We start from the raw sequence: 50,474 nt of genomic DNA, 5'->3' as shown, positions 1-50,474 counted from the left end.
CGGCGAGCGGCAAGCAGCAGGCGGCGAGCGGCAAGCAGCAGGCGGCGAGCGGCAAGCAGCAGGCGGCGAGCGGCAAGCAGCAGGCGGCGAGCGGCAAGCAGCAGGCGGCGAGCGGCGAGCGGCGAGCACCAGGCGGCGGGCTCCAGGCGTCAGGCGCCAGGCGCCAGGCGCCAGGCAGCGGGCGGCGAGCAGCAGGCGGCGGGCGGCGGGCGGCGGGCCAGTGAAAACGCCCGCCCCGACGGTGGTCGGGGCGGGCGCGGCTGCAGTTTTGGAGCGCCGGGCACCGGATTCCGGCACCGAAGCCCCGAGCGTGGAGATGCCGGACCGCCAGGCGCCGAGGGGCCGGATCACCGAGCACGGAGGTGCCGGGGCGTCCGAGCGCCGCAGCGACCTACTGCCGAAGCGTCGAGCGTCAGGGGGCCGTGTAGGTGACCGTGACCTGCTGGTAGCCCAGCGAGCGCAGCAGCCCCTGCAGCATCTTGCGGGTGTTCTCCTCGGCGCGGGCGGAGAGCCCGCTGTCCCGGGCGGCGGCGGTGATCCGTTCCTCGGCCAGTTGGTAGACCTGCTGCTGCCGGTTGGGGTCGTTGCCGACCAGGTCGCCGAGCCGGTTGAGCAGGCCGCGCTGCTCGGCGAAGACGTAGCTCTTCTCCATGTCGAGGTTGGTCTCGCCGAGCTGCGGCGCGGGCAGCTTGATCTCGACCGACTTGCCGTCGGCGGACTGCACGATCGCACCCTCACCGATCTTGGTGAAGTCGACGTACGCCTCGACGCTGCCGGCCCCGACGAACAGGGTGCGTTCGTTGAGCAGGAAGTCCGGGACGTTGCGCCGGTCGTTCTGGGTGTCGACCACGACTTGGAAGTTGCCTTCGGCGGCCACGTAGCGGCTGAGATCCTGGATCGACTTCAGCAGCGGCGGCTGGCTGCGGTCGGTCTGCTCCTTGGTGAACGGGTTACGGAAATCGGGCAGGAAGCCGGTCGCCTGCACGCCGAGCAGCACCACCACGGCCAGCGCGGCGGCACCGAGCAGGAGGAGCAGCCCACGGGCCGCACCCCCACCCCCGCCGGCCGGAGGACCATCGGTGCCACCCGGCCCGCCCGGAGTCGGGTCGGGTGTCGCGGCCGAGCGCTCCTTGAGGTCGTCGCCGGTCGGGTAACCGGGGAACTCCCTCGTGGGCTCGTTGATGCCAGCGTCGCGGGCCATCACACTCACCGTCCTCGTCAGACACGTCGTCTGTCAATGACGGTACGGCCCCGGTACGACAGCCGCGCGGCGAGCGGCCGGAATGCGTAAACGGGCAGGTCAGGCGAACGCGGAGAGCCCGGTGAGCCGCTGCCCGACGACGAGCTGGTGGATCTCGGACGTGCCCTCGTACGTCAGGACGCTCTCCAGGTTGTTCGCGTGCCGCATCACCGGGTACTCCCCGGAGACGCCGTTGGCGCCGAGGATGGTGCGGCACTGCCGGGCGATGGCCAGGGCCTCCCGCACGTTGTTCAGCTTGCCCACGCTGACCTGCTCGGGGCGGAGCCGGCCGCCGTCGGCGAGCCGGCCGAGGTGCAGCGCGAGCAGTTGGCCCTTGACCAGTTCGACGGCCATGTCGGCGAGCTTGGCCTGGGTGAGTTGGAATCCGGCCAGCGGCCGACCGAACTGGGTACGGCTGGTGGCGTACGCCAGGGTGGTCTCCAGGCAGTCCCGTGCCGCGCCGAGTGAGCCCCAGACGATGCCGTACCGGGCCTCGGTCAGGCAGCTCAGCGGCGCCTTGAGCCCGACCGCCTCGGGCAGTTGGGCGTCGCCGGGGAGCCGGACGTCGTCGAGCACGATCTCGCCGGTCACCGACGCGCGCAGGGACATCTTGCGGCCGATCTCGCGGGCCGTGACGCCGGGCGTGTCCATGGGTACGGCGAAACCGCGGACGCCCTCGTCGGTGCGTGCCCAGATGACGGCCACGTCGGCGATCGGCGCGTTGGTGATCCACATCTTGGCGCCGGTGAGCACCCAGTCGTCGCCGTCGCGGCGGGCCCGGGTGGTCATGGACGCCGGGTCGGAGCCGTGGTCGGGTTCGGTGAGGCCGAAGCAGCCGATCGCCTCGCCGGTCGCCATCGCCGGCAGCCAGCGCTGCTTCTGCTCCTCGCTGCCGTAGCGCCAGATGGCGTACATCGCCAGTGAGCCCTGCACCGAGACCAGCGAGCGGAGCCCGGAGTCACCGGCCTCCAGCTCCTGGCAGGCCAGCCCGTACGCGACGGCGGAGGCGCCGGCGCAGCCGTAGCCGGTCAGGTGCATGCCGAGCAGACCGAGTTTGCCGAACTCGCGGGCCAGCTCGCGGGCCGGCACGCGACCCTCCTCGTACCACTCGGCGACGTGGGGGCGGACCCGGTCGTCGACGAGCTGGCGGACGACGTCGCGGATCTGCCGCTCCTCCTCGCTGAGCGACGGGTCCAGGTCGAGCAGATCGAGGGCAGTCATGCCGTCACCTTAACGAAGCCTCAGCTCAAGCCGTTCAGTCGATCGGCCCGGAGAGCACCAGCACGCGGGCGTGGATCTGGTTGCGCTGTTGCAGGGCGGCACGCAGGGCGCGGTGCAGCCCGTCCTCCAGGTAGAGCCCACCGTTCCACTGGACCACGTGCGGAAAGAGGTCGCCGTAGAAGGTCGAGTCCTCGGCGAGGAGCTTGTCGAGCGCCAGCTCGCGCTTGGTGGTGATCAACTGGTCCAGGCGCAGCGGACGGGGCGGAATCTCCGCCCACTGCTTGAGCGTCAGGTTGTGCTCCGGATAGGGACGCCCGTCCCGGACCGCTCTGAAGATCACGACGGCACGCTCCCCTCCCCGTGGCCGGGCCGACCGACGACACCGAGCCGGGCCGCGGCGGGCACCGCGCGGCGCGGCACCGATGACCGTGCCAGCCTAGCCGTCCAGCGCACGCGACGTTCTGCTCCCTGATGTCAGTTTCGCTACCGCTCGCCCGATCCTCAACTCCGACGAACGGGACGCGCCACTCAACTCCACCGCCCGCGCCGCACCACCTCGTCCATTTCGCGCCGCCCTCGGCGCAGCGATGGTGACCGATGGTCCGGCGCACGGTAACCGATTGTGACGGCACCGATGGGGTGGTACTCCTCCGGCACGCCGAACGCGCCCCGGTACGCGCCCAGCCGCTGCGGCGGAATCCCGAAAAAGCACGCCCCCAGCCCCTCGTCCACGGCGGTGAGCAGCATCAGGAGCGCGGCGAAGCCGGTGTCCACGTACCAGTAGGGCACCGGCCAGCGGTCGGTCGACCGGTCGGTCCAACCCTTGTCCGGCTCGGCGTACCGCCGCAGGTAGGCCGACTCGTTGGCGTGCGGCACCACGATGAGCGGCGCCCTGCGCATCCCCGCCAGCCAGCGCTCCCGCCCGCCACCCTCCGGCGTGGTGGCGGCCCAGAACCGCTCCCGGTCGGCCGGCTCCTGGAGCACCAGGAAGCCCCAGCCCTGGGCGAACCCGGCCGAGGGGGCGCGGACGGCGTGGTCGAGCAGCCGATCCACCACGTCGGGCGGGACGGGACGGTCCGGGTCGTAGTTGCGCACCATCCGCCGTCGGCGGACGACCTCGGCGAACTCCATCAGGCCCCGGGACGGATGCCCCAGGCACCCCGCCAGGTCGTGCCGGGCTTGAGCGTGAGCAGGTCCTTGCCCGAGCGGAACGCGTCCGGCGGGCAGGTCATCGGCTCGATCGCCACCGAGCGCCGGTGCCGCTCGCCGATGAGCGCGTCCCCGGTGAACACCTGCCACCAGCCGAACTCCGCGTCCGCCCAGATGCTCACCCCCGACGAGGAGTCCGGCGCGGCCAGGCTCACCGAGGAACCGCCGTCGGCGTCCCGGACCACCTCGCCGAAGCAGAGGTCCAACTCCACGCCGCCGATCCGACGCGGGCTGGTCCAGTCGTACTCGGTGCCGGCCACCGGGGTCGCCCCGACCGGGAGCAGCCGACCGTCCACCAGCACACGGGTACGCGCCGGCAGCCGCATGACCAGGTCGTCCACCGCAACACCCGGCAGTTGCAGGTACGGGTGCACCGAGAAGCCGAACGGGGCCACCTCGGCGCCGATGTTGGTCACCTCGTGCTCGGCGCGCAGACCGTCCGCGCCGACGCTCCACCGGCTGACCAGTCGCAGCGGCCACGGGTAGCCGGGCTGCGGCGGCAGGTCGTAGCCGACCGTCACCGCATCCGCGGACTGCTCCAGCAGCCGCCACGGCACCCAGTTGACCAGCCCGTGGATGGCGACGTGCCGCTCCGGCTCGGTCAGCGCGAGCTGGTGCGTCCGGTCCGCGAACGGGTAGCGACCGTCGCGGATCCGGTTCGGCCAGGGCGCGAGCACCTGCCCGGCGCAGCCGGGGCACACCTCGTCGGTCTGGTACCCGTCGACCAGGTCGACACCCTCGTGCCGGTACGTCCGCAGCCCGCCGCCCACCTCCACGATGACTGCCTCGTGGCCCGCGGCGGCGATGGTCCACTGTGCGCCGGAGAAGGGGCGCTGGTCGGGGCTTTCCATGTCGGCGACCCTAACCGGTCACGGCCGGTCGCCGCTCGACGCCGTCGTCGCCCGGTAGCGCAGCAGCGCCGGGAAGGCGACCGCGAGCACCACCACGAGCACCGCCGAGGCGAGCCCACCGGCGACCCAGGCCACCCCGCCGCCGAACCCGGCGGCCATGGTGCCGGCCCGCAGGTCACCCAGGCGCGGACCGCCGGCCACCACCACCGTGTTGACGCCCTGGAGCCGACCGCGCATCCGGTCCGGCGCGTACACCAGCAGCATGGACTGGCGCAGTACGGCGCTGACCAGGTCGGCGGCGCCGGCCACGGCGAGCAGCACGACCATCAGCCAGAGCTGGTGGGCCAACCCGGCCGCGGCGATCGCCAGGCCCCAGCCGACCACCGCGACCACCAGGCCGACCCCCTGCCGGCGGAGGCGACCGATCCAGCCGGAGGTCAGCCCGCCGATCATCGAGCCGATCGCGATGGCGCTGTAGAGCAGGCCGACCGCGCCACCGCCGCCGAACCGCTCCTGGGCGATCTCCGGGAACAGCGCCCTCGGCATGGCCAGGATCATCGCGATCAGGTCGACGCCGAAGGAGAGCAGCAGCACCGGCGTGGTGGCGAGGTACCGGAATCCGTCGATCACACTGGCCAGGCCGGCACGTCGGGCCTGGCCGTCGGCGGTCGGCTCGGGCGGGAGCGAGGGCAGGCGCAGCGCGGCCCAGAGCATGGCGGTGAACAGCACCGCGTCCAACCCGTACGCGATCGGCAGCACCACCGTGGTGTCCGGCGAGGCGGAGAGGATCAGACCGGCCGCGAGCGGGCCGGCGACCGAGGCGGCGGTGAAGGTCGTGTAGTTCAGGGTGGTGGCGGACGCCACCAGGTCGTCCGGCACCAGCCGGGGCAGCATGGCGCTGCGGGCCGGCGAGGTGATCGCGAAGGCCACCGACTGCACCGCCATCAACGCCAGCAACAGCACCGGGCTGCCCACGTTCAGCAGCGCCTGGACCAGCAACCCGAGGGTGGATGCCCAGAGCAACAATGAGCCGCCGAGCAGCACCGCACGGCGGTCGCGGGCGTCGGCGACCGCGCCACCCCAGAGCCCGAAGACCAGCAGGGGTACGAAGGCAGCCACACCCAGCAGACCGACCCAGAACGAGTCCCGGGTCAGGGCGTACATCTCCACCGGCACCGCCACGGCGGTGAACTGGAAGCCGAACATCGCCACGGTGTTGCCGAGCCACAATCGCCGGTACGCCGGAACCCGCAGCGGACGGACGTCGATCGCCCAGCGGCGCGCTCCGCGCGGCCGGGCCTCCTGCACACCCGTCACGGCGCCAGCCGCTCGACGATCCAGTCGCTTCCGTCGACGCGACGGAACCGCAGGCGGTCGTGCAGCCGACCCGCCCGCCCCTGCCAGAACTCCACCGAGTCCGGCCGGACGCGCAGACCACCCCAGTGCGGCGGGGGCGGGATGACTGCCGCATCGGCGAACCGCTCGGTCACCTCCCGATAGCGGTCCTCCAGCGTGGCCCGGTCCGGCACCACCTGCGACTGCGGGCTGGCCCAGGCGCCCAGCTGCGAGCCGCGTGGCCGGCTCGCGAAGTACGACTCGGTCACCGCCCGCTCGACCGGGGCGATCGACCCGGCGACCACCACCTGCCGCTGCATGGGAAACCACGGAAAGACCAGGCTGGCGTACGGGTTGGCGGACGCCTCGACGCCCTTGCGCGAGAGGTGGTTGGTGAAGAAGACGAAGCCCTCGGGGTCGTACCCCTTGAGCAGCACCGTCCGGCCGCTGGGCCGGCCGGCGGCGTCGGCGGTGCCCACCACCATGGCGTTCGGCTCGGGCAGCCCGAAGGCCACCGCGTCGGCGAACCAGCTGTCGAACTGGCGGTGCCAGTCGGCGGCCAGGTCAGCTTCGGTCAGGCCCAGGTCCGCGGCGTACTCGTTACGCATCGCGGCCGGGGCGGGTGTGTCGCCCGTCACGTCCCCACTCCTTCTCGGCGGCCCGACATGCACCCTTCCGCGCTGGCCAGTCCGCATCGCCCAGTCTCACCGAGTGGCGCGGAGAATGCGCGTCCTCAGATGTCGTGTGCAGCACAGTCGCAGCGGGTCGCATATCCGGTTACGCAGCAGGCAAGATGTTCCGAACACATCCCTGAGGGTCGCCTAAGGCGCTCGGCCGACCGGGCCGGCTCAGCTGATCAGGCGCACCGACCAGATCCAGGAGAGCGACATGGCCGATTTCAAACCCGGTCTGGAGGGCGTCGTAGCCTTCGAGACCGAGATCGCCGAACCCGACCGCGAGGGTGGCGCGCTGCGCTATCGCGGGGTCGACATCGAGGATCTGATCGGCCAGGTCTCGTTCGGCAACGTGTGGGCGCTGCTGGTCGACGGCCGGTTCGGGCCGGGCCTGCCGCCGGCGGAGCCGTTCCCGGTGCCGGTGCACTCCGGCGACATCCGGGTCGACGTGCAGTCGGCGGTCGCGATGCTGGCGCCGTACTGGGGGCTCAGCCAGCTGTTGGACATCTCCGACGAGCAGGCCCGTGAGGACCTCGCCCGGGTGTCGGTGACCGCGCTCTCCTTCGTCGCGCAGTCCGCCCGCGGCCTCGGCCTGCCGGCGGTGCCGCAGAAGGAGATCGACAAGGCGCAGACCATCGTCGAGCGGTTCATGAAGCGCTGGCGGGGTGAGCCGGACCCGCGGCACGTCAAGGCCGTCGACGCGTACTTCATCTCGGCCGCCGAGCACGGCCTGAACGCCTCCACCTTCACCGCGCGCATCGTCGCCTCCACCGGGGCCGACGCCGCGGCCTGCATCTCGTCGGGCATCGGCGCCCTCTCCGGGCCGCTGCACGGCGGCGCACCGTCCCGCGTGCTCAGCATGCTGGAGGCTGTGGAGCGCAGCGGCGACGCGGAGGGCTACGTCAAGGGTGTCCTGGACCGCGGCGAGCGGCTGATGGGCTTCGGCCACCGGGTCTACCGTGCCGAGGACCCGCGCGCCCGCGTGCTCCGGCGCACCGCCAAGGAGCTGGGCGCACCGCGCTTCGAGATCGCCGAGGCGCTGGAGAAGGCCGCCCTCGCCGAGCTTCAGGCCCGCCGCCCGGACCGGGTGCTGGCCACCAACGTCGAGTTCTGGTCGGCCGTGGTGCTGGACTTCGCCGAGGTGCCGGCGCACATGTTCACCTCGATGTTCACCTGCGCCCGGATGGGCGGCTGGAGCGCGCACATCCTGGAGCAGAAGCGTCTGCAGCGGCTGGTCCGCCCGTCCGCCCGCTACGTCGGCCCGAACACCCGCAAGCCGTCCGACGTCGAGGGCTGGGCCGCCATCCCGCACGGCGTCTGAGCTGCCCGAAGGGCCCCCGCACCAGCCGTGGTGCGGGGGCCCTTTTTCGACCGCTGTCGACCTCGTGGGCCGCTCGATGTGGTGAAGGACTCAGACCGGCCGTCGGGACCGCGGCGGTCGCCATCCGCCCCGGGTGCGAGGATGAGGGCCGGCAGTGTCGCCGGGCCCGCCCTCGCCCTTGCGGAAGGATCTTCAGTACCGTGGCTGACGCACCGATCATCCGGATTCCCGACGAGATCAAGCCCGCCGACGGACGTTTCGGCTGCGGCCCGTCCAAGGTCCGTCCGGCGGCCGTGTCCGCGCTCGCCGAGGTGGCGACCAGCTACCTGGGCACGTCGCACCGGCAGAAAACGGTCCGCGACCAGGTGGCCCGACTGCGCTCCGGCATCGCCGAGTTCTTCTCGCTGCCCGAGGGCTACGAGGTCGTGATCGGCAACGGCGGCACCACCGCGTTCTGGGAGGTCGCCACCTTCGGCCTCGTCCGCGACCGTGCGCAGTTCGCCAGCTTCGGCGAGTTCGGCGCGAAGTTCGCCAAGTCGGTCTCCGACGCTCCGTTCCTGGGTGAGCCGACCGTCCGCAAGGCCGCGGCGGGCAGCGCGCCGACCCTGGTCGCCGAGGCCGGCGTGGACGTGTACGCGACGCCGCACAACGAGACCTCGACCGGCGTGGCCGTGCCGATCAACCGGGTCGCCGGTGCGGACGAGGGGTCGCTGCTCCTGGTCGACGCCACCTCGGGCGCGGGCGGCCTGGAGGTCAACGTCGGCGAGACCGACGTCTACTACTTCGCGCCGCAGAAGTGCTTCGGCTCCGACGGCGGCCTCTGGCTGGCCCTGATGTCGCCGGCCGCGTTGGACCGGGCCGCCGAGATCAAGGCGTCGGGGCGTTACATCCCGGCCTTCCTGGACCTGGTGACCGCGATCGACAACTCGCGGCTGGAGCAGACGTACAACACCCCGGCGCTGGCCACCATCTTCCTCGCGGCCGAGCAGACCGACTGGATGAACGCGCAGGGCGGTCTGGCCTGGGCGGCCAAGCGCACGGCGGAGAGCGCCGCGACGGTGTACGGCTGGGCGGAGCGGTCCACGGTGGCCACCCCGTTCGTCACCGACCCGGCGCTGCGGTCCAACGTGGTCGCGACCATCGACTTCGCCGACGGGGTGGACGCCACCGCGATCGCCAAGGCGCTGCGCGCCAACGGCATCGTCGACACCGAGCCGTACCGCAAGCTCGGCCGCAACCAGTTGCGGGTGGCGCTGTTCCCGGCCGTCGAGCCGGCTGATGTCGAGGCGCTGACCGCGTCGATCGACTACGTCGTCGAGCGCCTCTGAGCATCGTCACGGTGGGTGTCCGTCGGGGCCTCGATGGACACCCACCGTGATCATCGCCGCAGCTCAGTCGCGACATGCGGGGTGTCGCTTCCCCCACCCCGAGACAGATGCGCGTACGGTGGTCCGAGACGCCTGGGTGGCCGACTCGTGGCGTGCGGCCAGCGAAGCGGGACGGAGGCAACGCTATGCGCCCAGTACGCTTCGTCGCCCTTTCCGAGGACGGCCAGGCGCTGGTGCTCGCCGACGAGGTCGGGCGACTCCTCGCCCTGCCGATCGACGAACGCATCGCCGGCGTGATGCACCCCGAGCCGGGTGCCCCGCCGCTCGCGGTGGCACCGAGCACCGTCGACCCGACTCCCTCACTGTCTCCCCGGGACATCCAGGCCCGCATCCGCTCCGGTGAGTCTGCCGAGGACGTCGCCCGGATCGCCGGGGTGCCGGTCGACCGCGTGCTGCGCTACGCCGGCCCGGTGCTCCAGGAACGGGCGATGCTCGCCCAGCACGCCCGTCGCACCCGACTCAAGGGCGCGGAGAAGCCCACCCCGCTCGCCGAGGTGGTCAACGGCCGACTGAGCCAGCACGGCATCGACACCGAGAAGATCTCCTGGGACGCGTACCGGCGCGACGACGGCACCTGGCGGATCATCGCCACCTGGCCGTCCGGCAAGGCCACCGCGCAGGCCATCTGGGACATGGACAAGGCCCGGCAGGTGGTTACCCCGCACGACGACATGGCGCAGTACCTGTGCGCCGAGCGGCCCACGCCGATCCTCGGCCAGGAGCCGGCGCCGGAGCGGGGCGGGCACGCCCTGCCTGGTCCGTCGCGTGGCGAGCCGAGCCGTGGTGGGCACGGGCTGCCGGCCGCGTCCGAACACCCGCGCCCTGGTCGGGATCCGATTCGGGCCGGCCGGGACGCGCTGCTCGCTTCACTGGACCGTCCGCTCGGCGGCTCGTCGGGTCGCGGCCTTGAGCCGCGTACCCCGGCCGCTCTGGCCGGGTCGGACGCGCCCCGGCAGCGGCCGGTCGGCGGCGGCGCTGCCGCGCTGCTCGGCGGTGGCCAGGGCTCGGCCTTCGACGACGACTCGGACGCGCCCAAGGAGGTCCCGGCCGTTCCGTCGCTGGCGGTGCTGCGGCCCCGCCGGACCGGTACGGCCGCCGCGGCGGCCGGTGGCGAGTCCACCGACGCCAACGGCAAGCCGCGCAAGCGCCTGCCGAGCTGGGACGACGTGCTTTTCGGCAGCGGTCCGGCCGCCCGCGAGTCCTCCTGACGCTCGACGTCCACGGTCCACTCCCGAGATCGCCGATGTCGCGGTGTCCCCTGCGCTTGATACCCCGAGATCGGCGCTCCGAAGTGCCCGCCGTGTCGATGTGCTGGTGAGCGGTATACCTCAGAGGTATGAATATGACTCTGAGGTATACCGCTTACCACCGCATCCGCCTCCATGGAGGTGACCGAGGGTGACCGTCGGCAGCCGGCTGCGCCCACCGCCCCAGCGAGGTTAGGCATTACTCGTCTAGCCAGGGCAAGCTCAGGCGCACGACGTTGCCGGCCGATGCCGTTCAAGCCGGCTCGACGAATCAGAGCGGCCAGGCGGCGAGCCGCTCGTAACGCGGGCGTGCCGACCCGAGGTGGCTCCGCATCAGCAGCAACCCCGTCGCCGGCCACTCCGGGCCCGCGTAGTCGTCCAGGGTCACCCTGTCGGCCTCGACGGCAGCCAACTCCACCCGGTCACCGGGCCGGGCGACGGTCAGGTGCGGCCGAAACGGCTTCTCGTCGTACGGCAACCCGGCCACGCGTAGCCGCTCCCGGACGAGCTGGGCCAGCTCGTGCAGCGCCTCGACATCGCCCCGGGCGTCCACCCAGAGCACCGTGCGGCGACCGTCGCCGAACACGCCACCGCCACCCAAAAGCAGCCGGGGCGGGGCGTCCCGGGCATCGCGGAACCGGTCGGCGGCGAGCCCGAGCGCACTCACCACGTCGACCAGCCGGGCGGCCTCGACGTCACCGAGGAACGCCAGGGTGATGTGCAGGTCCGCCGGGTCGGCAAGCCGCACCCGGACACCGGCGGCCGCCGCCGCGCCGACCCGCAGCCGCGCGATCTGCGCGCCGAGATGGCTGACCGCCCCGACGGGCGGATAGACCGCGACGAAGAGCCGCAAACTGTTGGACCGTTCAGCGGTGCCGTTGCCGGTGCCCGGCCCGGGCCGCCGGCAGGGTCAGACCGGCAGCGTGCAGGACGCCCTCCACCCGTACCCGTTCGATCTCCTGGTCGACGCCGGTCAACTCGGTGAGGTGTTCGGTGATCCCGAGGGCGCGGCAGGCCAGCCGGAGCCGGTCGTCGTACGCCTGGACCACCGCGCCGTGCCAGACCATCGACCGGCCGGTGCCGCCGAGCCGCTGACCGCCGAGGCGACGCAGGTCGGCGGCGAGCTGTTCCAATGGGCGACGGTCGGTGCGGTCGAACTCGCTGAGGTCGATGTCGCGGGTCAGCGCGTCGGCTTCGATGGCCCGGTCGAGGCGGGCGATGGTGCGTCGCTCCCGCCGGCGCTCGCGCCACTCGGACCAGGCGCAGACCACCCGGTCGATGATCTCGTCGGCGCAGAAGAGCAGGGCGAACGCCGCCGGGAGGCTGGCCACGGCGAGGAACGCCAGGGCAAGCATCAGCGCGCGTTCGACTCCCACATATCGACGCTAAGCCCCGTCGTGCCACCTCGCCAGCGATTTGGCCGCATCCGCGCTATCCGCCGATCGGGACTTCGCCGTGTTCTCCGAGCGTGCACGAAGGGCCCGTTCCGACCGGAAAGGGCCCTTCGCGTAGCTCAGCAGTCGGTGGAGGTGACGTAGAAGCGGGGCATGGGCAGCACCCGGAAGCGCAGTCGCGCACCAGAGCGGCGCAGTTGCCAGGTGAGCGCGATCAGCGCGGTGGCCAGCGAGATCAGCCCGCCCATCCAGATGCTCGCGCCGGCGCCGAAGTGCTCGGCGACCCAGCCGATCAGCGGTGCGCCGACCGGGTTGGTGCCCAGGAACACCAGCACCCACAGGGCCATCACCCGGCCCCGGAAGGCGGCGTCCACCCCGAGCTGGACGCGCTGGTTGGCGGCCTGGGCGAAGAAGACCATGAAGAAGCCGGTGGGCACGAGCAGCGCCACGACCAGCCAGTACGTCGACGCGAAGCCGACCAGGGTGCCGAAGCTGGCGCAGCCGATCGCGGCGCCGAGCACCAGCCAGACCGACGGGCGGCTGCGCCGGCCGGTGCCGCTGAGCGCCCCGCCCAGCGCGCCGACGGCCAGCGCGGTGCTGAACAGGCCGAAGGAGGCCGCGCCGGTGTGGAAGACCGTCTTGGCCAGCGCGGCGAGGGTGAGCTGGAAGTTGAACAGCGACATGCCGATCACCGACATGACCGCCATCGGCAACAGCAGGTCCGGCCGGCGCCACACGTACCGCAGCCCGTCGACGACCTTCGCGGACGCCCGCTCGTCGCGCGGCAGCAGGGCGTCGCGGTGCAGGTCGGCCGTCCGCATGCGGACCACGTTGACCAGCGGCGCGATGGAGCTGAGGGCGGTGAAGAGGAAGACCGGGCCCACGTCGAAGGCGGCGATGGCCAGACCGGCGACCGCCGGGCCGATGATCCGGGCGGAGTTGAACACGGCGGCGTTCAGCGACAGGGCGTTGGGCAGCAGCGGCGTGCCGACCAGTTCGGAGACGAACGCCTGGCGGACCGGGGTCTCCACGGCGTTGGCCGTGCCGAGCAGCGCGGCGAACGCGAAGACGTGCCAGAGCTGCACCAGATCGGTCAGCACCAGCAGGGACATCCCGAGCGCCAGCACCGTCCAGAAGGCGTTGGCGGCGAAGAGCAGCACCCGCTTGTCGTACCGGTCGGCGAGCCGGCCGGAGAGCAGGGTGAGCAGCAGCACCGGGGTGAACTGGAGCGCGGTGACCACGCCGAGGGCGGTGGCCGAGTTGTCGGAGAGCTCGAGGACGAGCCAGTCCTGGGCGATGAACATCATCCAGACGCCGATCAGCTTGATCAGCTGCCCGGATGCGAAGAGCCGGTAGTTGCGAACCTGTAGGGACTGGAACATCGTGCTCAGCTTGGCCTGCACTCTCGGTGCGCCTCCTCAAGGACGTACGCGTCATCGACAGGTGACGGCACGGCCGGAAGTGGCGCGCGCGGGCTCAGGCGCGAGCGAGCTGCTGGAGAATCTCGGCGGCCCTGTGCAGGGTCTCCCGTTGGTCCTCGTCGAGCGCGGCCAGCCGGTGGGCCAGCCATTCGTCGCGGGCCCGCTCGAACTGGTCGAGCACGGCCTGCCCTCCTTCGGTCGCCGCGAGGATGACCTGGCGACCGTCGGTCGGATGGGGGGTCCGCTGCACGAGGCCGCGGTCCTCCAACTTCGCGACGATCTTGGTCATCGTCGGTGGCTGCACCCGTTCGACATCGGCCAGTTCCCGGGGCGTCATCGCGCCCGCCAGCCGCAGGCTGGTGAGCGCGGAGACCTGGGTGACCGTGAGGTCGCCGACCGGCCGGGCCCGTCGGACCCGCCGGTTGAGTCGGGTGATCGCATCTCGCAACTGGGGAGCCAGCTGCGCCGGTGGCACGCGTTCCGCCGTCACCGTCCGCTCCGTCACGTTAGTTAGCTTAACTAATGAGCCTGGCTAACGACATCCGTTATGACCAGGCTCACGAGGATGTTCGTGCTGTTCCGGGCGGGGAATCACCCTCGACTCCCCGCCCGGACGACGCGTCAGAGGACCAACGACTCGATGGGCCCGCGCAGGAAGTACAGCACGAAGAGCGCGGCCACCCCGTACAGCAGCGGGTGGATCTCCCGGGCCTTACCCTTCGCCAGCTTGACGACCACGAAGGTGATCAGACCGGCGCCGATCCCGTTGGAGATCGAGTAGGTGAACGGCATCAGCACGATGGTGAGGAACGCCGGGATGGCGATCTCGTAGTCGGACCAGTCGATCGTCCGTACCGCGGTCATCATCAGGAAGCCGACCACCACCAGGGCCGTCGACGCCGCCTCGAACGGCACGATCACCACCAGCGGCGCCAGGAACATCGCCAGCAGGAAGAGGACGCCGGTGACCAGGCTGGCCACGCCGGTCCGGGCGCCCTCCCCGACACCGGCGGCACTCTCGATGTACGACGTGTTGCTGGAGGTGCTGGCCGCACCACCGGCCGCCGCCGCGATCGAGTCGACCAGCAGGATCTCCTTGGCCTTCGGCGGGGTGCCCCGCTCGTCGAGCAGGCCACCCTCCTGACCGACCGCCACCATCGTGCCCATGGTGTCGAAGAAGTCCGTGATCAACAGGGTGAAGACGAACATCAGCACGACCACCCAGCCGGCCCGGCCCCACGAGTCGAGCACGTTGAACTTGCCGAGCAGCGACAGGTCCGGCACGTCCACCACCGTCTTGGGCAGCTCCGGCACGTTCAGTGCCCAGCCCTTCGGGTTGGGCTTCCCGTCGACGAACGACGGGCCGATGTTGGCGACCGCCTCGACGATGACCGCCAGCACGGTGGAGGTCAGGATCCCGATCAGGATCGCGCCCTTCACCCGGCGCACCACGAGCACCAACGTGAGCAGCAGGCCCACCACGAAGACCAGCAGCGGCCAGCTCACCAGCTTGCCGCCGATGCCCAGGCCGACCGGCACGGTGGTGTTCGCGACGTCCGGGATCCGCCGGACGAAGCCGGCGTCCACCAGGCCGATGATGGTCAGGAAGAGGCCGATGCCGACGCCGATGGCCGTCTTCATCTGCGTGGGCACCGCGCGGAACACCGCGGTACGCAGGCCGGTGAGCACCAGCACGGCGATGAGCACACCCTCGATCACCACCAGGCCCATCGCGTCGGCCCAGGTCATCTCGGGGGCGATCTCGTACGCCACCAGGGCGTTGACGCCCAGACCGGCGGCGAGCGCCAGCGGGAACCGGCCGACCACACCCATCAGGATGGTCATCAGGCCGGCGACCAGCGCGGTCGCCGCGGCCAGCGCCGGAATCGGGAGGGACTTGCCGTCACCGTCGACGGCACCGCCCAGGATCAACGGATTGAGCACCACGATGTACGCCATCGTGAAGAAGGTCGCCAGGCCACCGCGTACCTCACGGCTCAACGTCGAGCCGCGGGCGGAGATCTCGAAGAACCGGTCGAAGCCGTTACGCGGGTGAGCGGGGTCGGGAGGTGTGCCGTTCTCGGGCGGCGCTACTGCCATCAGGGTCCTCGCAGGTGATCTTCCAGTTGTCGCGCGCATCGTCCCAGATCACCGACGGGCAGGGGAAGCGGATCGCGTACGCTTGCCCGATGCCGAACGACCAGCCACCGCGTCCCGCGCCGCTGGACCCACCGATGGTGCCGTTCGCCGTCGCCGGGCTGATCGCATGGGCGGTCGTCGGGCTGGTATTGCTGGTCTTCTTCCGGGGCTGGCTGACCGAGCACGACCACGAGAACTGGCTCTGGACCTGCCTGGCCGGTTTCCTGTGGGGGTTCCCCGGCCTCGCCGTGATGATGCGTCACGACGCCAACCGACGCCGCCGCCGCGCGAGCTGACGGCACCCGGCCGCGCTGGAGCGAACGCTCAGGGGTGCCCGTACGGCTCCGCCGGCTCGGCTGCCTCCACCGAACCCGGGGCACGGCTGACCGACATGGCCTCCACCGCGCTGTCGTCGTACACCGTCGGAAGGTCCTCCACCGCGGTCTCGGCGGCCTCGATCAGCGTCTCGGAGTGGGCGCCGCAACCATGCTCGGCGCTGACCACCCGGCCGTCGTCCGGGGCGTAGAAGTTGCCGCACGCGCCGAAGGCCTGCCGCATCGCACCGGCCAGCGGCAGGTAGAAGCCGCAGGTGCCGCAGCGGGCGGCGGCCGGGGCGGCGACGGAGATGGCCGCCGTGGGGCCGTGGTCGCCGTCGTACCAGCGCTGCGCCGCGTCGGCGCGACCCTCCCGGGAGAGCACCCGGGCCCGACCGAGACCAAGCTCCCAGGCCGTCTCCTCGACCGCCGGGTCGTCGGAGAGCAGATAACCGGGGGCCAGCCGCTCGTCCTCCGGGGAGGTCGGCAGCAGGTCACCCGGGCCGAGGTCACCCGGCTTGAGCCGCTCCTGCCAGGGCAGCCAGCCGGGCGCGAGCAGCGCGTCCGGGCCGGGCAGCAGCACGGTCTCGCAGATGGTCACCGTGCGGCTGCGCGGAACGCGGGTGACGGTGACCGCCCACCGCCAGCCGCGGTAGCCGGCGAGGCGGCATTCGAAGTAGTGGGTGACCAGCCGTTCACCCTCGGCCACGACCTGCAGGTGGTCGCCGACATCGTCGGCGTCCACCTCGGTGATGCCAGCGCGGGCCACCTCGACGGCGGCGGCGCAGACCTGGTCGAGACGGGCGGCACGGGTGGAGGCGGGCCTGGTCACCCGACCATTGTTCCCCATGCTCCCCGCAGAGGTGACAGGGACTCCCGGGGAACCTTTCACCGCAGTGGTGCGGCGTACCTGGATCAGATGGGCGAGGATGGTGCACATGCCGCCGTACTCCCGCTCCGGGCGATCCGTCCTCGGGCGGACCGTCGGCACCGGCATTCGGGCCGTCCGCCTGCTCCTGCGTGGTTCGGTGGGCAGCGGCCGCTGGGTGACCCGCCGGGCCGGTCGGGCCCGGACGCGGGGCGCCGGCGGCGAGGTCGGCATGGTCCGCCTGTTCGATCTGCACGCCGTCTCCTGCGCGGGCGACACACTGATCGCCATCGGCCTGGCCGGGACGATCTTCTTCAACGTGCCGCTCGGCGAGGCCCGCAGCAAGGTCGCGCTCTACCTGCTGGTGACCATGGTGCCGTTCGCGATGCTCGCCCCCGTGGTGGGCCCGCTGCTGGACCACTTCCGGCACGGCCGGCGGTACGCGCTGGCCGCGACCATGCTCGGCCGGGCGTTCCTGGCCTGGCTGATCTCCGACTACATCCACGGCTTCGGGCTCTATCCGGCCGCGTTCGGTGTGCTCGCGCTGTCGCGTGCCTACGGCGTGGCACGGTCTGCGGCGGTGCCCCGGCTGCTGCCGGAAGGGCTGGGCCTCTCCCAGGTGGGCGCACGGGCCAGCGTCTACGGCACGGTGGCGGGGGCGCTCGTGGCCCCGATCGGGTTGGCGGCCTTCTGGTTCGGGCCGCAGTGGCCGCTGCGCGTCGCGTCGGTGATCTTCCTGATCGGCATGGTGATCTCCCTGCGGCTGCCACCGAAGGCGGACTCGGAGCCACCGGAGCGGGTCCCCCGCGCGCTGCGCGCGCTGGGCCGCCGCGAAGACCGGCCGCTGGGCCGGGGCCGACCCGCCGGGCGGCTGGTGATCGCCACCCTGATCGGCGCCGCGACGCTACGCGCGGTGTACGGCTTCCTGCTGTTGTTCCTCGCCTTCGCCATCAAGAAGGGTGACCTGACCACCGCCGTGTTCGGCCGGGACCTGGGCGCGGAGTGGGCGCTCGGCCTGATCGGCGGCGCGCTGGCCGTCGGCAGCTTCCTGGCGACCGCCGTCGGCACCCGGTTGCGCATCCACCGGCCGACCGCCATCCAGTCCAGCAGCATGATCATCGTGGCGGGGGTGGCGGTGCTCGCCGTCATCCAGTTCTCGCTGTCGATGGTGGCCCTGCTCTGTCTGGTCACCGCGCTGGTCAGCGGGGTGGCCAAACTCGCCGTGGACGCCTCGATCCAGGAGCGCATCCCGGAACGGCTGCGGGCCAGTTCCTTCGCGCACTCCGAGACGGTGCTGATGCTCGCCTTCGTGGTCGGCGGTGGGCTCGGACTGGTCCCGTTCGACGGCCGCACCGGCATCGCGGTCGCCGCCGGCGTGGGCATCCTGGCCGCCGTCCGGGGGGTGGTGGTCGCCGCCCGGCTGCGCGCCGAGAAGCTCGCCGGCCGGCCGCTGGGTGACGACGAACTGGCCGAGGACGAGCCGGCCGAGGACGAGCCGGTTGCCCAGCCCGCGGACGTCGCCCCCACCTCGCCGGCTCCAAACCAGGCCAACTCGCCGCAGCACGACGAGCCGGGGCTGGCACCGCCGGGCTACCACATCTACCGCCCCTCCTCGGCAGTCGGCGGCCCGGGCGGCGGAGCGGACGACGAGACCCGCCGGGAATCCCCCGGCTCGCTCTCGTGACCGGCCTGCTGGTGGTGACGGCGGTGCCGGCCGAGGCGGACGCCGTACGGGCCGGGCTGACCGACGCCAGCGTCACCGTCGCCCCGATCGGGGTGGGCCCGGCGGTCGCGGGTGCCGCCACCGCACGGCTGCTGGCCCTGGCCGAGGCTGCCGGTCGCCCGTACCGCGCGGTGGTCAGCGCCGGCGTGGCCGGCGGCTTCATCGGGCGGGCCGCGGTCGGCGACACGGTGCTCGGCACCGCCAGCATCGCCGCCGACCTGGGCGCCGAGTCACCCGACGGTTTCATCCCTGTCGACGAACTGGGCATGCCACCCGCGTTGCTCGGCGGAGGCAGCGTGGTGCCCGCGGACCCGGGCCTGCTCGCGGCACTCCGGGCGGTCCTGCCGTCGGCGACGACCGGCCCGGTGCTCACCGTCAGCACGGTCACCGGCACCGCCGCCAGCACCGACGAGCTGCGCCGCCGGCATCCGGAGGCGGTCGCCGAGGCCATGGAGGGGTACGGGGTCGCGGTCGCCGCCGCGCAGGCCGGGGTGCCCTTCGTCGAGCTGCGCACCATCTCCAACCCCATCGGCCCCCGTGACCGCGAGGCCTGGCGGCTGCGCGAGGCCCTCACCGCGCTGACCGCGGCAGCTCCGGCGCTGCGCTGACCACGGGCACTCGTCACACCTCGAGCATCAGCGCCGACGGCCTGCTCGCCTGCAGCTCGAACCCACAGGCGAGAAGGAACTCGACGTTGCCGAACTCGGCGACCGCGCGGGCGGCGCGAATGCCCGCACGTGTCATCTCCTCCGCCAACAGCTCGACTAGCCGCCGCCCGACGCCAAGCGCCCGCAGGCCCGGAGCGACGACCACACCTTCCAGCACCAACTCACGCCGGTCGTCCAGATCCTCGCCGAGGAGCAGATCGACGCTCCGCTCATGAGCCCGCAGCTCACCGACCGGCCCGCCGCCGGGCACCTCCGCGAGGAACCGCCAGGACGTGGCGGGCAGCCCGTCGGATACCCGCCGGAAGATCATCTGCGCACGCGCCTCCGACCGCCACCGCCGCCTGTCCCGCCGCGCCCGATCCAGGTCGTAGGTCAACTCCGGAACCTTCACCGGCCACAACTTCTCCGGGAGCGTGTACGAGTGCACCCACCAGGCGCCCGGCCAGTCTTTGAGGGTTCGGACCCGGCGGACGTCGAGGTGGGCGGGGTACCGGCGGTCAGCCTCGTCCCGTGGCTCGTCGGCCGGCATGCCCAGCAGTCCGCCGCCCGCGGACCCGTCGCCGTCCCCGGGTAAGCGGAGCGCGAGCTCGCCGCCCGCGGCCGCGACCAGCCGCGCCACCGTTCGAAAGGCGGGCCCGCCACCCTGGCCGGCCTCGATGCGTGCCAGCGTGCTCTTCGGGACCCCGGACCGCTCGGCCAACTCCCGCTGGCTCAGATCGGCACGTCGACGAAGATCACGCAGCGCGCCGCCCACATCGATCGCATCCCCTCCGGCTGCCACCCGCTCATGGTTTTCTGCTCGGCGAGCGTCGTCAACAGGCCCCCTCCGCCTGTGGATAACCGTGTGGAAAACGTCACCGCCGCTGTGGGTATCCCCTCGGTCGGGCCCTGTCGAGCTGCCCCATGAATGGGGCGGCTGCATGGGGCGGGACACCGCCACCAGGATCGCCCCTCGGTGCCCGCTCACGGCCACGCCACCGCCGCCACCGCTCGCCGGGGGCGCTGACCTCGCCCCATATCTGGGGCAGCTCTACAGGGCGCGACGTGACCTCACCCACCCCCCGAGCCCTACCGGGCACCCCGCCTGCGCTAACGGGAGCACCCCCGCCGAGCCCGACCGGACACCCCCGCCGGAGGCCGCGGGGAGGCCGGGAGGCCGGAAGGCCGGGAGGCCGGAAGGCCGGGAGGCCGGAAGGCCGGAAGGCCGGGAGGCCGGAACGCCGGAAGGCCGGGAGGCCGGAACGCCGAGGGGGCTGGGAGGCTGGCTCCGGGCGGGGCGGGCCGGCCGTCGTGGATCACAGTGGGCGGGGTGTGCGCGAGCTGTTGGCCGGGGGCGGGGCTAACGTGAGGGCGTGGCGCTCTCCCTGGCGATCTCGCCCTGCCCCAACGACACGTTCGTCTTCGACGCCCTGGTGCACGGGCGGGTGCCCGGTGCGCCGCCGGTCGAGGTGACGTACGCCGACGTGGACGTCACCAACACGGCGGCCGAGCGGGGTGCGTTCGACCTGGTGAAGGTGAGCTACGCGGCGCTGCCCTGGCTGCTCGACGACTACCACCTGCTGCCCTGCGGGGGCGCGCTCGGCCGCGGGTGCGGGCCGCTGGTTCTCACCAGGGGCGACCGCGCCGACCTGACCGGCGCCACGGTGGCGGTGCCCGGTGATCGGACGACCGCGTACCTGCTGTTCCGGCTCTGGTCGGCCGGGCAGTCGCCGGCCCGGATCGAGGTGGTGCCGTTCCACGAGATCATGCCGGGCGTCGCGGCTGGTCGCTACGACGCTGGGTTGGTCATCCACGAGGCCCGGTTCACCTACCACCGGCACGGGCTGACCGCGCTCGTCGACCTCGGCGAGTGGTGGGAAGCCGACACCGGGCTGCCCATCCCGCTCGGCGCGATCCTGGCCCGGCGCGGCGCGGTGGACCCGGTGGCAGCGGCCGGATGGATTCGCGAATCCGTCCGGCAGGCCTGGGCGGATCCGGCGGCCAGCCGGGAGTACGTGCTCGCGCACGCCCAGGAGATGGAACTCGACGTGGTGGACCGGCACATCGGCCTCTACGTCAACGAGTTCACCGCCGACCTGGGCGAGGCCGGCTTCGCTGCGGTGACGGCGCTCCTCGACCGCGCCGCCACCGCCGGCCTGGTGCCTCAGACCTCCAGCTCGCGCGCCACCGCGTGGACCAGCTGAGCGATCTTCTGCGCGGTCTTCTTGTCCGGGTACCGGCCCCGGCGCAGGTCCGGCTGCACCTTCGCCTCCAGCACCTTGATCATGTCCTCGACGAGGCCGTGCAGCTCCTCGGCCGGCCGACGTCGCAGCTCCGCCATCGACGGCGGCGCGTCCAGCAGCTTGACGCCCATGGCCTGCGCGCCCCGGCGGCTGTCCACGACGCTGAAGTCGACCCGCTGACCACCCTTGAGGTCGGTGACGCCCGCCGGCAGAGCACCCTTGGGCAGAAACACGTCGCCGCCCTCATCACTGGTGACGAAGCCGTATCCCTTGGCCGTGTCGTACCACTTCACTCGACCCGTAGGCACCTGAAAACCCCTGCTTCACTTGAGCCGCTACTGCTCCCAGGCTAGCTGGATCATGCCGTCGAGCGCCGCTGGGAATCCGGTGAGATCGTCCAGCACCACGCTCGCCCCCGCCGCACGCAGCTCATCCGGGGAGCACGGCCCGGTCGCGACAGCGATTCCCGGCACCCCTGCCACGCCCGCCGCCACCATGTCCGCCACATGGTCACCGACGTAGTGGGTCGCGCCGTGCTCCCGCAGCGCGGTCGCCTTCTGCTCGGCGAACAGGTCACCCGCCAGCTCGTCCACCACGAGGCCGAGGTGATCCAGGTGCAACCGGGCCAGTCGGCCGATCTTGGACGTGACGACGAGCACCCTTCCGCCCCGGGCACGGATCGCGTCGATCGCCTCCCGCGCGCCGGGCAGCGGCACCGTCGGTGTGATGGCGTACGCCGGATACAGCTCCCGGTACGCCTGCACGGCCGACTCGACCTGCTCCGGCGGGAACCATTGCGCGATCTCGGTGCGCAGCGGCGGGCCGAGCCGGGACACGGCCAGGTCGGCGTCCACCGGTACGCCCGTCCTGGCGGTCAGCGCCCGGTAGGCCGCGGCGATGCCGGGGCGGGAGTCAACCAGGGTCATGTCGAGATCGAATCCGACGGTCAGCGCGGGCATGTCGAGAAACGTACCCGGCGACCTTTGACCGCCCGGACGTCCGAGGGGCGCGACTGCCCCACCCCGGGCTAGCGTGGAAAGACGATGACCACCTCACTCGCCGACCACCTGCGGTCGCTGCCCGACGAGTCGCTGGCCGCGCTCCTCCAGCTCCGGCCGGACCTCGTCGTGCCCGTGCCGGCAGACGTCTCCGCCCTGGCCATCCGCGCCCAGTCCCGGGTCTCGGTGGCCCGCGCCCTGGACGGTTTGGACCAGTTCACCCTCCAGATCCTCGACGCCGCCCGGCTCACCCGGCATCCGGACGAGGGCACCACGGCCACCGACGCCGTGCTCGCCATGGCGACCACCGGGCCGCACCCGCCGGCACCGACGGCCGTCCGGGCCGCCCTCGGCCGGCTGAGGGCGCTCTTCCTGCTGTACGGCCCCGAGCACGCCCTGCACGTGGTGCCCGCCGTCGACGAGGTCTCCCCGTACCCCGCTGGGCTCGGCCGACCCGCCGCGGAGCTGGACCCGCGCACGGCCGCGCTCTGCGCGGACCCGGCGAAACTGCGCCGGACACTGCTCGCCGCGCCCCCGTCGGCCCGGGCGATCCTGGACCGGTTGGCGGCCGGACCACCCGTGGGCAGCGTGCCCCCGGGCGCGTTGCAGGCACCGCCGATCGGCACGCAGGACGCCGTCCTCGCCGACCCGACCAACGGTGGCGCGCCGACCGGCTCGCCGGTGCGCTGGCTGGTCGACAACCGGCTGCTGGTCGCCGTCTCGGCCGGCTCGTCGACGGCCAGCGGCACGGTCGAGCTGCCCCGCGAGGTGGGGCTGCTGCTGCGCCGCGACAGTGGCCCGCTCGGGCCGATGCGCACCAGCCCGCCGCCGGTGGCCACCGCGCCCCGCGAGCCCAAGGCGGTCGACTCGGCCGGCGCCGGGCAGACCATGGAGGTGGTCCGGCACACCGAAGGGCTGTTGGAGCAGCTCGCCGCCGAACCCGCGCCGGTGCTGCGCTCCGGCGGCATCGGCGTCCGGGACCTGCGCCGGCTGGCGCGTACCGCCGGCCTGGACGAGCCGACCACCGCGCTGCTGCTGGAGGTGGCGTACGCGGCGGGGCTCGCCGGTGAGCTGGAGATGCCCGGTTCGACCACCGGCCGATACGGCGCGGATCAGCAGGTGCTGCCGACCGGCGGGTACGAGGTGTGGCGGGCCGCCTCACTGGCCCAGCGGTGGGAGCACCTGGCCCGCGCCTGGTTGACGATGACCCGGCAGGTCGGCCTGGTCGGTCGGCGGGACGACCGGGACCGGCCGATCACCGCGCTGTCCGCCGAGGCCGAGCGGGCCGGCGCACCGGCCACCCGGCGGGCGGTGCTCGGGATGCTCGCCGACCTGGAGCCGGCGACCGCGCCCACCCCGGAGGAGGTGCAGGCCCTGCTGGACTGGCGGGCGCCCCGGCGCAGCCGGGGTCGGGAGGCCGCCCACCGGGAGGTGCTGGCCGAGGCGGCGCAGCTCGGCGTGACCGGCCTGGGGGCGCTCACCTCGTACGGGCGGTTGTTGCTGGGCGAGCTGACGTCGGCCGACGAGCCGGGCGGCGACCCCCTGGGGTTGCACGCGGACGCGGAGAGCGGCGATCCGTCCAGTGCCGCGCGGGCGTTGGACGCGCTGCTACCCGCCCCGGTCGACCACTTCCTGGTGCAGGCCGACCTGACCGTGGTGGTGCCCGGGCCGCCCGAGCCGGCGCTGGCCGCCGAGTTGGAAGCGACGACCGAACCCGAGTCGGCCGGCGGCGCGAGTGTGCACCGGGTCACCACGGCGAGCGTGCGGAGGGCGTTGGACGCCGGTTACACGGCCGACGATCTGCACGAGCTGTTCCGGCGACGGTCGCGTACCCCGGTGCCGCAGGGACTCAGCTACCTGGTGGACGACGTGGCCCGTAAGCACGGTGGGCTGCGGGTCGGGTCGGCCGGGGCGTACCTGCGCAGTGACGACGAGGCGCTGCTCACCGAGGTGCTGGCCGACCGGCGGCTGGAGTCGTTGACGCTGCGCCGGCTGGCGCCGACGGTGCTGAGCACCCCGTACCAGGTCAGCCGGCTGTTGGGCGCGCTGCGGGACGCCGGGTACGCGCCGGTGCAGGAGGACGGCACGGGCGGCACGATGCTGTCCCGTCCCCGGATCCGGCGTGCTCCGGCGCGGGTCGCGGTGACCACCAGGACGCTCGACCCGCTGGCCGCCCCGAAGCTGCCGATGCCCCGGCTGCTCGGGGTGGTGGAGCACATCCGCCGGGGTGACGCGGCGGCGCGGGCGGCCCGCCGGGCGCCGGCCGTCGTCCGGGGCGGGGCGGCAGGGCTGGGCGGAGGCCCGGTGCCCGCGCACACGCACAGCGAGGCCCTTGCCGTGCTCCAGCAGGCGGTCCGCGACAAGGCGCTGGTCTGGGTCGGGTATGTCGACGCGCACGGGGCGACCGCGTCCCGGCTGGTCAAGCCGGTCTCGATCGGTGCCGGCTACCTGCGAGCCGAGGACGAGCGGACCGAGATGCTGCACACCTTCGCACTGCACCGGATCACGGCGGCGGTGCTGGCGGACTGACGGGGCGACGCCGCCGCTGCTCGGTCAGCGGCGGCTGCGCCGAAAGGTGCCGACCACCGAGACGACAAGCAACAGTGCGAAGCCGGCGCCGGCGGACTCACCGACCGAGTCGACGAAGCCCTGCCGCAGCACCAGCCAGCCGAAGAGGAACCACCCGACGAGGAGCGCCGCGGCGAGGGCGTACGCGACCACGGTCACGCGGGACACCTCGTCGGGTGGCGCCTGTTCATGCTCTGCGATCACGTCACGGTCGACCGTCATGCCCAGCCTCCCCGCCCGGTGCGGCCCTGGACTCCCAAGAGTGTCACTCCCGGGACGGGTGTGACAGGGGATAAACCCCGAGTCGGGCGGGATGTTCAGGTGCCGGGGCGGCGGCCGATCAGCACCACCCGGGTGCCGACCTTGCCCAACTCCCACATCCGGACGGCGTCGGCGTGCAGCAGGTTGACACAGCCGTGCGAGCCGATCGACTTGTCGTGCAGGTAGGTCGTGGTCTCGTGGAACCCCATGCCCTGGGTGAAGTGCTGCCAGTACGGCAGCCACACCTCGTACGGGTTGGACCACTCCTTCGGATTGCGGTAGTTGACCGTGTAGGTGCCGGACGGGGTCCGGTAGCCGGACATGCCGGTGCGCGTCACCGTCGGCGCCATGATCACCTTGCCGCCCCGGACCGCCCACACGGTCTGCCGGGTCAGGTCCACGCAGAAGGTGGTGCCGGTGCCGGCCTTGCAGCGGGTCGTGTCGGTGGTGGCGAGTCGCTGGGCCACGTCCAAGGTCGTCGGTCCGGCGCGTCCCTCGACGGGGCGAATGCCGTACCTCTTCTGGAACTTCTTGATGGCGGCGCAGTCGGCGGCGGACTGCCGCCCGTCGACCGTGACCGGCCCGAACCCGCCCAGCCGGGCGAGGTAGGTCTCCACGGCTCGCTGGTGCTGGCCCTGCGGGCAGCCGGCGACGGTCGGCGTACCGGTGCTCGGGGTCGGGGTCGACGCCGTGCGGGTCGGCTTCGGCGTGGGTTTGCGGGACGGTTTCGACGTCGGCGCGGCCGGCGTGGGCCGGCCGCGCTGGCCCGGCCCGGACGTGCCGCTCGCCCCCGTTGCCTGTTCCGCCGCACCGACCGGGGCGGCTCCCCCGCCACCACTCCCGCCGGACTGCGGATCGAACGTGCACGCGCCGGCCCCGACCAGCACGACCACCGCCAGGGCAACCAACCGGGAAGTGCTCCGGACACGCCTCATGGCACCTCCCCTGGACGGTCGTCCCTTTGCTAGACGTTCGTGAGTGCCGTCCTGGTTGCACCCGGCGCTCATCTTTCTTTCCACGTTCTCCGCCGTGCAACACTGGATGGTCAGCCAGCGGCGGGTCTGCGACCCGCTCCGGCTGGACGGCCAACCGAGGAGAGGACGCTGGCGTGAGTGGTGGACCCCTGATCGTGCAGTCGGACAAGACCCTGCTGCTGGAGATCGACCACCCCGACGCGCAGGCCTGCCGGATGGCGATCGCCCCCTTCGCCGAGCTGGAGCGCTCCCCGGAGCACGTGCACACGTACCGGCTGACCCCGCTCGGGCTGTGGAACGCCCGTGCGGCGGGGCACGATGCCGAGGGCGTGGTCGACACGCTGATCAAGTACTCGCGGTACCCGGTGCCGCACGCGCTGCTGGTGGACGTGGCCGAGACGATGGACCGCTACGGCCGGCTCCAGCTCGCGAACGACCCGGCGCACGGGCTGGTGCTGCGCGCGCTCGACCGGCTGGTGCTGATCGAGGTGGCCAAGAGCAAGAAGCTCGCCGGGATGCTCGGCGACAAGATCGACGACGACACCATCCGGGTCCACCCGTCCGAGCGGGGCCGGCTCAAGCAGGCGCTGCTCAAGCTGGGTTGGCCGGCGGAGGACCTGGCCGGTTACGTCGACGGTGAGGCGCACCCGATCGAGCTGGCCGAGGCCGGCAAGGACGGGCGCAAGCCGTGGACGCTGCGGTCGTACCAGCGGGAGGCCGTCGAGGCGTTCTGGGCCGGCGGGTCGGGCGTGGTGGTGCTGCCCTGCGGCGCCGGCAAGACCCTGGTGGGCGCGGCGGCGATGGCCGAGGCGAAGGCGACCACGCTGATCCTGGTCACCAACACCGTCGCCGGCCGGCAGTGGAAGCGGGAGCTGATCGCCCGCACGTCGCTGACCGAGGAGGAGATCGGCGAGTACTCCGGCGAGCGCAAGGAGATCCGCCCGGTCACCATCGCCACGTACCAGGTGCTCACCTCGCGGCGCGGCGGCGCTTTCACCCACCTGGACCTGTTCGGCGCCCGCGACTGGGGCCTGGTCGTCTACGACGAGGTCCACCTGCTGCCCGCGCCGATCTTCCGGTTCACCGCGGACCTCCAGGCCCGCCGCCGGCTGGGCCTCACCGCGACATTGGTACGCGAGGACGGCCGCGAGGGTGACGTGTTCAGCCTGATCGGGCCGAAGCGGTACGACGCGCCGTGGAAGGACATCGAGTCGCAGGGCTGGATCGCCCCGGCCGAGTGCGTCGAGGTCCGCGTGACCCTGACCGACGCGGAGCGCATGTCGTACGCGACGGCGGAGGCCGAGGAGCGCTACCGGATGGCGGCGACCGCCCGCACCAAGCTGCCGGTGGTCAAGGCGCTTGTCGACCGGCACCCGGACGACCAGGTGCTGGTGATCGGCGCGTACATCGACCAGCTGCACCAGCTCGGCGAGTACCTCGACGCGCCGATCATCCAGGGCTCGACGACGAACAAGGAGCGGGAGCGGCTGTTCGACGCGTTCCGTTCTGGCTCGCTTCGCACCCTCGTCATCTCGAAGGTCGGGAACTTCTCCATCGACCTGCCGGAGGCGGCGGTGGCGATCCAGGTGTCGGGCACGTTCGGGTCCCGGCAGGAGGAGGCGCAGCGGCTGGGGCGGGTGCTCCGGCCGAAGGCCGACGGCCGGCAGGCGCACTTCTACACGGTGGTCTCCCGGGACACGATCGACACCGAGTACGCCGCCCACCGGCAGCGGTTCCTGGCGGAGCAGGGCTACGCGTACACCATCGTCGACGCCGACGACGTCCTCGGCCCCAAGCTCCCTTCGGTCGACTGACGCGCGGCCCGGGTGCAGGTGTCTGTCTCACGCGCTTTGGAGCTGATGTCGTAAACGAATCAGCCGGCCGCGTCCTGCTCCGCCAGGTCGGCAACGACCTCGCGAAGCACTTCCGTGAGTCCGTTCAGCGCCTCGATCTGGGACGAGGCAAGCCAGGAGAGGGACGGGAACTCGGCACAGGTGGCGACGAACTCGCCATCCTCCGCGGACCAGGCGAGGCGATAGGTGTAGTGGGTCTCGGGACGGGCGTCGGACTCCACAACGTGACCTCCGTCGTGTCGATCGCGTTGAGCGGCTCGGGCGGGGTGCTTCGGCCGCAGGCCGACGAGCACCCTGAGTCAAGGGTGCTCTGCTCGGGGTAATCCTGCGCAGCCTGGGCTTGAGGTGAGAGGGGGCATCGTCGATGAAATACACCGCCAGATGCGTACGCTCGGGCGATTGGTGGGCGATCAGCGTGCCGGAGATCAAGGGTGTCTTCTCCCAAGCTCGCCGCCTCGCCCAGGTCGAAGGGATGGCACGTGAAGCCATCGCTCTCGTGCTCGACGTCGACCCGCACAGCTTCGACGTCGACGTGCAGCCCGACCTGCCGCAAGAGGTGACCCGCGCCCGCCAGGCCCGCGGCGCCCTGCGCAAGGCCGAAGAGTCCGCCGAAGAGGCGACTGTCACCGCCGCACGCGCACTACTGGCAAAGGGCTACACGGTCCGCGACGCGAGCGCGCTTCTTGGCCTCTCCCCGCAGCGAGTGTCGCAGCTGGCACCGAAAAGGCTGCGGCCGGCGGTGCGGACAAGATCAGCAAGGGCGGGAAAGCCGCACTGAAGCAGGACCGCGAGATCGCCGCCGCTTGATACGGCGATCTCCGGCACCGGAACGACTCCCAAGCTAGCGCACCTCAGCATCCGGATCGGGGGTCGTCGTCGTGCTGCCCCTCGCGGCGCGGTGGCGCGTTCACCCACCTGGACCTGTTCGGGGCCCGCGACTGGGGCCTGGTCGTCTACGACGAGGTGCACCTGCTGCCCGCGCCGATCTTCCGGTTCACCGCGGACCTCCAGGCCCGCCGCCGGCTGGGCCTCACGGCCACTCTGGTACGCGAGGACGGCCGCGAGGGCGACGTGTTCAGCCTAATCGGCCCCAAGCGGTACGACGGACGACGTGCTGGGGCCGAAGCTGCCGAGCCGGGCTGAGTCTCTCCGTCGAGAGATCCCGTCACGGTCGAAAGGTGCCAAAGGAGCCATCCGAGATTCATCGAATACAGCCCCCTTGCTGCAGCAACTGAAGTGGGGCTGATCTGCTCATTACGAGTCGGTAGCCGGGCGCTGCTCCGCCGGCTGCTCTTCCTACTCGACCTGATACCCCGGTCCGTGATTGTCCGCTGTTGTTCGCCGGCTTGGCTGCTCGCTTGGCTGCTTCCTCCCCTAGCCACTGATCATGCGTGTTGTTGCGACAGAGACGGCGGGGATACGACAGTCACGTTCCACTCCCAATGCGGGACCTCCCCCTCGTGGGTAGGTAGGCCGCAAGGGCAAGTCCAGAGCTCGACCTCGTCAACCTCGGGACTGGGAGGCCAAAACCGTAGATGAAGCTCGCCGGCAAGGGGTTGGACACGCCCGGGTGGCAGCGTCTCGACATGGACACGCTGCGTACTGCCTCCCAGGGTAAGCCGGTCCACGCTTAACGTCGTTCTGGCGTTCCTCTCGATCTTGTCTCCGAGCACCCTGTACGACCGGGGCAGGCTGAACACGAAGCACAGATCTAGCTGGCCAGCGTGTTCGCTGCGTATGAGCTCAAACCTGGGCGAGTCGGGTTGAAGTGGGCGGTACGCATCATGTTGGCGCTTCCTCTCGATGTCAAGGATCCCGTTTGCGCTCGTTACGGCTTGCTCAGCGGCGTCTGCAGATCGCGCTGAGGATGCAGCGGAGTCCTTCGCGGCCGTGGCTGAGGATTCAGCGGCATCGGCGTTCCGGCGGTTGTGCTTACCTGTCCAGATGGCCACGACCAGCGCGCCGATGCTGATCAGGAGAGCCGCGACGCCGGTGAGGAAGGTTCCGACATCGGTCCAGGCCGCCGCCGGCTGGTCTGCTAAGGAGAGGACTGTCACGGCGAGACCATAAGCGAGGACAGCCAGTGGTGGCTGCCCTTGCCGGTCGGCGCTGCCTACGATGTCTCGCTTACAAGTTCTGGGCACGTCGTCCGACGGGATCCATCCGCGTCTGCGACCTCGGGCGACTGTCCGCGCCCGACCGCCGGCGGCCGCCCTCGTCGCGGATCGTTGCTGTCTCCGGAGCTGTCGACAGCCGTTGCCTGACTCCCACACTGCCAGGGGATCTTCCGAACTCTCCTGACCTGGCGTGGCGCTGACTCCTGCGGCCAGCCATCCGCCCTCCCCGTCAGTCCCCGTAGACGCCCCGACTAGCCCTGTCGACTTAGCACAAATCTGGCACGTCCTGCGGGCCCAGCGGGAACTTCGCACAGGCTGCCGCAGTCGATCGCATCGCATATCCACTGGTTGGAGCAACTACATCCCGAGCTGACTGGTGCCGACGCATAAAGTCTTCTCCGACGTGCCAGCGTCCGCCGGCTCACCTGCGGATTAGCTGACTGAGCGCTGCCGCGACCTTGCGCCGCCCGGTCCAATCCGGCGTCTCGGGGACCCACTGTCAATCCGTCACAAGGCTACAAAGGTTCGGTTCCTCTATCCGCCACCATGTGCGAGATCGGCCCCGACCAGCAGAGGCGCGGTCAGGGTCGATCTTTTCTGGTCCGGCTGAGTCCAGCCGTTACCCGCTGTCGCTCATCGCCCGGGGCATATCCGTGCAGCCGCGCCAGCAGACCATCCGGCCGGTCTCTGTCTACCGATCCGTCGACAAGACGACAAAAGTCCGGCCATCTCGGCGCAGCCGTTGCCATGACATAGACGAAAACCATACATTTCTAGATTCCCTACGTAGACAGGTTTGGTTTTCTAATGGTCGAAGCCATCATCGGGGATGTTGTCGCCACTTTAATCAGCGATGTAACTGTGCGAGCTATGACACAGATGACAGCCGCCTTGCGCCAACGGAGAAGGGGAGGGGGCGGAGAACCTAGCCAAGAAGTAGCAATTCTGTTGAACCCCGCAAAGATGACAGAGTCGCTCCGCATGTTGGCCATCTCCGTCCCACCGAATCTAACTTACGAGGAGGTCCAGGGCTATCTCCAAAGCGCTCACGCCCAAGGTGTTGCGTTCGAGCTCTTAATGGCAACCCTTGCCGACGCTTCGAGCCGGTCGATTGAGAGCATCAAGGATCGAATGGCGACGGAAACGTCGGCGTTCTTTCCCACAATTACACCGGCGGCTCGATCGCAGGTGATCGGAGACATCTTCCGTGTTTTGCAGGAGGAGTGCAAATACATAGTATCTCGCTTGAGCGAAGAGCATGCCGAAATCGTTTCTTCGCTTAAAGCAGACGCTCAATTCCAACGGATGACCTCGATCATGGAGTTGATCGAACGCCGCCTTTCAAACCCCCGCCCTGAAGTAAGTGCCGATCAGCAGCAGTCTTTCGCCACCCGATATCTTGCCCAAGTGAGGGTAGCGCACGGATTTCTCGAACCTCCGGACTTCGATCGAAGGAAGAAGGTTCCAATCAGCTCGCTTTACGTCGAGCCAACCATAGCGTTGCGGGGCAATGAACAACAATTGGCTTCACTAGCGGGCCTCCGAGGGTCACTCGATCGAACTGTGCTAGTAGGTGACCCAGGGGGCGGCAAATCCACCGCAGCTACCGTGATAATGCATCAAACAGCTACATCAACTACTGCGATGATCCCCTTCCTTGTGGTTCTGAGGGAGTTTGCCTCAGGCAGCGTACTCAAGGAGTCAGTCGTCGAGCATATCGAGCGTCGCTTGAAGGTCGCGTATCAGTGTCCGCCCCCTCCAGGTGTTGTGGAGATGCTTCTGGAGTCAGGGCAGGCTCTAGTCATTTTTGACGGGCTTGATGAGCTGCTCGACACCTCGCGGCGCAGAGAGATAACCGATGTCGTTTCCTTGTTCTGTAGCCGCTATCCTCTAACCCGCGTCCTCGTGACGTCACGAGATGTTGGCTACGACCAAGCACCGATGGACCCAGAGCAGTTCACTGCTTTCCAGTTGGCGGACTTCAGCCCAAACCAGGTTGAGGAATACGTTACGAAGTGGTTCTCGCAAGATTCCGGGCTTACGGAAGAGGAAGTTGCCTCCTGGACCAGATCGTTCATGAGTGAAAGCGAGCAGGTGTCCGATCTCCGATCGAATGCCTTGCTTTTGGCGCTAATGTGCATCATCTATCGCGGAGAAAACTCAATACCACGGAATCGCCCGGCGGTCTATGAGCGCTGCGCGACAATGCTCTTTGAGAAATGGGACAGCAGTCGGAAAATCCACAAAGAGCTTCGGGTTGGCCAGTTGGTTGATCCAGCAATGAAGTACCTCGCCTACTGGATGTTAATAACGCCCGATGCGCAGGAGGGGGCCAGGGAGGAGGTGCTTGTCCGGGAGGCGACCAACTATCTGAGGACCCACAGGTTTGAGGATGCTCATGAGGCCGAAGTCGCCGCACGCGAGTTCATCGAGTTCTGCCGTGGTCGAGCCTGGGTATTTAACGATGCTGGTTCGACTGCCGACGGCGAGCCACTCTATAAGTTCACTCATCGCACTTTCATGGAATACTTCGCCGCATACCACCTCACTCGCATTAGCGATACTCCGGAAAAGCTTGCGAGGCGGCTGCTCCCTCGGGTCACCAAGGCGGAATGGGATGTTATTGCCCAACTGGCTGTCCAAATTATGGATAAGCATAACGAAGGTGGCGGCACGCGCGCGTTTCGGTACTTACTCAACGACCGGGCCCGCCGCTCGACGCTGACTCGTGAGAATCTTCTGAGTTTCATGTGCCGATGCTTGGAGTTCTTGGTGATCCCGCCTAATGTACTGCGGGCTCTAGTCGATCAGGTGGTTGAAAACACAGTTTCTTTAAGGAATGTGACTGATAGAAGACGGCAGGTTGGACTAAGCCTGGGATATCTCATCGCAAAGAATACCCCTCAGCAGCGAGCAACCGTTCGATCCCAGTTGAAGGCCAAATTCGAATTGCTGGCGAGCGACGAGGACCTTGACCTCCGCAAGTTTGGGCTTACCCTCGCATCGGATTGTTGGCTGGGGGCGACCGGGCTTCCGAACGCCGCCTTTCCTCGTGTACATCGGGACGATTGGACTAGCTATTCAGGGGCGGTTTTCGACGAGTTGTATGAGAAGTCTGACGCAGAAGTGAGGAAGGATCCTCTCGTTCGACGTCGGGCTTTTGCGCGCGGGCTAATCTCGTTCGAGGAGGCAGTGGATAATGAGAGTGACGTGAGCATTCTCTTTGACGGTTCAGGGAACGGGGTTTTGTCATCCTTCACAGAACCTCTCGCCCTGACCCTTCTCCTCCACGCTCTATTTGGGGATGACTGGGTCTTGCATATCGTTGATGTCGACGCACTCCTGACCGACATCGCCAACTACCTCAGGAGCAGGAACTTCTCCGTCGAGGCCAGCTTTAACGAAGCAACAGGGCGATTCCTGCTCGACATAGCAAGCTACACTCCTGCCTCCACATCTGGGTCCACTGCGTCTCCACTCGAAGGGGACTCCAATGGGATTGCCAGCTTCTTAATGTTATGCGTATTGGCCGAGTCGGCCATTCAATCAGCATTGACCCAGAATCGCAGTCACACCGACCATGAGGCATGGAGCCTCCCGAACCTTGGCAGAGCCGAAAGCTTCCGTTACTACTGGGAGTTGAGGAGGCACGGCAAGAGTGAAAATCTACCAGTAACGGAACCGCCTACATTGCCCGAAGAGATTCGGTCCTTTTTGAGCGCGTGGGCCGGCGGCAAATCATTTATCAGGGAAAACGGCACTACAGAGCAACTGACTACATGAGGCATTCGCCGCGGCCCAGTCACTATTGGCTCTAGACGGAGTCTTTGGTTGGTCCAACGGCCCGCGTAGTCGGCCGTCGCGCTTGGACCACACGACTTTGGCATTTTCATCGGGCTTCGAGGTGCTTGCCAAAGTCCGAGCGGGCCACCAGCTGCCCAATAGCTCCTCCGAGGCAGTCTGGATCGGCCCGCAATATCCGCACCATAGGCTGCCCCTCGAGCCATCCTGTCTGCCGTCGACCCGCCCTCCTGGGGAGCGGGCCGCCGCCCGGCCCGCCACGTCAAGCGGACCTTGATGCAGGTTCGGACGCTGGCGGGTCTGGCGGTGGTCTGCTCGGCTTGCCCGGGTCGATGGCAGGCGGGATGGCCACCGCAACCACCCATGGACCGCGACCCGCCGACGATGCCCCGGCCATCCTGGAGCCGGAGCGCCTCCGCCGGAGGCGCTCTAACCGCAACCCCGCGACTGCCGGCAGCTCGCCGACGCGGCTGGCGTCCGCTTCCTCACGCCGCGCGGGCTGCCGGCCGCGCGGCCCGGCCGGCTGCCGGCCCACCCCCTCACAGGTCAAGGCCAGCCCTGGCGCAACGCAGAGGGGCCGGGCCCTGCGCCCAGGCGGCGCCGCGTGCGGCCCGCTTGTCGGGCCGCCTTGAGACATGTACAGAAATTCTGAACCACATCGCCGAGGCCCTTCGCCGCCAGCAGAAGGGCGGACTGTTCAGCCCCGAGCGGACTCAGCGACAAAGACACCCCGACCTGGGCGGCCCACCAACACGCCCTGCTCCCGCAACGTCGCCACCGCCCGGTGGATCGTCGAAACCGAAACGTCGTAGTGGTCGGACAGCTGTTGAGTGGACGGGATCTTCGACCCGGGCTGGAACTCGCCCACCTCGATCCGCCTCAGCAGATCCTTGATCAACTCGCCCATCGTCGGCGGAATCGGCACGTGGAGGCCCCTTGCAGTCGGTTGGCCCTCCCAGTATCGAGCAACAGGTGAAAGAGCGGCAATAACTGACGCAGGAGAAGCAGGCAAGGAGCGACAGCTAGATTCGACAGGTAAGAGAGCGTTGACAGAGGTGATAGGTGTCGGTAGCGTCGCTCTCGGTGATGCGGTGCTGCTGCGGTCGGTTGGCGCCTCTCGTACCGGTCTCGCATCGCCGCCGAGACCCCACCCTCCGCGCTCCCCCGGCGCGGCCCTGCTGCCGTACCGCCGATCGAGGCTGCGGTCGCAGGGCGGGGCGGTCTCCGCCGACCGCAACCGGCGGAGGCCGCCCCCTCCACTTCGACGTGACCCGACGAAGGGCGGTCCCCCGTGCGCGACCTGATCCGTCGGCTGGTGAGCCGACGCGAGGAAAGACCACCGATGGCAGGAGACAACCAGAGACAACCCCTCCGGCCCTGGCAGATCCGCGAGCGCTGCTTCAACGTCCGCCGGCGTGGCCTCGACCCCGTCGAGATCCGCACCTTCCTCCACCGCGTCGCCGACGAACTCACCGTCGCGCAGACCGCCCTGGTCGCGGTGCAGGAGGAGAACGTACGGATCAAGAACGCGCTGCGCGCCTGGCAGAGCGCCCAGTCGGCGAACCACCGCTACCGATGACCGAGCGCTGGGTGATCCATCTGCCGGTCACCGCACCCGACCTGCTCCGGGCCCGAATCCTCGCCCGGACCGCCGCCCGGGTGCTGGCCCGGCTCAGCGCGCGGGTGGAGCCGGGCGGGGTGACCGTGTCGGCGGAGGACCAGCAGGGCGTACGACATTGGGTCTTCTGCGACCGGCCGCTACCCGGCGGCGCACGGTGCGCCCTGCCGGTCGACCACCTCGCGCCCTGCGCCCGGCGCGCGCGGCCGTGACGACAACGCTCAACGGGAGAAGCGGTCCACCAGCACTCTCAGCCGCCGGTCGTGGTCGGCGCGGCGGAGTCGACCGCTGCGCATCAGCGTGATCAGCCCGTGCAGGCCGCTCCAGAACGTCTCGGTGAACGTCTCCAGGTCGTCGTCCCCGGCGACCGGGCGTACTGTCTCGGCCAGTTCGGCGAAGCCTCGGGCCAGGTCGGTCGGGACCTCCTGGGTGGCGAACGGCAGGTCCACGGCGAGGGTGAACATCGCGTCGTAGATGGCGGGACGCTGCTCGGCGAACGCGACGTATGCCGCCGCGACGTCGGCGACCGCCTGCCGGGGACTGGCGGCCGAGGCCCGGGCCGTGGCCAGCGCGTTGGCCAGCTCGGCGAAGCCCTCTACGGCGACCGCCGCCATGATGGCGTCCTTGCCCTTGAAGTGGCTGTAGAGGACGGGCTGGCTGTATTCGATCTCGGCGGCGAGCCGCCGGGTGGTCACCGCCTCCCAGCCTTCGGCTAGGGCTAGGTCGCGTGCCGTCGTGACGATGGCCCGTTCCCGTTCCGCCCGCTCGCGCTCTCGGCGCCCCTGAGTCGACATGACAGCAATCCTAGCAGCGCTAGCGTTCCGTTCAATGCTCTGCTAGCGTCGCTCCTGCATCTAGCAGCGCTAGGAATTGGAGCGGACTCATGCTGGCACCCCTCGCCTACGGCCTCGCCGTCGTACTCAGCCTCTTCATCGCCTTCATCGGTGCGCGGTTCCTGCTGGTACCGCGGGCCGCCGCCGCCGGGTACGGCGTGCCGGCCCGGCCGGACGGCGATCCCGCCTACCTGACGATCAAGGGCCTCCGCGATCTCAGCTACGGCCTGCTCGGCCTCGCCCTGATCGCCTTCACCAGCGCCGACGCGGTCGCATGGTTCATGCTGATCGTCGCGCTCGTCCCCCTGGGCGACACCCTCATCGTGCTGCGCAACGGCGGAACGAAGGCCGTAGCCTTCGGCATCCACTTCGCCACAGCAGTGGTGGTCCTCCTGAACGCCGCCCTGCTCTTCGCCCTGTAACGCCCCCACCCGCACGTGGTGATCAAGAGGTTTGCGTCATCGACAGGCCGATCGGTGACGCAAACCTCTTGATCACCATGGTCGGTGGTCAGGACGTGGGGGGTGGGCAGCGGTCGGGGAGTTCGACCACTCCTGGACGGTGGTCGAAGGTGTCCATCGTGAACCACTCGTCCAGCTCCGGGTCGAAGAGATTCTGCAGGCCGAACTGCAACACCTGCCACCACCGGCTCGGGTCCCGCTGGTCGACGTAGATGTCGCCGAGCGCGATCGGGAACCGGAAGAACTCCCCCGGCACCGTGGACCCGCCGACGACACCCACCCGCCAGTGGTCCACGTGCCGGTCCTTCTGGCCCTGCAGGATCTCCGGGCCGACAAAACGCGACGTCTTCAGCTTGTCGTTGAAGATCTGCCGGTTGAAGAACCCCGGGATCTTGCTGCACGCGCGCGGCGGCAACAGCGGGATGTTCGGCCACTTGTAGGTGAGCGTGTAGAGCGTGTTCTCGAAGATCAGGTTCGTGAACCAGATCGGATGCTCCGGGCCGCCGGCGATCATCTGGCTGTTGCCGTCCCGGCCCTGCCAGGTGAACGGCACGTCGATGCCGAGGTCACGCACGATGTACCGGCCGGTGCCCTGAAAGTCTGCGGGAAGCAGCGGCGGGCGCGGCTCCCGCGGCACGGGGGCCACCTCGCCGTCCGCCCGGGCCGCGCGGGGCAGCGGCGCCGCCGCCGGACCGGGCGCGATCACCCCGAGCGCGAACAGCCCACCGGCCACGGTCGACACCACCATCCGATGTGTACGCCTCGAAGCCATCGACCCCTCCGCCGGGTGTAAGAGTGCCACCTGCCTTCGGCGCAGCGTATGAGCAGGCCAAGCGAGGCGAAGGCGGATCGCATTGACTCCCTCGGAAGGGTGAGACGCCTGAGCGACTCGGGTTTCTGGAAGTCGCGGTGTCCGAGGTGCGTTGATGCCCCGGTTTCACGGAGACCGAGTTGATCAAGCTGACCGCTAAGCTGCTGATCCGGCAACAGTGGCGATGCCAGGACGGGGGCGGCGATGAACGCCGAAGATCGCATCGAACGGGCCCGGAAACTCTACGAACAGGCCGTGTACAGCGGCGATGCCCACGTACTGGCCGACGCCGAACGGGACCTGGACGCGGTGGAGGCCGACACCGCGCTGGCCCGTGGGCGGATCCTGCACGCGCGGTTTCTCGACGAACGCGCCAAGAGCGGCACCTCACCCGTCGAGGACCCGGCTGAACTGCCGTTGTTTGAGCGTGCGGCCGAGCTGTACCAGGCGCTGGCCGACACACGCGGCCAGGCCGAGGCGCTGTTCTGGATCGGCTGCCTGCATCAGATCATCCGGCGCGACAACGAGACCGCGGTTCCGCACCTGGAAAGGTCCCGCGAGCTGGCGGCGCAGGTCGGCGACAGACGGACCCAGGCCGAGGCATTGCGACACCTGGGCATCGCGGCGCACATGACCGGTCGGCTGGATGAAGCGCGCGAGCGGCTGGAGGAGTCGTCACGGCTGCGCCGAGAGGTGGGAGCGCTATCGGGCGTGGCCGCCAACATGGTCGGGCTGGCCTACGTCGCCGCCGCCCAGGACCGCCACGCGGACGCACTCGCGACACTCGACGAGGCGAACGCCATCGCACGGGCGCACGGCGCCCACGCCATCGTGCGGCAGATCGAACAGGCAAGAACGCAGATCTAGGCAGTTCAGAGGATCCGAGTCACCTGTTCGGCGGCGACGACCGCATCCCGTCGCGCCGGGTCGAGGTTGGCGCTGATGACCACGGACGCGCCCGCCGACAGCGGCGCGAGCAACCACTTCAACGGCTGCTCGTGCTCGGCGGCGTCGACGAGCAGCCGGTCACCGGCGCGCAGGTCCAGCATCCCGGCGACCTCCCGGGCGAGCGCGCCCCACTGGCCGTAGGTCGTGCCGTCCGCGCTGGCCGGATCCGACGGATGGATGGCGGTGTGGTCGGGCGTGACGTCCGAGTGGCAAAGCACCTCGGCGGACCAGTCCAACCAGCCCAGCGGCACGTCAGCCAGCCGGCCCGGCCCGGTGCCGACGAGGTAGCGGTGCGGGGCGTCCGGCACGTCCTCCAACCAGTCGTCCTGGCGTTCAGGGGTCACGAAGACCGCGTCGAACGGCCGGTCACCGCCGGGCTCCAGCACCGGCAGGCCCGCCGTGGCGCGCGGCCGGAACGACACCGCCAGGCCGCAGGCCCAGGCGCCCAACAACACCGCGGCGGTACGCCAGTGCGGCGGCAGCAGCACCGCTACGCGGCTGCCGGGGCCGAGTCCGCAGCCGTCCCGCAGCAGGCTGGCGCTGCGCGCGGCCCACACGCCGACCTGCTGCGCGGTCAGGTCGACGCGCTCGCCGGTCGCCTCGTCGCGGTAGCTGAGCAGCGGAATCTCGGTGGCGGTGGACGGGTCCGACAGGTCGGCCGTGGCGTGTGGCTGCATCCGCGTGCTCCCCGGGTGACGACGTCGCCACCACCCTACGCAACGACTTTGGTTGTACCCCTCGTCGGCCGATGGCCGTAGCGGCTGGCCGGGTGGCCCACGGACGCTACGGACGACCCCCGCAGCGCCACCGAGGAGTGCCCATGCCGACCGCGCCCGACCTCGCCGACCGTCCCCCGTTGCGCCGCCGGCTCGTGCCGGTGGTCGCGTTGCTGCTGCTCGCGCCCTGGGCGGCCGAGTGTTCGTGGGGTGGCTTCGCCCTCGACGGCTTCCTCCCGGTGGTGATCTTCCTGGGCCCGATGTACGGCGGGGCGGCGATCCTGATCCGGGAGACCGCCCGGCACCTCGGCGCGGGATGGCCGACGATCGTGCTGCTCGCCGCCGCCTTCGGTGTGCTCCAGGCCGGCCTGGTGGACCAGTCCCTGTTCAACCCCGGCTACCTCGATGACACCCAGTACGCCGACACCCGGGCCGCCGCCGAGGCGTCGCTGGTGCCGGGGCTCGGGTTCAGCCTCCGGCAGGCGTTCGACTACGTGGGCAACCACATCCTGCTGACCATCTGCGCGCCGATCGTGTTCGTCGAGTCGTTCCTCGGTGCGAAACGGCGGCTTCGGCCGTGGCTCGGACGACAGGGGTTGGCGGTGGTCGCGGTGCTCTACCTGCTCGGCAGCCTGCTGATCTTCACCACTCCCGAGGGCCGGAAGAACTTCCTGGCCAGCCCGCTGCAACTGGCCTTCGCCACCGCGGTGGTCCTCACTCTGGTCGCGGCGGCCCTGCTGCCCCGCTGGCGTCGCACCCACCCGCGCCGCGTCCGCCGGGTGCCGCACCCGATCTGGGTGGGTCTGCTGGTCGTCCTCGCCCGCCTCTTCACCGACCCGACGCCCGGTTGGCCGGGGGTGGCCGTCGCGCTGGCGCTCGCCGCCACCGTCGGGGCCGTGCTCGCGTACCTGTCGGGGGGCGCTCGCTGGGGGCAGCGGCACGTGCTCGCCGCGGGCTCGGCGAGCGTGGTCAGCGCCGCCGCGTTCGCGTACCTGGTGCCGCCGTACTCCCCGGCGAGCCCGGCGGCGGCCCTGGCCGGCGACGTCGCGGTCACCGTCATCACCGTGGCCCTGGTCGTTGGCGCCTGGTGGCGTCTGCGCCGCGCTTCGCCCGCTGTCCACGTCGCCGCGAGCTGATGCTCCCTGGCGGTGCCGGTCAGGTGCCGGCGAGGTAGCGGGTCGGGCGCGGCCGTTTGCCAGTGCGGGGCGGCAGCACCGCCACGCGGCTGTCAGCAGCGGACGATGCTCAGGACCGGTCGCCGGCAGCAGGGCCGGCCTGGATGAGTCGATCCAGGACATCGCGAGCGGCTGCGAGCCGATCCATGGACGTCGTGATGCGGGTGCGCTCCACTGCCAGAGCGTCGAGGAGCTCCGGGCAGGTGGGGGCCAGCACGGTTACGTCGTCGGGGATGCAGGGAAGGATCTCGGCGATCGCCGCGGTGTTCAAGCCGGCGGACAGCAACAGTTGGATGTGCCGCACCGTGCCGACCGCCTGCGAGTCGTAGTGACGGTAGCCGCTGGCGAGACGGGCGGGACGCAACAGGCCCGCCTCCCGCGCCAGTTCGCTGATCCGCACACCGACAGCAGATCAGGGCTTGACCTTCACGTCAACGTGAAGGTTTAGCGTCGTCGCTGTGACTCACCGCAACCAGGACAATCAATCCGCCACCGTCGCCGTCCTGGGGCTCGGCCCGATGGGTCGGGCGCTGGCCGCCGCGTCGCTCGCCGCCGGCCACCCGCAGGCGGCACGCTGATCACGATCGGCGACGGACCGGGTGGCGCGACCTGGCGATTACACTCGCCCCCACACCACTTTGGAGGGGGCGGCGCAGTGGGTGAACTGCTGTCGGCGGTGGTCCAGATCGTCAACTCGTACGTCAGCAGACTGCTGGATCGGCGGACGGTTTCCCAGGATGCGAAGGTCGGCGCCCACCTGCTGGACGTGGTCCTCACGTTGCAGGAGTTGTGCCTCAACGGCGACCGCCTCCTGAGCCTGGCCGACGCCCTGATCTCCGACGCCGACCCCCGGGCGGACGACCAGGCGGAGTTCGCCGCCCTGCTGCACCGGCAGTCCATGCTGATCAACCAGCTCCGGCGCGGCATCGACGACTCCCGCGCGCTGCTCGCCACCGTCGACGTGGACTTCGCGTTCGCGATGGCGCCCTTCCTCGATGGCAAGTCGGGGCTGCTGACCCGCTGGCAGCAACAGGCAGCCCTCAGCCGGTACTCCACCACGACGCTGTTCTTCCTACCCGCCGAGGCGGTCACCCGGGTGGTGGCGGCCAGTCCGGCCGCCTCGACCACCACCGAAATCGACCGGAACCGGACGGAGTTCGTGCTGGTGATGGCGGACGAGGTACGCAGCGCTCGCCGGCGGGAGGTGGCGGACATCCGAGCCGTCGCGGATGACGAGCGCGCCAGGCTGCTGCGGGACGTGGGCCGGGCCCGTGCCGACCTGGCCGCCGCCCGGGCGCTGTGCGCGCGGCTGCTCGCGGCGACCCAGGAGGCCATCGGTCCAGCGGCCACCGCCCGGATACGACGGACGCTGACGCCCCGACAGCAGCACCGCTGAGCGCAATCAGTCGCCCGGATCCCGGTCCCAGTCGAAGCCCGCGCGGGCGAACGCGACGCTGCCGTCCCCGGTGGCGTACACCTTGATCGCTTTCAGGCCCAGCGACCGGGTGAGCCTTTCCAGGTTGGACATGATGCGCTGGAAGAGCCCGGTGCCGGTGGCCTCCTCGGTGATGCGGATCTCGTCCAACATCGCCAACCGCCTGGGGAAGGAGAGCCGCAGTTCGAGCAGGACCCGCAGAACGTCGGACGGCGCGATGCGCAGCGAGACCGCGGCACCGCCGTCGGCGTAGAGCGAGATCTCGACCCGCGCGTCGGGCAGCTCCGCCGTCAGCACCTCGTAGAACTGCTGCGGCGTCAGCTTCATCCACTGTCGCCAGGCGGCGAGCGCGGCCTCGTCCGCCCGGCCGACCGTCAGCGCCGGTTCCGCCGCCCGCAGGTCGGCCACGGTCAACGCCTCGATCTCGACCGGTCGCTCCCCGGCTCGGACCTCCTCATAAGGCGTCAACGGCACTCCCGCCTCGACCAGGAGCCGGTCGAAGTCCGGGTCGGGCCAGTACGGGGCCGGCGCGAACTCGCCGACGCGGCACCACAGTTCGTGCCACAGCCGTACCGCGCCAAGCGGTCGAAGGCCGAGCCGCATGGCTGCGACGAGGACGCACCGGTGCAGGTGCAGCGTTGCGGCGAGCGCCGCCAGGTTCGCCCCCGGCTCGTCGCAGGCCCGCAGGGCGCCGACGGAGTTCCGGTCCAGTTCGGTGTACGCCACCAGTTCCGGCAGGTCCGTCAGACGCACCGGGATCGGGGAGTCGAGCAGGGAGTCGAGGTCGGCCGGCTCCCAGGCGACGTCGTCGTTCAGCAGGATCATCCGCAGATCCCGGCCGTGCTGGCGGACCACCACCTGGAGGATCGGCTTACCATCCGGCAGCGTCCGGTGGTTGAGCCACACCACCGCCTCGGGGTAGAGCCGCAGGCTCACGTCGATCGCCGGCACGGTGACGAGCAGGGCGGAGCCGTCGTGCTCAACCCGCAGCGCGCGGAGCTCACTCAGCGCGCCGACGAGTTCACTCATCTGCATCGGCGAACTCTAGCGACCGAACGCGTCGTACGCGATCACCGACAACTCGGCCGCCGCTGATTCGACAGCCGGGAACGCCACCGTCAACGTGCGCTAAGGCGGGCCCGCCATGTCGATGTGCTGTTGAGCGGTATACCGCAGAGGTATGAATATGACTCTGGGGTATACCGCTCACTGGCGCATCCGCCCCGACGAAGGTGACCGACCGTCACCGTCGACCCCCGACTGCGCCCACAGCACCAGCCAGGGTCAGCCCTTGACCGGCAGTTCCGGGCCGCCGTCGAGCAGTGCGGCCAGCAGGTCGCCGTACTCCTCGACCCGCTCCAGGACCTCGGCGGCGGTGAACTGGCGGACGGCGGGTGTCCGGCCGCGCGCGCCGGCCTCGACCTCGTCCCAGGTCAACGGCGTCGAGGCCGAGGGCGTCCGCTGGGCGCGCAGCGAGTACGGCGCCACTGTGGTCTTCGCCGCGTTGTTCTGACTCCAGTCGATGAAGACCTTGCCGGGGCGCAGGTTCTTCGCCATCTTCGACACGATCAGCTTGGGGTGCGCCTTCTCCAGCTCCTGCGCGATCCGGCGCGCGTAGGCGGAGACGTCGTCGGCGGACTGGGTGCCGGCGATCGGGCAGCAGAGCTGCATGCCCTTCTTGCCGGACGTCTTCGGGTACGAGTCGATGCCGTCGTCGGCGAGCCGGTCGCGCATCAGCACCGCCACCGGGCAGCACTCGGCGAGCCCGGCCGGCGGCCCCGGGTCCAGGTCGACGACCATCATGTCCGGGTCCTGGCCCACCTTCCACTGCGGTGTGTGCAGCTCCAACGCGGCGAGGTTGGCCAGCCAGACCAGGGTGGGCAGGTCGTCGGCGACCACGTAGTCGATGGTCTCCCGACCCTTCGTCGACCCGGGCGCGGGCAGCGTCTCCACCCGTACCCAGTCGGGCGTCGCGGCCGGCTTGTTCTTCTCGAAGAAGGACTTGTCGTCCACCCCGTTGGGAAAGCGGATCCGGGTCACCGGCCGGTCGGCCAGGTGCGGCAGCAGCGCCGGGGAGATCCGGGTGTAGTAGTCGATCACCTCGCCCTTGGTGAAGCCGACCGCCGGATAGAGGACCTTGTCCAGGTTGGACAGCTCCAGCGGGCGACCCTCGACGTCCACCCGCACCTTCTCAGCCGGCATCGTCGACCTCCTCCGGCGGCTTGTCCGGGCGCAACCGCAGCACCCGGGGGAAGCGCAGCCGGCCGTCCGGGGTGCGTTGGCCGTACTTCACCTCCACCACCACCCGGGGTTCTACCCAGATGGCGCCCCGGGCATCCTCGCGCGGCACTCCCGGCGCGAACGGTGACACGCCGGAGCGCAGCGGCTCCAGCTCGGCGAGGAGCTGCCGTTCGATGGCCGCCCCGATCCCGCCACCCACCCGACCTCGGTAGATCAACCGGCCGTCCGGGCCGGGCACCCCGACCAGCAGCCCGCCGATGCGGCGCGCACCCGGCCGCCAGCCGCCCACGACGAAGTCCCCGGTCACCTCCAGCTTGACCTTCACCCAGTCCGGGGAGCGCACCCCGGGCCGGTAGACGGCGCCGACCCGTTTGGCCATCACGCCCTCCAGGCCGTGCTCCCCGGCCGCCTCGTAGGTCGCCGGGCCGTCGGCGAACACCGGCGGCACCGCCCACCGGGCGCCGCCGAGCGCGAGCGCGTCCAGGGCCTCCCGCCGGCGCTCGTACGGCCAGCCGGTCAGGTCGTCACCGTTGCGGCGCAACAGGTCGAAAATCATGTACGTGACCGGCATGACCGCCGCCAGCCGGGCCGCCTTGTTGCGATCCCGCACGTGCATCCGCTCGGCCAGCGCCGTGAACGAGGGCTGCCCGCCCTGGCCCAGCAGCACCACCTCGCCGTCGAGCAGCACGTCGTCGACCTGCTCGCAAAGGGTGGCCAGCTCGGGGTACGCGGCGGTGATCTCCACGCCGGAGCGGGCGTACAGGTGCTGGACGCCGCCGGAGATGTCGGCGAGCGCGCGGACCCCGTCCCACTTGAACTCGTACGCCCAGCCGTCACCCGCCGGGAGCGGCCCGGTCATCGCGAGCATCGGCTTGAGCGGCGCGCCGGGCACGACCCGACTGTAGTAGCAGGGCGAACACCTCGCGCGGAGTTCCAACGGATGCGAGCATGGTCGATACCGGGGAAGGGAGCGCAGGATGCGTGCCATCTGGAAGGGAGCCGTGTCGTTCGGGCTCGTCTCGATCGGGGTGAAGCTCTACTCGGCGACCGAGGAGAAGGACATCCGGTTCCACCAGGTGCACCGCGAGGACGGCGGCCGGATCCGCTACAAGCGCACCTGCTCGGTCTGCGGCGAGGAGGTCACCTACGACGACATCGCCAAGGGCTACGACATCGGCGGCGGCGAGATGGTGATCCTCACCGACGAGGACTTCGCCGACCTGCCGCTGACCAGCTCGCGGGCGATCGACGTGCTGGAGTTCGTGCCCGCCGAGCAGGTCGACCCGATCCTCTACAACAAGGCGTACTTCCTGGAGCCGGAGGGCACGGCGACCAAGCCGTACGTGCTGCTGCGCGACGCCCTGATCGACTCGGAGCGGGTGGCCATCGTCAAGGTGGCGCTGCGCCAACGTGAACAGCTCGCCACGCTGCGGGTCCGCGAGGGCGTGCTGCTGCTCAACACGATGCTCTGGCCGGACGAGATCCGTACGCCGGACTTCGGTTTCCTCGACGAGGACCTGAAGGTACGCCCACCGGAGCTGGCCATGGCCAGCTCGCTGATCGACTCGATGACCGGCGAGTTCGAGCCGGACGTCTTCACCGACGACTACCGGGCCGCGTTGCAGGAGGTCATCGACGCCAAGGTGGAGGGTCGGGAGGTCGTCCAGCCGGAGGAGGCCGAGGAGGCGCCGGCCCCGGCGGTGGACCTGATGGCCGCGCTGAAGGCATCGGTGGACCGGGCCCGGGCGGCACGCGGCGAACAGCCCGCGCGCGGTGGGGGCGGCGGCGAGCCGACGCCCATCTCGTCGGCCCGCTCGGCCCAGAAGGCGGCCGAGAAGAAGGCCGCCAAGGCGCCCGCGAAGAAGACCACGGCGAAGAAGACGGCGGAGAAGAAGACGGCGGAGAAGAAGACCGCCGCGAAGAAGGCCGAGCCGGCGAAGAAGACGGCTGCGAAGAAGGCCGAGCCGGCAAAGAAGACGGCCGCGCGCAAGACCGCACCCCGCAAGAGCGCCTGACCGTACGGCGGCGACGAAGGGTGTCCGCCGGACCGGGTACGCTCCGCCGGCCGTTGGCCACCGGAGGAGCCCCCCATGCCGTACACCCCTGACCTGGACCGGTTGTTGACGCCGGGTGCCCGCTTCACCGACGAGTACGGCGCGTACCTGATCGAGGCCCATCCCGTGGATGACGTCGTGCTGCCCACCGGCCGGGTGGTCGGGTGCGACCCGCTGGTCTGCCCGGAAGCCGAGCCGTACACGGTGACTGTCGCGCCGGGGCGGTACCCCGCCCGCGCCTGGGTGGCCGTGGTGCTCCGGGAGGGCGCCGAGGTGGACCGGCGGGTGGCCGCGCTGCAACTGGTGGTCTCCGACGAGCCGGCGATTCGCTGGGAGCCGGCCGTCGCGGGCGACCAGGACGTCGCCGCGCTCGGCCCGGACGACTACTTCGGGTACGGGGTGGACGCGGGCGCCGGCACGCTCGCCGACCCGACGGCGCTCGCCGTCCTCGACGGCTGGGACCACGACCAGGTGGAGGAGGTGTTCATCCCTGACGAGCTGCCCGTGTCGCCGGTCCGGGGCCTGATCACCGCAGTCCTCGACGAGACCACCGGCGCCAACGTCGTCACCGTGGCCACGGGTTGGGGGGACGGCTGCTACGGCACCTGGATCGGGCGCGCGGCCGACGGGTCCGTGACGTCGTTCGTGACCGACTTCATGGTGATCCCGAAATAACGTCCCGCGAGGGCGTCGCTGGGCGATCCGAGGCATCCGGGGCGGGCACGGCGGGCCGCCGGGCGGGTACCGTGTGCGTCGGCTTTCCCCCCGGCACCGCGTGCCGGCCACACCTTCGCAGCAGGGAGTCGACGACGTGAGCGAGCGCACGCAGGAGAACCGGTCGGAGGGCCAGAGCCCGGCGACGAAGGCGGGTCGGCGGCTGGCCGCCCAGCTGGCGGCGCAGAAGGCCGCCGAGGCGAAGCGCCGCCGCCAGGCGTGGGCGGGTGGCCTCGCCGGCGTCGCCGTGATGGCGCTGCTGATCGGCGGTTTCGTGTGGATCGACCGGAACCGGAGCGACGACAAGCCGGCCAACCAGGCAGGTGCGACCCCGTCCGCCTCCGCCCCGGCCGCGGACGCCCCCACCGCGCCCCCGGCTCCGCAGCTGCCCGCGGGCGCCGACCCGGCGCTGGGCACCAAGCCGACGGTGGCGGCGGGCAAGGGTGAGCTGAAGAAGCTCACCGTCACCCCGGTGATCAAGGGCACCGGCCCGGCGGTGAAGAAGGGCCAGACCATCACCACCAACTACGTGGGCGTCTTCTTCAAGGACGGCAAGGAGTTCGACTCGTCCTGGAACGCCGGCCAGCCGGCCAGCTTCCCCATCGGCGTGGGTCAGGTCATCCCCGGCTGGGACCAGGGTCTGGTGGGCGTGACCGTGGGCAGCCGGGTGCAGCTCGACATCCCGGGCGAGCTGGCGTACGGCAACGACGAGGCCAACGCCAACGGGCGTCCGACCGGTCCGCTGCGCTTCGTGGTGGACGTGCTCGCCGCCCAGTGACCCGTCCGGATCGCCCCGGTTGTCGCCGCGGCGCGATGGACTTGTTCACATGGGGCTTCCTGCCCGTCACCCTCCGGCAGTAGGTTCGGCGTCACCCCGGGCGGCCCGCCGTCCGGGGTGACCATGCGGACCCGGGACGCGGAGGTGCACGTGACGGCGCTGGACGAGCCCGGGCGGACCGCCCGGCTGATGTGGACGCACTTCGAGCCGGTGCACGCGGTCACCTACTTCCACCCTCGGGCCCGGGCCGCGCACGAGGCGGTCGGGCTGCGCGGCTACTGGCGGGGCTACTTCGCCGGCCGGGCCGCGCCGCTGGGCGCCGCCGAGGCCGCCCCGGTCATCGCCGCGTTCTTCAACTTCGCACCACCCATGGTGAGCCGGGCCCTGCCGGCGGTCTGGCGGCTGGCCACCCCGCAGGAGGCGCTGCGCGCCCGGCTGACCGGCGCCGTGCAGGCCCTCGCGGAGCTGACCTACGAGCTGCCCGAGGCGCACCTGGCCGAGGCCGCCGACCTGCTGGAACGGGCCGCCTCGGCGGCGCAGACCGCCGGTCGGGTGCTCGGCGCGGCCAACGCGGCGCTGCCGGTCGGGGAATACCCTCTCGCCCGCCTCTGGCAGGCCGCGACCACGCTGCGGGAGCTGCGGGGCGACGGGCACATCGCCGCCCTGGTTGCCGCCGGCCTGGACCCGGTGGAGACGCTGGCGTGGCGGGTCGCGGTGGACATGCCGGCGGAGAACCTGCTCGGCCGGGGCTGGTCCGAGCAGCAGTGGCGGGCCGCCCGCGAGCGGCTGGCCCAGCGCGGCTGGCTGACCGGGGACGGCACGGCCACCGACGTCGGTCACGCCGGGTTCCAGGCGATCGAGGACGCCACCGACCGCGCCGCCGCACATCCGTGGGAGGCTCTCGGCCCGGACGACACCGACCGGCTGCGTGAGCTGCTGGAGCCGATGGCCCGGTCGTGTCACACGGTGATCCCGCCGAACAGCCCGATCGGGCTGCCCGCGCTGCCCGGCTGACCGGCGGTCCGCCTCTCGGGCAGGATGGGCCCGTGGTGGATGCGGTGGTTTTCGACCTGGACGGCGTGATCGTGGATTCCGAACCGGTCTGGGAGGAGGTCCGGCGGGCGTACGTGGCGGCACACGGTGGGTCCTGGCAGCCGGACACCCAGCGCCGGCTGATGGGCATGAGCACCGGGGAGTGGGCCCGCTACCTCAGCGGTGAGCTGGGCGTGCGCCGCAGCGCCGAGCAGGTCGCCGACGAGGTGGTGCGGGAGATGGCCCGGCGCTACACCGAGCACGTACCGCTGATCGACAGTGCCGACGAGGTCGTACGCCGGCTGGCCGCGCGGTGGCCGCTGGGGTTGGCCAGCTCGTCGCCGACCCGGCTGATCGCGGCGGCGCTGGACGCCACCGGCCTGACCGGCGCGTTCGGCGCGACCCTATCCACCGAGGAGACCGAGCGGGGCAAGCCGGCGCCGGACGTGTACCTGACCGTCGCGCGGCGCCTCGGCGTCGACCCGACCCGTTGCGCGGCCGTGGAGGACTCGTCCAACGGCGTGCGGTCGGCCGCGGCGGCGGGGATGAAGGTGGTGGCGGTGCCCCACGGGTCGTACCCCCTCGACCCGGACGCCGCCGGGCTCGCGGTCGTGACGTTGGGGTCGATCGGTGAGTTGACGCCGGAGCTGGTGGAGGGGCTGGGTTGACGCGGGCCGAGCGGGGTAGGAGCCACGAATGAAAGCCATCGTGTACGAGCGCAACGGCGACCCTTCCGTGCTGGAGCTGGTCGACCGGCCGGTGCCGGAGCCGGGGGCCGGCGAGGTGCTGGTCCGCCTGGCGGTGTCCGGGGTGAACCCGACGGACTGGAAGTCGCGGCGTGCCTTCCCGCCGGACGGGTGGCAGATCCCCGGGCAGGACGGCGCGGGCGTGGTGGAGGCGGTCGGCGAGGGGGTCGACCGTGCGCTGATCGGCGAGCGGGTCTGGATCTGGGAGGCGGCCTGGCAGCGGCCGTGGGGCACCGCCGCGGAGTACACGCTGGTGCCGGTGCGGCAGGCGGTTCCCCTGGGCGACGCCTCGTTCGAGTTGGGAGCCAGCCTGGGCATCCCGTTCCTCACCGCGCACCGCTGTCTGACGGCCGGCGAGTTCATGCCCGACGCGCTGCGCGCCGGTGCGCTTGCCGATCACACCGTGCTGGTGCAGGGCGGGGCGGGCGCGGTCGGCAACGCGGCGATCCAGCTCGCCCGCTGGGCCGACGCGACGGTGATCGCCACGGTGAGCAGCGCGGAGAAGGCACAGCTCGCGGCGGCGGCCGGCGCCTCCTATGTGATCAACTATCGAGAGCAGGACGTGGTCGAGGAGGTCCGCAGGATCACCCCCGACGGGGTGCACACGATCGTGGAGGTCTCCCCCGGCCGGAACGCCGCGGTCGACGCCCAGGTGCTGCGGCACGGCGGCGCGGTCTGCATGTACGCCGACGACGGCGGGGGCGAGGTGACCATCCCGATCCGGCCGATGATGGCGCCGAACGCCCGCTGGCAGTTCGTGCTGGTCTACACGGAGCCGAAGGCGGCCAAGGCGCAGGGTGTGATCGACGTGGCGGCGGCGGCCAGCCAGGGCGGCCTCCGGGTCGGCGCGGACGCCGGTCTGCCGCTGCACCACTATCCGCTTGCCGACACGGCGGCCGCGCACCAGGCGGTCGAGGACTCGGCGGTGGGCAAGGTGCTGATCACCACCAGTGACGCCTGAACGGGTCGCTGGACACCCGATTTCCCCGTCATCAGGACAGACGCGAACAAGTTTCGCAACAATGACGGTGCGGGATCACCCCGTGTGGAGCGGGCGGCCCCGGCGCGGGGGGAACGCCGGGGGCGCCCCAGGGGGGGGATGTCA

51 protein-coding genes and 2 pseudogenes are annotated in these 50,474 nt (G+C 70.8%); 25 read left to right on the top strand and 28 right to left on the bottom strand.

Annotated elements, in window-relative coordinates:
- Nucleotides 1-224 (top strand): hypothetical protein (locus AB0J68_RS00440; protein WP_363935180.1); only part of this gene is annotated, 224 nt, incomplete at its 5' end.
- A gap of 188 nt (nucleotides 225-412) precedes the next feature.
- Here the strand turns inward: AB0J68_RS00440 and AB0J68_RS00435 are convergent.
- The 7 genes from AB0J68_RS00435 to pdxH all read right to left on the bottom strand — a co-directional run bounded on the left by AB0J68_RS00435 (nucleotide 413) and on the right by pdxH (nucleotide 6,551).
- Nucleotides 413-1,201: a DUF4230 domain-containing protein gene (locus AB0J68_RS00435; protein WP_354862786.1), complete on the bottom strand. Its 789-nt coding sequence runs from the start codon at nucleotides 1,199-1,201 to the stop codon at nucleotides 413-415.
- A 99-nt stretch (nucleotides 1,202-1,300) separates the two neighbouring features.
- Nucleotides 1,301-2,461, bottom strand: a complete 1,161-nt coding sequence (locus AB0J68_RS00430) for an acyl-CoA dehydrogenase family protein (RefSeq protein ID WP_363935179.1) — start codon at nucleotides 2,459-2,461, stop codon at nucleotides 1,301-1,303.
- Nucleotides 2,462-2,495: 34 nt separating this feature from the next.
- Nucleotides 2,496-2,801, bottom strand: coding sequence for a type II toxin-antitoxin system VapB family antitoxin (locus AB0J68_RS00425; protein WP_354862783.1), 306 nt, complete (start codon nucleotides 2,799-2,801; stop codon nucleotides 2,496-2,498).
- A gap of 188 nt (nucleotides 2,802-2,989) precedes the next feature.
- Nucleotides 2,990-3,592: a nitroreductase family protein gene (locus AB0J68_RS00420; RefSeq protein ID WP_363935178.1), complete on the bottom strand. Its 603-nt coding sequence runs from the start codon at nucleotides 3,590-3,592 to the stop codon at nucleotides 2,990-2,992.
- Nucleotides 3,592-4,521 (bottom strand): aldose 1-epimerase family protein, encoded by a 930-nt coding sequence (locus tag AB0J68_RS00415; RefSeq protein ID WP_363935177.1) that lies wholly within the window; start codon nucleotides 4,519-4,521, stop codon nucleotides 3,592-3,594. The genes AB0J68_RS00420 and AB0J68_RS00415 overlap by 1 nt, the downstream gene beginning before the upstream one ends.
- Before the next feature lie 18 nt (nucleotides 4,522-4,539).
- Nucleotides 4,540-5,838 carry an MFS transporter gene (locus tag AB0J68_RS00410; protein ID WP_363935175.1) on the bottom strand — a complete coding sequence of 433 codons (1,299 nt, stop codon included), beginning with the start codon at nucleotides 5,836-5,838 and terminating at the stop codon, nucleotides 4,540-4,542.
- Complete coding sequence (gene pdxH, locus AB0J68_RS00405; protein WP_363935173.1) at nucleotides 5,835-6,551, bottom strand: pyridoxamine 5'-phosphate oxidase; 717 nt, start codon at nucleotides 6,549-6,551, stop codon at nucleotides 5,835-5,837. Before pdxH ends, AB0J68_RS00410 begins: the two co-directional genes overlap by 4 nt.
- A 193-nt stretch (nucleotides 6,552-6,744) precedes the next feature.
- Here pdxH and AB0J68_RS00400 point away from each other — a divergent pair, with 193 nt between their 5' ends.
- The 3 genes from AB0J68_RS00400 to sepH all read left to right on the top strand — a co-directional run bounded on the left by AB0J68_RS00400 (nucleotide 6,745) and on the right by sepH (nucleotide 10,447).
- A complete protein-coding gene (locus tag AB0J68_RS00400) occupies nucleotides 6,745-7,851 on the top strand; it encodes a citrate synthase 2 (protein WP_354862774.1) in 1,107 nt (368 codons plus the stop codon).
- 200 nt (nucleotides 7,852-8,051) lie between these two features.
- Nucleotides 8,052-9,179: a phosphoserine transaminase gene (gene serC, locus AB0J68_RS00395; protein WP_355134439.1), complete on the top strand. Its 1,128-nt coding sequence runs from the start codon at nucleotides 8,052-8,054 to the stop codon at nucleotides 9,177-9,179.
- A gap of 185 nt (nucleotides 9,180-9,364) precedes the next feature.
- Nucleotides 9,365-10,447 carry a septation protein SepH gene (gene sepH, locus AB0J68_RS00390; RefSeq protein WP_355065543.1) on the top strand — a complete coding sequence of 361 codons (1,083 nt, stop codon included), beginning with the start codon at nucleotides 9,365-9,367 and terminating at the stop codon, nucleotides 10,445-10,447.
- Nucleotides 10,448-10,757: 310 nt separating this feature from the next.
- Here sepH and thpR read toward each other — a convergent pair whose 3' ends face one another.
- From thpR to AB0J68_RS00365, 5 genes are all read right to left on the bottom strand, one after another.
- Nucleotides 10,758-11,339: an RNA 2',3'-cyclic phosphodiesterase gene (thpR, locus tag AB0J68_RS00385; RefSeq protein WP_354854806.1), complete on the bottom strand. Its 582-nt coding sequence runs from the start codon at nucleotides 11,337-11,339 to the stop codon at nucleotides 10,758-10,760.
- A 13-nt stretch (nucleotides 11,340-11,352) separates the two neighbouring features.
- Nucleotides 11,353-11,862, bottom strand: a complete 510-nt coding sequence (locus tag AB0J68_RS00380) for a hypothetical protein (protein WP_354854804.1) — start codon at nucleotides 11,860-11,862, stop codon at nucleotides 11,353-11,355.
- Nucleotides 11,863-11,999: 137 nt separating this feature from the next.
- Nucleotides 12,000-13,283: an MFS transporter gene (locus AB0J68_RS00375; RefSeq protein WP_354854802.1), complete on the bottom strand. Its 1,284-nt coding sequence runs from the start codon at nucleotides 13,281-13,283 to the stop codon at nucleotides 12,000-12,002.
- 73 nt (nucleotides 13,284-13,356) lie between these two features.
- Nucleotides 13,357-13,806 (bottom strand): MarR family transcriptional regulator, encoded by a 450-nt coding sequence (locus AB0J68_RS00370; RefSeq protein WP_354854801.1) that lies wholly within the window; start codon nucleotides 13,804-13,806, stop codon nucleotides 13,357-13,359.
- Nucleotides 13,807-13,922: 116 nt separating this feature from the next.
- Nucleotides 13,923-15,401 carry an NCS2 family permease gene (locus AB0J68_RS00365; protein ID WP_354854799.1) on the bottom strand — a complete coding sequence of 493 codons (1,479 nt, stop codon included), beginning with the start codon at nucleotides 15,399-15,401 and terminating at the stop codon, nucleotides 13,923-13,925.
- Nucleotides 15,402-15,490: 89 nt separating this feature from the next.
- On the opposite strand from AB0J68_RS00365, the gene AB0J68_RS00360 reads away from it, so the two are divergent.
- Nucleotides 15,491-15,736 carry a DUF2530 domain-containing protein gene (locus tag AB0J68_RS00360; protein ID WP_354854797.1) on the top strand — a complete coding sequence of 82 codons (246 nt, stop codon included), beginning with the start codon at nucleotides 15,491-15,493 and terminating at the stop codon, nucleotides 15,734-15,736.
- A 28-nt stretch (nucleotides 15,737-15,764) separates the two neighbouring features.
- Here the strand turns inward: AB0J68_RS00360 and AB0J68_RS00355 are convergent, their stop codons facing one another.
- Nucleotides 15,765-16,694 (bottom strand): DUF3027 domain-containing protein, encoded by a 930-nt coding sequence (locus AB0J68_RS00355; protein WP_363935168.1) that lies wholly within the window; start codon nucleotides 16,692-16,694, stop codon nucleotides 15,765-15,767.
- On the opposite strand from AB0J68_RS00355, the gene AB0J68_RS00350 reads away from it, so the two are divergent.
- Nucleotides 16,693-18,306 carry an MFS transporter gene (locus tag AB0J68_RS00350; protein WP_363935167.1) on the top strand — a complete coding sequence of 538 codons (1,614 nt, stop codon included), beginning with the start codon at nucleotides 16,693-16,695 and terminating at the stop codon, nucleotides 18,304-18,306. The genes AB0J68_RS00355 and AB0J68_RS00350 overlap by 2 nt on opposite strands.
- On the top strand, nucleotides 18,303-18,953 hold the full coding sequence (locus tag AB0J68_RS00345; protein WP_363935165.1) for a futalosine hydrolase: 651 nt from the start codon (nucleotides 18,303-18,305) through the stop codon (nucleotides 18,951-18,953). The genes AB0J68_RS00350 and AB0J68_RS00345 overlap by 4 nt, the downstream gene beginning before the upstream one ends.
- Before the next feature lie 13 nt (nucleotides 18,954-18,966).
- Here AB0J68_RS00345 and AB0J68_RS00340 read toward each other — a convergent pair whose 3' ends face one another.
- On the bottom strand, nucleotides 18,967-19,794 hold the full coding sequence (locus AB0J68_RS00340) for a GNAT family N-acetyltransferase (RefSeq protein ID WP_363935163.1): 828 nt from the start codon (nucleotides 19,792-19,794) through the stop codon (nucleotides 18,967-18,969).
- Nucleotides 19,795-20,365: 571 nt separating this feature from the next.
- Here AB0J68_RS00340 and AB0J68_RS00335 point away from each other — a divergent pair.
- The gene (locus tag AB0J68_RS00335; RefSeq protein WP_355065533.1) at nucleotides 20,366-21,196 is read left to right on the top strand and encodes a 1,4-dihydroxy-6-naphthoate synthase; all 831 of its coding nucleotides are present in this window, start codon (nucleotides 20,366-20,368) and stop codon (nucleotides 21,194-21,196) included.
- On the opposite strand, the gene AB0J68_RS00330 is transcribed toward AB0J68_RS00335, so the two are convergent.
- Both AB0J68_RS00330 and AB0J68_RS00325 read right to left on the bottom strand, forming a co-directional pair.
- Nucleotides 21,157-21,543, bottom strand: coding sequence for a cold-shock protein (locus AB0J68_RS00330; RefSeq protein WP_088986676.1), 387 nt, complete (start codon nucleotides 21,541-21,543; stop codon nucleotides 21,157-21,159). The two genes, AB0J68_RS00335 and AB0J68_RS00330, sit on opposite strands and share 40 nt — an antisense overlap.
- A gap of 27 nt (nucleotides 21,544-21,570) precedes the next feature.
- Nucleotides 21,571-22,194 carry an HAD family hydrolase gene (locus AB0J68_RS00325; RefSeq protein WP_363935161.1) on the bottom strand — a complete coding sequence of 208 codons (624 nt, stop codon included), beginning with the start codon at nucleotides 22,192-22,194 and terminating at the stop codon, nucleotides 21,571-21,573.
- Between the two features lie 84 nt (nucleotides 22,195-22,278).
- Here AB0J68_RS00325 and AB0J68_RS00320 point away from each other — a divergent pair, with 84 nt between their 5' ends.
- On the top strand, nucleotides 22,279-24,762 hold the full coding sequence (locus AB0J68_RS00320) for a helicase-associated domain-containing protein (RefSeq protein ID WP_363935159.1): 2,484 nt from the start codon (nucleotides 22,279-22,281) through the stop codon (nucleotides 24,760-24,762).
- 24 nt (nucleotides 24,763-24,786) lie between these two features.
- Here the strand turns inward: AB0J68_RS00320 and AB0J68_RS00315 are convergent, their stop codons facing one another.
- Together AB0J68_RS00315 and AB0J68_RS00310 are read right to left on the bottom strand one after the other, a co-directional pair.
- A complete protein-coding gene (locus AB0J68_RS00315; RefSeq protein WP_354854783.1) occupies nucleotides 24,787-25,023 on the bottom strand; it encodes a hypothetical protein in 237 nt (78 codons plus the stop codon).
- A gap of 95 nt (nucleotides 25,024-25,118) precedes the next feature.
- Entirely contained in the window at nucleotides 25,119-25,997 is an 879-nt protein-coding gene (locus tag AB0J68_RS00310; RefSeq protein WP_363935157.1) for a L,D-transpeptidase family protein, read from the bottom strand.
- Nucleotides 25,998-26,170: 173 nt separating this feature from the next.
- Here AB0J68_RS00310 and AB0J68_RS00305 point away from each other — a divergent pair, with 173 nt between their 5' ends.
- The gene (locus AB0J68_RS00305; protein ID WP_363935155.1) at nucleotides 26,171-27,850 is read left to right on the top strand and encodes a DNA repair helicase XPB; all 1,680 of its coding nucleotides are present in this window, start codon (nucleotides 26,171-26,173) and stop codon (nucleotides 27,848-27,850) included.
- Between the two features lie 59 nt (nucleotides 27,851-27,909).
- Here AB0J68_RS00305 and AB0J68_RS00300 read toward each other — a convergent pair whose 3' ends face one another.
- Nucleotides 27,910-28,110 carry a hypothetical protein gene (locus AB0J68_RS00300; RefSeq protein ID WP_363935154.1) on the bottom strand — a complete coding sequence of 67 codons (201 nt, stop codon included), beginning with the start codon at nucleotides 28,108-28,110 and terminating at the stop codon, nucleotides 27,910-27,912.
- 143 nt (nucleotides 28,111-28,253) lie between these two features.
- Between AB0J68_RS00300 and AB0J68_RS00295 the strand changes: the two genes are divergently transcribed.
- Nucleotides 28,254-28,667, top strand: coding sequence for a type II toxin-antitoxin system HicB family antitoxin (locus AB0J68_RS00295; protein WP_363935152.1), 414 nt, complete (start codon nucleotides 28,254-28,256; stop codon nucleotides 28,665-28,667).
- Nucleotides 28,668-28,777: 110 nt separating this feature from the next.
- Nucleotides 28,778-28,993: pseudogene (locus tag AB0J68_RS00290) on the top strand (helicase); the annotation flags it as partial.
- A 281-nt stretch (nucleotides 28,994-29,274) separates the two neighbouring features.
- Here AB0J68_RS00290 and AB0J68_RS00285 read toward each other — a convergent pair.
- The gene (locus AB0J68_RS00285) at nucleotides 29,275-29,946 is read right to left on the bottom strand and encodes a hypothetical protein (protein WP_363935150.1); all 672 of its coding nucleotides are present in this window, start codon (nucleotides 29,944-29,946) and stop codon (nucleotides 29,275-29,277) included.
- A gap of 1,041 nt (nucleotides 29,947-30,987) precedes the next feature.
- On the opposite strand from AB0J68_RS00285, the gene AB0J68_RS00280 reads away from it, so the two are divergent.
- Nucleotides 30,988-33,789 carry an NACHT domain-containing protein gene (locus AB0J68_RS00280; RefSeq protein WP_363935148.1) on the top strand — a complete coding sequence of 934 codons (2,802 nt, stop codon included), beginning with the start codon at nucleotides 30,988-30,990 and terminating at the stop codon, nucleotides 33,787-33,789.
- A 715-nt stretch (nucleotides 33,790-34,504) separates the two neighbouring features.
- Here the strand turns inward: AB0J68_RS00280 and AB0J68_RS00275 are convergent.
- Nucleotides 34,505-34,732, bottom strand: coding sequence for a winged helix-turn-helix domain-containing protein (locus AB0J68_RS00275; protein ID WP_363935147.1), 228 nt, complete (start codon nucleotides 34,730-34,732; stop codon nucleotides 34,505-34,507).
- 441 nt (nucleotides 34,733-35,173) lie between these two features.
- Between AB0J68_RS00275 and AB0J68_RS00270 the strand changes: the two are divergent.
- Nucleotides 35,174-35,386: pseudogene (locus AB0J68_RS00270) on the top strand (DivIVA domain-containing protein); the annotation flags it as partial.
- Nucleotides 35,383-35,637, top strand: coding sequence for a hypothetical protein (locus AB0J68_RS00265; protein ID WP_355065510.1), 255 nt, complete (start codon nucleotides 35,383-35,385; stop codon nucleotides 35,635-35,637). The pseudogene AB0J68_RS00270 and the gene AB0J68_RS00265, both read left to right, overlap by 4 nt.
- Before the next feature lie 9 nt (nucleotides 35,638-35,646).
- Here AB0J68_RS00265 and AB0J68_RS00260 read toward each other — a convergent pair whose 3' ends face one another.
- Nucleotides 35,647-36,219 (bottom strand): TetR/AcrR family transcriptional regulator, encoded by a 573-nt coding sequence (locus tag AB0J68_RS00260; RefSeq protein ID WP_363935144.1) that lies wholly within the window; start codon nucleotides 36,217-36,219, stop codon nucleotides 35,647-35,649.
- 89 nt (nucleotides 36,220-36,308) lie between these two features.
- On the opposite strand from AB0J68_RS00260, the gene AB0J68_RS00255 reads away from it, so the two are divergent.
- A complete protein-coding gene (locus tag AB0J68_RS00255; RefSeq protein ID WP_363935143.1) occupies nucleotides 36,309-36,680 on the top strand; it encodes a DUF4267 domain-containing protein in 372 nt (123 codons plus the stop codon).
- Between the two features lie 88 nt (nucleotides 36,681-36,768).
- Here the strand turns inward: AB0J68_RS00255 and AB0J68_RS00250 are convergent, their stop codons facing one another.
- Entirely contained in the window at nucleotides 36,769-37,491 is a 723-nt protein-coding gene (locus tag AB0J68_RS00250; protein ID WP_363935141.1) for a hypothetical protein, read from the bottom strand.
- A gap of 243 nt (nucleotides 37,492-37,734) precedes the next feature.
- Between AB0J68_RS00250 and AB0J68_RS00245 the strand changes: the two genes are divergently transcribed.
- Nucleotides 37,735-38,397, top strand: coding sequence for a tetratricopeptide repeat protein (locus AB0J68_RS00245; RefSeq protein ID WP_355065503.1), 663 nt, complete (start codon nucleotides 37,735-37,737; stop codon nucleotides 38,395-38,397).
- A gap of 5 nt (nucleotides 38,398-38,402) precedes the next feature.
- Here AB0J68_RS00245 and AB0J68_RS00240 read toward each other — a convergent pair whose 3' ends face one another.
- A complete protein-coding gene (locus tag AB0J68_RS00240; RefSeq protein ID WP_363935139.1) occupies nucleotides 38,403-39,155 on the bottom strand; it encodes a TIGR03089 family protein in 753 nt (250 codons plus the stop codon).
- A gap of 143 nt (nucleotides 39,156-39,298) precedes the next feature.
- Between AB0J68_RS00240 and AB0J68_RS00235 the strand changes: the two genes are divergently transcribed.
- On the top strand, nucleotides 39,299-40,330 hold the full coding sequence (locus tag AB0J68_RS00235) for a hypothetical protein (protein WP_363935138.1): 1,032 nt from the start codon (nucleotides 39,299-39,301) through the stop codon (nucleotides 40,328-40,330).
- A 109-nt stretch (nucleotides 40,331-40,439) separates the two neighbouring features.
- On the opposite strand, the gene AB0J68_RS00230 is transcribed toward AB0J68_RS00235, so the two are convergent.
- Nucleotides 40,440-40,769, bottom strand: a complete 330-nt coding sequence (locus tag AB0J68_RS00230) for a MerR family transcriptional regulator (protein WP_363935136.1) — start codon at nucleotides 40,767-40,769, stop codon at nucleotides 40,440-40,442.
- A 255-nt stretch (nucleotides 40,770-41,024) separates the two neighbouring features.
- Here AB0J68_RS00230 and AB0J68_RS00225 point away from each other — a divergent pair, with 255 nt between their 5' ends.
- Nucleotides 41,025-41,765, top strand: a complete 741-nt coding sequence (locus AB0J68_RS00225) for a hypothetical protein (RefSeq protein WP_363935134.1) — start codon at nucleotides 41,025-41,027, stop codon at nucleotides 41,763-41,765.
- A 6-nt stretch (nucleotides 41,766-41,771) separates the two neighbouring features.
- Here AB0J68_RS00225 and AB0J68_RS00220 read toward each other — a convergent pair whose 3' ends face one another.
- The 3 genes from AB0J68_RS00220 to ligD (AB0J68_RS00210) all read right to left on the bottom strand — a co-directional run bounded on the left by AB0J68_RS00220 (nucleotide 41,772) and on the right by ligD (AB0J68_RS00210) (nucleotide 44,937).
- Nucleotides 41,772-42,839 carry a hypothetical protein gene (locus AB0J68_RS00220; protein WP_363935132.1) on the bottom strand — a complete coding sequence of 356 codons (1,068 nt, stop codon included), beginning with the start codon at nucleotides 42,837-42,839 and terminating at the stop codon, nucleotides 41,772-41,774.
- A gap of 249 nt (nucleotides 42,840-43,088) precedes the next feature.
- Nucleotides 43,089-44,006: a non-homologous end-joining DNA ligase gene (gene ligD / locus AB0J68_RS00215; protein ID WP_363935130.1), complete on the bottom strand. Its 918-nt coding sequence runs from the start codon at nucleotides 44,004-44,006 to the stop codon at nucleotides 43,089-43,091.
- A complete protein-coding gene (gene ligD, locus AB0J68_RS00210) occupies nucleotides 43,996-44,937 on the bottom strand; it encodes a non-homologous end-joining DNA ligase (RefSeq protein ID WP_355065489.1) in 942 nt (313 codons plus the stop codon). The genes ligD (AB0J68_RS00215) and ligD (AB0J68_RS00210) overlap by 11 nt, the downstream gene beginning before the upstream one ends.
- 85 nt (nucleotides 44,938-45,022) lie before the next feature.
- Between ligD (AB0J68_RS00210) and AB0J68_RS00205 the strand changes: the two genes are divergently transcribed.
- The 6 genes from AB0J68_RS00205 to AB0J68_RS00180 all read left to right on the top strand — a co-directional run bounded on the left by AB0J68_RS00205 (nucleotide 45,023) and on the right by AB0J68_RS00180 (nucleotide 50,330).
- A complete protein-coding gene (locus AB0J68_RS00205; protein ID WP_363935128.1) occupies nucleotides 45,023-46,060 on the top strand; it encodes a Ku protein in 1,038 nt (345 codons plus the stop codon).
- Nucleotides 46,061-46,135: 75 nt separating this feature from the next.
- A complete protein-coding gene (locus AB0J68_RS00200) occupies nucleotides 46,136-46,774 on the top strand; it encodes a DUF4241 domain-containing protein (protein WP_363935127.1) in 639 nt (212 codons plus the stop codon).
- A 100-nt stretch (nucleotides 46,775-46,874) separates the two neighbouring features.
- Nucleotides 46,875-47,591, top strand: coding sequence for an FKBP-type peptidyl-prolyl cis-trans isomerase (locus AB0J68_RS00195; RefSeq protein ID WP_354854735.1), 717 nt, complete (start codon nucleotides 46,875-46,877; stop codon nucleotides 47,589-47,591).
- A 189-nt stretch (nucleotides 47,592-47,780) separates the two neighbouring features.
- Entirely contained in the window at nucleotides 47,781-48,605 is an 825-nt protein-coding gene (locus AB0J68_RS00190) for a hypothetical protein (protein ID WP_363935184.1), read from the top strand.
- Between the two features lie 32 nt (nucleotides 48,606-48,637).
- Nucleotides 48,638-49,291 (top strand): HAD family phosphatase, encoded by a 654-nt coding sequence (locus AB0J68_RS00185; protein WP_354854733.1) that lies wholly within the window; start codon nucleotides 48,638-48,640, stop codon nucleotides 49,289-49,291.
- A gap of 28 nt (nucleotides 49,292-49,319) precedes the next feature.
- Nucleotides 49,320-50,330 (top strand): NADPH:quinone reductase, encoded by a 1,011-nt coding sequence (locus AB0J68_RS00180; protein ID WP_363935125.1) that lies wholly within the window; start codon nucleotides 49,320-49,322, stop codon nucleotides 50,328-50,330.
- Nucleotides 50,331-50,474 lie beyond the last annotated feature (144 nt).

The organism is Micromonospora sp. NPDC049580, from assembly GCF_040675595.1.
Lineage (GTDB): Bacteria > Actinomycetota > Actinomycetes > Mycobacteriales > Micromonosporaceae > Micromonospora.
This window is presented reverse-complemented; position numbering and strand designations above follow the sequence as displayed.

Excerpts from the sequence above, each read along its gene's own strand:
- ligD (WP_363935130.1), bottom strand. The coding sequence starts at position 44,006 with ATGCCGGCTGAGAAGGTGCGGGTGGACGTCGAGGGTCGCCCGCTGGAG.
- AB0J68_RS00180 (WP_363935125.1), top strand. The coding sequence starts at position 49,320 with ATGAAAGCCATCGTGTACGAGCGCAACGGCGACCCTTCCGTGCTGGAG.
- AB0J68_RS00245 (WP_355065503.1), top strand. The coding sequence starts at position 37,735 with ATGAACGCCGAAGATCGCATCGAACGGGCCCGGAAACTCTACGAACAG.
- AB0J68_RS00220 (WP_363935132.1), bottom strand. The coding sequence starts at position 42,839 with ATGCAGATGAGTGAACTCGTCGGCGCGCTGAGTGAGCTCCGCGCGCTG.
- AB0J68_RS00350 (WP_363935167.1), top strand. The coding sequence starts at position 16,693 with ATGCCGCCGTACTCCCGCTCCGGGCGATCCGTCCTCGGGCGGACCGTC.
- pdxH (WP_363935173.1), bottom strand. The coding sequence starts at position 6,551 with ATGCGGACTGGCCAGCGCGGAAGGGTGCATGTCGGGCCGCCGAGAAGG.
- AB0J68_RS00295 (WP_363935152.1), top strand. The coding sequence starts at position 28,254 with ATGAAATACACCGCCAGATGCGTACGCTCGGGCGATTGGTGGGCGATC.
- AB0J68_RS00255 (WP_363935143.1), top strand. The coding sequence starts at position 36,309 with ATGCTGGCACCCCTCGCCTACGGCCTCGCCGTCGTACTCAGCCTCTTC.
- AB0J68_RS00365 (WP_354854799.1), bottom strand. The coding sequence starts at position 15,401 with ATGGCAGTAGCGCCGCCCGAGAACGGCACACCTCCCGACCCCGCTCAC.
- AB0J68_RS00200 (WP_363935127.1), top strand. The coding sequence starts at position 46,136 with ATGCCGTACACCCCTGACCTGGACCGGTTGTTGACGCCGGGTGCCCGC.
- AB0J68_RS00325 (WP_363935161.1), bottom strand. The coding sequence starts at position 22,194 with ATGCCCGCGCTGACCGTCGGATTCGATCTCGACATGACCCTGGTTGAC.
- AB0J68_RS00260 (WP_363935144.1), bottom strand. The coding sequence starts at position 36,219 with ATGTCGACTCAGGGGCGCCGAGAGCGCGAGCGGGCGGAACGGGAACGG.
- AB0J68_RS00190 (WP_363935184.1), top strand. The coding sequence starts at position 47,781 with ATGTGGACGCACTTCGAGCCGGTGCACGCGGTCACCTACTTCCACCCT.
- sepH (WP_355065543.1), top strand. The coding sequence starts at position 9,365 with ATGCGCCCAGTACGCTTCGTCGCCCTTTCCGAGGACGGCCAGGCGCTG.
- AB0J68_RS00420 (WP_363935178.1), bottom strand. The coding sequence starts at position 3,592 with ATGGAGTTCGCCGAGGTCGTCCGCCGACGGCGGATGGTGCGCAACTAC.
- AB0J68_RS00265 (WP_355065510.1), top strand. The coding sequence starts at position 35,383 with ATGACCGAGCGCTGGGTGATCCATCTGCCGGTCACCGCACCCGACCTG.
- AB0J68_RS00280 (WP_363935148.1), top strand. The coding sequence starts at position 30,988 with ATGTTGGCCATCTCCGTCCCACCGAATCTAACTTACGAGGAGGTCCAG.
- AB0J68_RS00310 (WP_363935157.1), bottom strand. The coding sequence starts at position 25,997 with ATGAGGCGTGTCCGGAGCACTTCCCGGTTGGTTGCCCTGGCGGTGGTC.
- AB0J68_RS00435 (WP_354862786.1), bottom strand. The coding sequence starts at position 1,201 with ATGGCCCGCGACGCTGGCATCAACGAGCCCACGAGGGAGTTCCCCGGT.
- AB0J68_RS00320 (WP_363935159.1), top strand. The coding sequence starts at position 22,279 with ATGACCACCTCACTCGCCGACCACCTGCGGTCGCTGCCCGACGAGTCG.
- AB0J68_RS00315 (WP_354854783.1), bottom strand. The coding sequence starts at position 25,023 with ATGACGGTCGACCGTGACGTGATCGCAGAGCATGAACAGGCGCCACCC.
- AB0J68_RS00430 (WP_363935179.1), bottom strand. The coding sequence starts at position 2,461 with ATGACTGCCCTCGATCTGCTCGACCTGGACCCGTCGCTCAGCGAGGAG.
- AB0J68_RS00355 (WP_363935168.1), bottom strand. The coding sequence starts at position 16,694 with ATGTGCACCATCCTCGCCCATCTGATCCAGGTACGCCGCACCACTGCG.
- AB0J68_RS00240 (WP_363935139.1), bottom strand. The coding sequence starts at position 39,155 with ATGCAGCCACACGCCACGGCCGACCTGTCGGACCCGTCCACCGCCACC.
- AB0J68_RS00415 (WP_363935177.1), bottom strand. The coding sequence starts at position 4,521 with ATGGAAAGCCCCGACCAGCGCCCCTTCTCCGGCGCACAGTGGACCATC.
- AB0J68_RS00205 (WP_363935128.1), top strand. The coding sequence starts at position 45,023 with ATGCGTGCCATCTGGAAGGGAGCCGTGTCGTTCGGGCTCGTCTCGATC.
- AB0J68_RS00360 (WP_354854797.1), top strand. The coding sequence starts at position 15,491 with ATGCCGAACGACCAGCCACCGCGTCCCGCGCCGCTGGACCCACCGATG.
- AB0J68_RS00400 (WP_354862774.1), top strand. The coding sequence starts at position 6,745 with ATGGCCGATTTCAAACCCGGTCTGGAGGGCGTCGTAGCCTTCGAGACC.
- AB0J68_RS00235 (WP_363935138.1), top strand. The coding sequence starts at position 39,299 with ATGCCGACCGCGCCCGACCTCGCCGACCGTCCCCCGTTGCGCCGCCGG.
- AB0J68_RS00250 (WP_363935141.1), bottom strand. The coding sequence starts at position 37,491 with ATGGCTTCGAGGCGTACACATCGGATGGTGGTGTCGACCGTGGCCGGT.